General features: G+C 66.6%; 51 protein-coding genes, 1 tRNA gene and 1 pseudogene (1 of these 53 cut by a window edge). 28 read left to right on the top strand and 25 right to left on the bottom strand.

The annotated features are described in order from the left end of the window. Positions 1-334: 334 nt before the first annotated feature. Entirely contained in the window at positions 335-982 is a 648-nt protein-coding gene (locus tag E3T54_RS12965; protein WP_134476046.1) for a bifunctional 2-polyprenyl-6-hydroxyphenol methylase/3-demethylubiquinol 3-O-methyltransferase UbiG, read from the top strand. A gap of 206 nt (positions 983-1,188) precedes the next feature. On the opposite strand, the gene E3T54_RS12970 is transcribed toward E3T54_RS12965, so the two are convergent. Next, a complete protein-coding gene (locus tag E3T54_RS12970; RefSeq protein ID WP_134476047.1) occupies positions 1,189-3,270 on the bottom strand; it encodes a hypothetical protein in 2,082 nt (693 codons plus the stop codon). Between the two features lie 439 nt (positions 3,271-3,709). Between E3T54_RS12970 and E3T54_RS12975 the strand changes: the two genes are divergently transcribed. Together E3T54_RS12975 and E3T54_RS12980 are read left to right on the top strand one after the other, a co-directional pair. Further along, complete coding sequence (locus E3T54_RS12975; RefSeq protein WP_174844422.1) at positions 3,710-4,204, top strand: gluconokinase; 495 nt, start codon at positions 3,710-3,712, stop codon at positions 4,202-4,204. Positions 4,205-4,244: 40 nt separating this feature from the next. Then, complete coding sequence (locus tag E3T54_RS12980) at positions 4,245-5,897, top strand: peptide chain release factor 3 (protein WP_134476048.1); 1,653 nt, start codon at positions 4,245-4,247, stop codon at positions 5,895-5,897. Positions 5,898-6,050: 153 nt separating this feature from the next. Here the strand turns inward: E3T54_RS12980 and E3T54_RS12985 are convergent, their stop codons facing one another. Together E3T54_RS12985 and E3T54_RS12990 are read right to left on the bottom strand one after the other, a co-directional pair. Beyond that, positions 6,051-7,751, bottom strand: coding sequence for a ribonuclease J (locus E3T54_RS12985; protein WP_370255551.1), 1,701 nt, complete (start codon positions 7,749-7,751; stop codon positions 6,051-6,053). A gap of 132 nt (positions 7,752-7,883) precedes the next feature. Further along, positions 7,884-8,297, bottom strand: coding sequence for a MerR family transcriptional regulator (locus E3T54_RS12990; protein WP_241977221.1), 414 nt, complete (start codon positions 8,295-8,297; stop codon positions 7,884-7,886). Positions 8,298-8,423: 126 nt separating this feature from the next. Here E3T54_RS12990 and E3T54_RS12995 point away from each other — a divergent pair, with 126 nt between their 5' ends. Both E3T54_RS12995 and E3T54_RS13000 read left to right on the top strand, forming a co-directional pair. Continuing rightward, on the top strand, positions 8,424-9,707 hold the full coding sequence (locus E3T54_RS12995; RefSeq protein ID WP_134476050.1) for an ATP-binding protein: 1,284 nt from the start codon (positions 8,424-8,426) through the stop codon (positions 9,705-9,707). Between the two features lie 51 nt (positions 9,708-9,758). After that, positions 9,759-12,329: an excinuclease ABC subunit UvrA gene (locus E3T54_RS13000; RefSeq protein ID WP_134476051.1), complete on the top strand. Its 2,571-nt coding sequence runs from the start codon at positions 9,759-9,761 to the stop codon at positions 12,327-12,329. Between the two features lie 4 nt (positions 12,330-12,333). Here the strand turns inward: E3T54_RS13000 and E3T54_RS13005 are convergent, their stop codons facing one another. The 4 genes from E3T54_RS13005 to E3T54_RS13020 form a co-directional block, all read right to left on the bottom strand. Continuing rightward, positions 12,334-13,059: a M23 family metallopeptidase gene (locus E3T54_RS13005; RefSeq protein WP_166804920.1), complete on the bottom strand. Its 726-nt coding sequence runs from the start codon at positions 13,057-13,059 to the stop codon at positions 12,334-12,336. A 307-nt stretch (positions 13,060-13,366) separates the two neighbouring features. Further along, entirely contained in the window at positions 13,367-13,693 is a 327-nt protein-coding gene (locus tag E3T54_RS13010; protein WP_134476053.1) for an ATP-dependent DNA ligase, read from the bottom strand. Then, entirely contained in the window at positions 13,686-14,060 is a 375-nt protein-coding gene (locus E3T54_RS13015; protein ID WP_134476054.1) for a hypothetical protein, read from the bottom strand. The genes E3T54_RS13010 and E3T54_RS13015 overlap by 8 nt, the downstream gene beginning before the upstream one ends. A 2-nt stretch (positions 14,061-14,062) precedes the next feature. Continuing rightward, positions 14,063-15,580, bottom strand: a complete 1,518-nt coding sequence (locus E3T54_RS13020) for a hypothetical protein (RefSeq protein WP_198414497.1) — start codon at positions 15,578-15,580, stop codon at positions 14,063-14,065. Positions 15,581-15,735: 155 nt separating this feature from the next. Here E3T54_RS13020 and mvaD point away from each other — a divergent pair, with 155 nt between their 5' ends. From mvaD to E3T54_RS13035, 3 genes are read left to right on the top strand one after another with little or no spacing between them, the layout of a single operon-like run. Continuing rightward, positions 15,736-16,728 carry a diphosphomevalonate decarboxylase gene (gene mvaD, locus E3T54_RS13025; protein WP_134476056.1) on the top strand — a complete coding sequence of 331 codons (993 nt, stop codon included), beginning with the start codon at positions 15,736-15,738 and terminating at the stop codon, positions 16,726-16,728. Between the two features lie 2 nt (positions 16,729-16,730). Next, complete coding sequence (locus tag E3T54_RS13030) at positions 16,731-17,750, top strand: mevalonate kinase (protein WP_134476057.1); 1,020 nt, start codon at positions 16,731-16,733, stop codon at positions 17,748-17,750. Beyond that, on the top strand, positions 17,747-20,047 hold the full coding sequence (locus tag E3T54_RS13035) for a hydroxymethylglutaryl-CoA reductase, degradative (RefSeq protein ID WP_134476058.1): 2,301 nt from the start codon (positions 17,747-17,749) through the stop codon (positions 20,045-20,047). The genes E3T54_RS13030 and E3T54_RS13035 overlap by 4 nt, the downstream gene beginning before the upstream one ends. A 10-nt stretch (positions 20,048-20,057) precedes the next feature. Here E3T54_RS13035 and idi read toward each other — a convergent pair whose 3' ends face one another. The 4 genes and pseudogenes from idi to E3T54_RS17750 form a co-directional block, all read right to left on the bottom strand. Then, positions 20,058-20,624: an isopentenyl-diphosphate Delta-isomerase gene (idi, locus tag E3T54_RS13040; RefSeq protein ID WP_241977222.1), complete on the bottom strand. Its 567-nt coding sequence runs from the start codon at positions 20,622-20,624 to the stop codon at positions 20,058-20,060. 336 nt (positions 20,625-20,960) lie between these two features. Continuing rightward, positions 20,961-22,064: a 5-methyltetrahydropteroyltriglutamate--homocysteine S-methyltransferase gene (locus E3T54_RS13045; RefSeq protein WP_134476059.1), complete on the bottom strand. Its 1,104-nt coding sequence runs from the start codon at positions 22,062-22,064 to the stop codon at positions 20,961-20,963. 52 nt (positions 22,065-22,116) lie between these two features. Then, on the bottom strand, positions 22,117-23,268 hold the full coding sequence (purU, locus tag E3T54_RS13050; protein WP_134476060.1) for a formyltetrahydrofolate deformylase: 1,152 nt from the start codon (positions 23,266-23,268) through the stop codon (positions 22,117-22,119). A 19-nt stretch (positions 23,269-23,287) separates the two neighbouring features. Then, a pseudogene (locus tag E3T54_RS17750) lies at positions 23,288-23,632 on the bottom strand (hypothetical protein); the annotation flags it as partial. A gap of 194 nt (positions 23,633-23,826) precedes the next feature. Between E3T54_RS17750 and E3T54_RS13060 the strand changes: the two are divergent. Further along, the gene (locus tag E3T54_RS13060; RefSeq protein ID WP_134476062.1) at positions 23,827-25,314 is read left to right on the top strand and encodes an aldehyde dehydrogenase family protein; all 1,488 of its coding nucleotides are present in this window, start codon (positions 23,827-23,829) and stop codon (positions 25,312-25,314) included. A gap of 171 nt (positions 25,315-25,485) precedes the next feature. Beyond that, the gene (locus tag E3T54_RS13065; protein ID WP_134476063.1) at positions 25,486-25,962 is read left to right on the top strand and encodes a MarR family transcriptional regulator; all 477 of its coding nucleotides are present in this window, start codon (positions 25,486-25,488) and stop codon (positions 25,960-25,962) included. A 461-nt stretch (positions 25,963-26,423) separates the two neighbouring features. On the opposite strand, the gene E3T54_RS13070 is transcribed toward E3T54_RS13065, so the two are convergent. The 5 genes from E3T54_RS13070 to E3T54_RS13090 form a co-directional block, all read right to left on the bottom strand. Further along, a complete protein-coding gene (locus E3T54_RS13070; protein WP_134476064.1) occupies positions 26,424-27,320 on the bottom strand; it encodes a hypothetical protein in 897 nt (298 codons plus the stop codon). Positions 27,321-27,390: 70 nt separating this feature from the next. Continuing rightward, positions 27,391-27,948 (bottom strand): helix-turn-helix domain-containing protein, encoded by a 558-nt coding sequence (locus tag E3T54_RS13075; protein ID WP_134476065.1) that lies wholly within the window; start codon positions 27,946-27,948, stop codon positions 27,391-27,393. Further along, complete coding sequence (locus tag E3T54_RS13080) at positions 27,945-28,751, bottom strand: TIGR04255 family protein (protein ID WP_134476066.1); 807 nt, start codon at positions 28,749-28,751, stop codon at positions 27,945-27,947. Before E3T54_RS13080 ends, E3T54_RS13075 begins: the two co-directional genes overlap by 4 nt. 190 nt (positions 28,752-28,941) lie before the next feature. Beyond that, positions 28,942-29,310 (bottom strand): hypothetical protein, encoded by a 369-nt coding sequence (locus E3T54_RS13085; RefSeq protein ID WP_134476067.1) that lies wholly within the window; start codon positions 29,308-29,310, stop codon positions 28,942-28,944. A gap of 82 nt (positions 29,311-29,392) precedes the next feature. After that, complete coding sequence (locus E3T54_RS13090) at positions 29,393-29,908, bottom strand: GNAT family N-acetyltransferase (protein ID WP_134476068.1); 516 nt, start codon at positions 29,906-29,908, stop codon at positions 29,393-29,395. A 111-nt stretch (positions 29,909-30,019) separates the two neighbouring features. Between E3T54_RS13090 and E3T54_RS13095 the strand changes: the two genes are divergently transcribed. After that, positions 30,020-30,346 carry a helix-turn-helix transcriptional regulator gene (locus E3T54_RS13095; protein WP_134476069.1) on the top strand — a complete coding sequence of 109 codons (327 nt, stop codon included), beginning with the start codon at positions 30,020-30,022 and terminating at the stop codon, positions 30,344-30,346. Positions 30,347-30,864: 518 nt separating this feature from the next. Here the strand turns inward: E3T54_RS13095 and E3T54_RS13100 are convergent. Together E3T54_RS13100 and E3T54_RS13105 are read right to left on the bottom strand one after the other, a co-directional pair. Beyond that, positions 30,865-31,527 carry a hypothetical protein gene (locus E3T54_RS13100; RefSeq protein WP_134476070.1) on the bottom strand — a complete coding sequence of 221 codons (663 nt, stop codon included), beginning with the start codon at positions 31,525-31,527 and terminating at the stop codon, positions 30,865-30,867. A 48-nt stretch (positions 31,528-31,575) separates the two neighbouring features. Then, positions 31,576-31,875, bottom strand: coding sequence for a hypothetical protein (locus E3T54_RS13105; protein WP_134476071.1), 300 nt, complete (start codon positions 31,873-31,875; stop codon positions 31,576-31,578). A gap of 69 nt (positions 31,876-31,944) precedes the next feature. Between E3T54_RS13105 and E3T54_RS13110 the strand changes: the two genes are divergently transcribed. Then, a complete protein-coding gene (locus E3T54_RS13110) occupies positions 31,945-32,907 on the top strand; it encodes a site-specific integrase (protein ID WP_134476072.1) in 963 nt (320 codons plus the stop codon). 511 nt (positions 32,908-33,418) lie between these two features. Then, positions 33,419-33,814, top strand: a complete 396-nt coding sequence (locus tag E3T54_RS13115; protein ID WP_134476073.1) for a toxin-antitoxin system YwqK family antitoxin — start codon at positions 33,419-33,421, stop codon at positions 33,812-33,814. A 623-nt stretch (positions 33,815-34,437) separates the two neighbouring features. On the opposite strand, the gene E3T54_RS13125 is transcribed toward E3T54_RS13115, so the two are convergent. Next, a complete protein-coding gene (locus tag E3T54_RS13125; RefSeq protein WP_134476074.1) occupies positions 34,438-34,869 on the bottom strand; it encodes a hypothetical protein in 432 nt (143 codons plus the stop codon). A 132-nt stretch (positions 34,870-35,001) separates the two neighbouring features. On the opposite strand from E3T54_RS13125, the gene E3T54_RS13130 reads away from it, so the two are divergent. Continuing rightward, complete coding sequence (locus tag E3T54_RS13130; RefSeq protein WP_134476075.1) at positions 35,002-35,496, top strand: hypothetical protein; 495 nt, start codon at positions 35,002-35,004, stop codon at positions 35,494-35,496. Between the two features lie 127 nt (positions 35,497-35,623). On the opposite strand, the gene E3T54_RS13135 is transcribed toward E3T54_RS13130, so the two are convergent. Beyond that, positions 35,624-36,232: a hypothetical protein gene (locus E3T54_RS13135; protein ID WP_134476076.1), complete on the bottom strand. Its 609-nt coding sequence runs from the start codon at positions 36,230-36,232 to the stop codon at positions 35,624-35,626. 170 nt (positions 36,233-36,402) lie between these two features. Here E3T54_RS13135 and E3T54_RS13140 point away from each other — a divergent pair, with 170 nt between their 5' ends. The 5 genes from E3T54_RS13140 to E3T54_RS13160 all read left to right on the top strand — a co-directional run bounded on the left by E3T54_RS13140 (position 36,403) and on the right by E3T54_RS13160 (position 43,264). Further along, positions 36,403-37,011 carry a PadR family transcriptional regulator gene (locus E3T54_RS13140; RefSeq protein WP_134476077.1) on the top strand — a complete coding sequence of 203 codons (609 nt, stop codon included), beginning with the start codon at positions 36,403-36,405 and terminating at the stop codon, positions 37,009-37,011. After that, on the top strand, positions 37,008-37,733 hold the full coding sequence (locus E3T54_RS13145; RefSeq protein WP_134476078.1) for an ABC transporter ATP-binding protein: 726 nt from the start codon (positions 37,008-37,010) through the stop codon (positions 37,731-37,733). The genes E3T54_RS13140 and E3T54_RS13145 overlap by 4 nt, the downstream gene beginning before the upstream one ends. Positions 37,734-37,804: 71 nt before the next feature. After that, entirely contained in the window at positions 37,805-40,552 is a 2,748-nt protein-coding gene (locus E3T54_RS13150; RefSeq protein ID WP_134476079.1) for an FtsX-like permease family protein, read from the top strand. A 167-nt stretch (positions 40,553-40,719) separates the two neighbouring features. Next, positions 40,720-41,547 (top strand): AbiV family abortive infection protein, encoded by an 828-nt coding sequence (locus tag E3T54_RS13155; RefSeq protein ID WP_166804921.1) that lies wholly within the window; start codon positions 40,720-40,722, stop codon positions 41,545-41,547. 109 nt (positions 41,548-41,656) lie between these two features. Beyond that, positions 41,657-43,264, top strand: coding sequence for an exonuclease domain-containing protein (locus tag E3T54_RS13160; protein WP_134476081.1), 1,608 nt, complete (start codon positions 41,657-41,659; stop codon positions 43,262-43,264). A 23-nt stretch (positions 43,265-43,287) separates the two neighbouring features. Here E3T54_RS13160 and E3T54_RS13165 read toward each other — a convergent pair whose 3' ends face one another. From E3T54_RS13165 to E3T54_RS13175, 3 genes are all read right to left on the bottom strand, one after another. Further along, entirely contained in the window at positions 43,288-44,046 is a 759-nt protein-coding gene (locus E3T54_RS13165) for an SDR family oxidoreductase (protein ID WP_134476082.1), read from the bottom strand. 83 nt (positions 44,047-44,129) lie between these two features. After that, positions 44,130-44,546 carry a hypothetical protein gene (locus tag E3T54_RS13170; RefSeq protein ID WP_134476083.1) on the bottom strand — a complete coding sequence of 139 codons (417 nt, stop codon included), beginning with the start codon at positions 44,544-44,546 and terminating at the stop codon, positions 44,130-44,132. A 187-nt stretch (positions 44,547-44,733) separates the two neighbouring features. Continuing rightward, on the bottom strand, positions 44,734-45,012 hold the full coding sequence (locus E3T54_RS13175) for a helix-turn-helix transcriptional regulator (protein ID WP_134476084.1): 279 nt from the start codon (positions 45,010-45,012) through the stop codon (positions 44,734-44,736). A 114-nt stretch (positions 45,013-45,126) separates the two neighbouring features. Between E3T54_RS13175 and E3T54_RS13180 the strand changes: the two genes are divergently transcribed. After that, positions 45,127-46,014 (top strand): site-specific integrase, encoded by an 888-nt coding sequence (locus tag E3T54_RS13180; RefSeq protein ID WP_134476085.1) that lies wholly within the window; start codon positions 45,127-45,129, stop codon positions 46,012-46,014. Further along, entirely contained in the window at positions 46,011-47,762 is a 1,752-nt protein-coding gene (locus E3T54_RS13185) for a hypothetical protein (protein ID WP_134476086.1), read from the top strand. The genes E3T54_RS13180 and E3T54_RS13185 overlap by 4 nt, the downstream gene beginning before the upstream one ends. Positions 47,763-47,987: 225 nt before the next feature. Here E3T54_RS13185 and E3T54_RS13190 read toward each other — a convergent pair. Further along, positions 47,988-48,071 (bottom strand) — tRNA-Leu (locus E3T54_RS13190). Between the two features lie 267 nt (positions 48,072-48,338). Between E3T54_RS13190 and E3T54_RS13195 the strand changes: the two genes are divergently transcribed. From E3T54_RS13195 to pknB, 7 genes are read left to right on the top strand one after another with little or no spacing between them, the layout of a single operon-like run. Further along, positions 48,339-49,046, top strand: coding sequence for a DUF3662 and FHA domain-containing protein (locus E3T54_RS13195; protein ID WP_092322552.1), 708 nt, complete (start codon positions 48,339-48,341; stop codon positions 49,044-49,046). Beyond that, positions 49,043-49,591 carry an FHA domain-containing protein gene (locus E3T54_RS13200; RefSeq protein ID WP_134476087.1) on the top strand — a complete coding sequence of 183 codons (549 nt, stop codon included), beginning with the start codon at positions 49,043-49,045 and terminating at the stop codon, positions 49,589-49,591. The genes E3T54_RS13195 and E3T54_RS13200 overlap by 4 nt, the downstream gene beginning before the upstream one ends. A 4-nt stretch (positions 49,592-49,595) precedes the next feature. Next, positions 49,596-50,825 (top strand): Stp1/IreP family PP2C-type Ser/Thr phosphatase, encoded by a 1,230-nt coding sequence (locus E3T54_RS13205; RefSeq protein ID WP_134476088.1) that lies wholly within the window; start codon positions 49,596-49,598, stop codon positions 50,823-50,825. Then, the gene (locus E3T54_RS13210) at positions 50,809-52,221 is read left to right on the top strand and encodes an FtsW/RodA/SpoVE family cell cycle protein (protein WP_134476089.1); all 1,413 of its coding nucleotides are present in this window, start codon (positions 50,809-50,811) and stop codon (positions 52,219-52,221) included. Before E3T54_RS13205 ends, E3T54_RS13210 begins: the two co-directional genes overlap by 17 nt. Beyond that, positions 52,221-53,675, top strand: coding sequence for a penicillin-binding protein 2 (locus E3T54_RS13215; RefSeq protein WP_134476090.1), 1,455 nt, complete (start codon positions 52,221-52,223; stop codon positions 53,673-53,675). Before E3T54_RS13210 ends, E3T54_RS13215 begins: the two co-directional genes overlap by 1 nt. Beyond that, complete coding sequence (locus tag E3T54_RS13220) at positions 53,672-55,372, top strand: serine/threonine-protein kinase (protein WP_134476092.1); 1,701 nt, start codon at positions 53,672-53,674, stop codon at positions 55,370-55,372. Before E3T54_RS13215 ends, E3T54_RS13220 begins: the two co-directional genes overlap by 4 nt. A 58-nt stretch (positions 55,373-55,430) precedes the next feature. Further along, the gene (gene pknB, locus E3T54_RS13225; protein WP_134476093.1) at positions 55,431-57,128 is read left to right on the top strand and encodes a Stk1 family PASTA domain-containing Ser/Thr kinase; all 1,698 of its coding nucleotides are present in this window, start codon (positions 55,431-55,433) and stop codon (positions 57,126-57,128) included. 93 nt (positions 57,129-57,221) lie between these two features. On the opposite strand, the gene E3T54_RS13230 is transcribed toward pknB, so the two are convergent. Further along, positions 57,222-57,232: the end of an aminodeoxychorismate/anthranilate synthase component II gene (locus E3T54_RS13230; protein ID WP_092322563.1), read on the bottom strand. The gene runs 628 nt beyond the window's last position; only the last 11 of its 639 coding nucleotides appear in the window; its start codon lies beyond the right edge, outside the window; its stop codon occupies positions 57,222-57,224.

A 57,232-nucleotide genomic window follows, 5' to 3' on the forward strand; every position in this document is an offset into this window, starting at 1 on the left:
TGAACGAACTCGCGGATCTCCGCCGTGGTGAATCCTGGGCTTATCGACATTCCCCTGCCTCCTTCTGATCGTGAACTGACTCACAATCAGCCTGACGCAGAGGGCGTTTTGACAATGAGGGTACTTTTTCCGCATCTCAACCGCGCGGGGGCGCGGGGCGGGCGGGGATACTGGGATGAGACGAGCGGAAGGACACGCCATGGCCGCGGACACCCGGGATCCGAGCGCGGTTCGCGCGAATGCAATGGACGCGAGCACAGTTGATTCGAGCGCAGCCGGCGCGAGCACAGCTGAATCGAGCGCGACGGGCCCGAGCGCAGTTCGCGCGACCGTAATGGGCGCGAGCGCGTGGGACGCGCGCTACCGCGAGGCGGGCAGGGGCGCTGAGACCCGGCTCTGGTCGGCGCTGCCGCCCGGGATCCTCCTCGACACGGTGTCCGGCTGGGCGCCGGGCCGGGCGCTCGACCTGGCGACGGGTGACGGCCGCACCGCGATCTGGCTGGCGACGCAGGGCTGGAGCGTGACCGGCGTCGACTTCTCGGCCGAGGCAATCGGCCTCGCCCGGAAGCACGCCGACGACGCGGGAGCCGAGGTGACCTGGCTGGTCGCGGATGCCGTCAGCTGGGCCCCCGAGGAACGCTTCGACCTCGTCACGGTGATGTACCTGCACTTGCCGGAGGCGGACATCCGGCGCGTCCTCGCCCGGGCAGCGGCCTGGGTCGCTCCCGGCGGGCACCTGCTCGTCGTCGGGCACGACCGGTTGAACCTGGGGACGGGAGCACCCGGGCCGGGCAACCCGGACATCCTGTACACCCCCGAAATCCTGAGCTCGTCGGCCGGCGACCTGGACGTGCTGCGCTGCGAGACGGTCCCCCGCGACCTCGCCACGGATCCCGAGGGGCCCGATGAAGCGCACGCCGCCCCCCGCGTCGCCCTCGACACCATCCTCGTCGCCTCTGCCCGGCCCCGGATCCAGTCCTGAAGCGCCAGCCCGCCGATTGAGATGCGGACAAAGTACCTTCCGCGCGCCCGGGAAGGTACTTTGTCCGCAACTCAGCGCCGCGAGGGGCCAGCGCAGAGAGGCCAGCGCAGAGAGGCCAGCGCAGAGAGGCCAGCGCAGAGAGGCCGCCGCCCCGGGCGGGGCGACGGCCTCAGGATCTGCCGGACCTGCAGGACCTGCCGGACCGCCTACTTACGCACGAGCGTCGCCACGGTGAAGCCGCCGGCGGCGATCGTAACTCGTCCGGTGCTGGTGATCGTGTCGCCCCGGGTCGGGACGAGTCGGCCGCTGGAGTCGTAGACCCGCTGAACGAGCTTGTAGCCTTTCGGCACCACGACCGTGCGCAGGCTCGACACGGTGGCCGCGCTGACGTAGAGGGTCGAGTCCCCGGCCGGCCCGGAAACGGACACGGTCGAGACCAGCGGCTGGATCAACAGCGCGTCGAGCGATGCGTCGCCGTTGCTCGTGCCGACGACGCTGGTGGCGCCGGCCGGCAGGGTGCGGCCCAGTGCGAACGGGAACAGCTTGCCCGGGGCGTCCGTGATGCCCTGGTCACCCGCGCCGCCGTTGGGCGTGCTGCCCAGGGCGGTCGTGCCGGCGGCCCAGCGCGTGGCCCCGGCGGGTGCCACGGCCTGGTTCACGATCGGGTAGACGTTGCGAGCCTGGTCGGCGGCGGGAACGGGGATGCTCACGGAGCCGCCGGCGCCGAGCGCCACGTACGCGCCCTTCGACCAGTTGGCCTCGCCCGTCCAGGCGGACGGGGGCGTCACAACGGATCCGGCGCCGCTGACGGCTCCGGATTCGGCCTCGACCACGCTCAGTCCCTTCGTGGCGACGGTCTCGTCGATGCCCAGCGCCTTCGTCTTCAGCGCCGGGTTCGCGTCCAGCACGAGCATGGAGAGCAGCGCGTGGATGGTCGATTCGGCACCCGAGTTGTGGTTCACCCGGCCGTCGTATTCGATCCCGTCGACCGTGGTTCCGGTGGTCGGGTCGTAGGCCGGGGCACCGCTGCGGTTCGCACCGAAGTACCAGCCGGCCGTGATCGCTGCCACGTCGAGCAGCCCGGGGGCCTTCGCGGCCTTCGCGGTCGCCACCAGCCCCTGCAGCCTCGAGTCGACGCCATAGGCGATCTGCGCCTCGCCCGGCGTGGGCGTCCAGGCGTTGTCCGGTCCGCCGGCGGCGAGCAGTTGCGGCGTGAACTGGGCGGCATCCTTGATGGCCGCGGTCAACAGGTCGCTGCGGCCGAGCACGTCGGCGGCCGTGGCGACGGCGGCCGGGGCCATCCCGCCCCAGGCGTGCCAGAGCGTCTGCGACTTGTTCCACGGCAGCATTGCCCCGTACAGCCACTGGTTCACGGAACCGGAAGACATCCCGGCAACCCCCTCGGTCAGCCGGGTGAGCGCGGTGGCGGCGAGGTCGTCGCCGGGCGCGACTCTCGTGTATGCGGAGAGCCCGAGCACGGCCTCGGCGGAGGCGTCGGCCCCGCCGGCGATGAGCCAGGCAGGAACGTGCACGCCGTCGGCGATGTCGAATGTGCCGTACTTGCCGAGCGACTGCCGGTTCAGCGCGTCGAGGGACAGGTGGAGGCGATCCTGGAGGAAGGCGGCGAAGTCCGGATCGGCATCCTTGAAGGCCGCGTAGCCCTCGCCGAGTGCCCAGACGGTGCGGGCCACCCAGTACGACTCCGCGGAGTCGCTCGGATCCGGCAGCTCTTTCGGCGTGGCGCTGGGGGTCAGCGTGCCGTCGGACTGCTGCCAGAGGATCACGTTGCCGGCGTTGGGGCCGGACGCGGTCTGCAGGTACGTCAGCGAGCGCAGGGTCTCGAAGGCGTGCTCGCGACTGCCGGCGTCGCCGGTCTGCTGCCAGTGGCGCAGGTAGACCACGGCCGTGCGGGCGATGTCGTCCGCGTTGTATGCGCCCTGGCTCCAGTAGCCGGTCGCGGGGTCGAGCGATCCACCGCCGACGCGGCCGTAGCTGCCGTCGGGCTTCTTGTCGGCATACGTCCACGGGGCCTGCGCCGTCGGCCTGGTGTCGAGCTGATACGTCGTGTGGCCCGGGGCCTCGGCCAGCGGAACGGTGTCGAGCAGGAAGTTCAGGTGGTTCAGGTTGGTCAGCGCCGGCGCCGACTGGGCGGCGCCGGGAACAACGGATGCCACCGGTGCGGCGAGCGCGGCGGTGGCCGTTCCAGCTCCCAGCAGCAGCATCGACACCGCGGCGACGAGCGCCACCGGCCTCGTCAGTGATCGTGAGCGAACATCTTTGTACGTCATTTGTCTCTCCTGGTTCGGGCATCATTGCCGGCCTCCGCGCGGGCAAATCACTCGGGCCCGCGTCCCTGAACCGGTTAAGCCTCCTTAACTAAACCGGTTAAGAGAACCGATGTCAAGGAATCCCGGCGCGTCGGATCGGGCCGCGCGGGAGGCCCCGGCAGGAGGCTGAGGCCGCCGGAACCGCGCCCGGCCATTCGTTGACTTGCGGAGAAAGTACCTTCCGCGGCCCGACGAAGGTACTTTCTCCGCGACTCAACCCGGAAACGGCGCGAACCCTAGAGGGTCGCGGCCAGGCCGGCCGACTGCTGGCCGAACTCGCTCAGGGTGGCCTCGATCGTCGCGTAGGCCCAGCGGTACGCGGCATCCTCTCACCGACGAGGACCGCGCGCCCTGGCTCGAGACCATCTCGTCGTGGATCATCGAGCACACCATGGCCGGCGTGCCGGGCATCATCACCTGCTCGGCGCTCAAGCGCCGCTACCGCGACGTGCTGCGCGAGAAGAACGTGATCTTCGTTCACCTGGACGGGTCGAGGGAACTCCTCGGCCGGCGGCTCGCCGCCAGGCTGGACCACTACATGCCGCCATCGCTGCTCGATTCGCAGGTGGCGACCCTCGAGGTGCCGGGGGACGACGAACGGGCGATCACGATCGACGCCGGCCGCGCCCCGGCCGAGGAGGCCGCCGAAGTCGTTCGGCGGCTCGGCTCACCCCGGCCGAGGAGGCCGCCGAAGTCGTTCGGCGGCTCGGCTCACCCCGCGCGCCGGCTCGTCGAGCTTCGGCGCGGCGGAACCCGGCAGGTCGTCGGCGAGGCGAGGGAGTGCGGGGCAGGGTGGCGCGGAGCCCCCTCGCTGAGTTCACTCGGCCGAGCCCGGGCGGGGCCGGGGGGCCGGGGCCGAGGGCCGGCCGGGCATCAGAACCTACCCTCACGTTAGGGTAGAGTGGTAAGTCTGGAATCCCGCGGAAGGAGAATCCATGACTCAGCTCACTGACGTCTCCAAGCCACAGGTGCAGAGCTCCCCGGCGCACAACCCGGAGGCACAGAACCCCCAGGTGCAGGCGGAAGCCACCCGCCGGCGCGCCTTCGCCGTGATCTCCCACCCCGACGCCGGCAAGTCAACGCTCACCGAGGCGCTGTTGCTGCACGCCCGCGCGATCACCAGCGCAGGCGCGACCCACGGCAAGGCCGGCCGACGCGGAACCGTGTCGGACTGGATGGCCATGGAACAGGCCAGAGGCATCTCGATCACCTCCGCGGCCATCCAGTTCGAGTACCGCAACAGCGTGATCAACCTGGTCGACACCCCCGGCCACGCCGACTTCTCCGAGGACACCTTCCGCGTGCTCTCGGCCGTCGACGCCGCGGTCATGCTCGTGGACGCGAGCAAGGGCCTCGAGGTGCAGACCATGAAACTCTTCGCCGTCTGCAAGCAGCGCGGCATCCCGGTGATCACGGTGATCAACAAGTGGGACCGGCCCGGATCCGCCGCGCTCGACCTGATGGACGAGATCCGCACCCGCACCGGCCTGGTGCCCACCCCGCTGACCTGGCCCGTCGGCATCGCCGGCGACTTCCGAGGCGTGATCGAACGCTCCACCGACGAGTTCATCCGCTTCACCCGCACCGCGGGCGGCGCGACCACGGCGGACTCCGAGCGGATCAGCGCCGCCGTCGCGGCCACCGAAGAGGGCGATGCCTGGGTCGCCGCCGCCGAGGAATCCGAGCTGCTGGCCGAGGAAGACCAGAACCACGACCAGGCCCGGTTCCTGGCCGGAGAAACGACCCCGGTGCTCTTCTCCGCGGCCGTGCTCAACTTCGGCGTGCAGCACATCCTCGACACGCTCGTCGACTTAGCCCCGGCCGCCGAGGCCAGGGAGGATGCCGGCGGCGGCCACCGGGCGGTGAGCTCGGAGTTCTCCGGCTTCGTCTTCAAGGTGCAGTCCGGCATGAACTCGTCGCACCGCGATTACGTCGCGTTCGTTCGGGTCTGCTCCGGACAGTTCCGCCGTGGCATGATCGTCACCCACGCCGCCTCCGGCCGGCCGTTCGCGACGAAATACGCGCAGCACCTGTTCGGCAAGGAACGCGAGGTGGCCGACGAGGCCTGGCCCGGCGACATCGTCGGACTGGTCAACGCCTCCGCGCTCCGCGTCGGCGACACCATCTTCGAGGGCGATGCCGTCACCTTCCCGCCGCTGCCGATCTTCGCCCCCGAGCATTTCCGGGTCGTGCGCCCCGCGGACACGAGCAAGCACAAGCAGTTCCGCCGCGGTATCGACCAGCTGGACCACGAGGGCGTCATCCAGGTCATGCGCTCGGAGCTCCGCGGCGACCAGGCTCCCGTGCTCGGCGCGGTCGGCCCGATGCAGTTCGAGGTCGTCGAAGAGCGGATGACCCACGACTTCGGCGCGGCCATCCGGATGGAGGCCCTGCCTTACCAGCTGGCCCGCCGCACCGACAAGGAAAGCGCCCTCATCCTCGGCCACGACCGGCAGGTCGAGGTGCTGATGCGCACCGACGGCACCCTGCTCGCCCTCTTCAGCACGCCCTGGCGCCTGCGCAACACCGAGCGGGACCACCCGGAGATCCTCCTGGAAGACCTCGCCGCCGGCGCCCCGACTCCCTAACCTCCGCTCAACCCCGCCATCCTCTTCGCCGAACCGTGAGTTTGGCACCTTCCCGGGCCCAACGAAGGTGCCAAACTCACAGTTCGGCGGATGGGTTAAGCGACAAACGGCGAGGCCCCCGTGGGGGCCTCGCCGTTTGTTTCGCCGCGGGGGTTAGGCGTCGACGACGATCGAGGTGATGACGGGGTGGCGGCGGTACTTGCGCTGCATCCACCGGGTCACGCTGTCGCTGAAGATGTGCTCGAGTGCCGGGCCATCGACGATCTTGATCTTGTTGGCGGCCCGCATCGCGTCGTCGATCGCCTTGGTCGCGCCGCGAACCCACTCGGCGTCGTGCACGAAACCGCGGGAGATGAACTCCACCGGCTCGGCCAGCAGCCCGGTCTTCGTGTTGAGGATGCCGAGGATGGTGATCGCGCCCTCTTCGGCGAGCTTCACCCGGTGCGCCATGGCCTCCTGCGAGGCCTTCTGCGCGTCCTCGCCGCCGACGGTCATGCCGTCGACGAAGACGAGCTCGACCGGCACGCGGCCGGTGATCCGGGCCTTGCCGTCGATCAGGTCCACGACAACGCCGTCTTCCACGATCAGCACACGGTCGGCGTCGACGCCGGTGCGGATGGCGAGGTCCGCGTTGGCCTTGAGGTGGCGCCATTCACCGTGCACCGGCATGACGTTCGTCGGCTTCACGAGGTTGTAGCAGTAGACGAGTTCGCCGGCGCTGGCGTGGCCGGACACGTGCACCCGGGCGTTGCCCTTGTGCACCACGTTGGCGCCCCAGCGGGTCAGTCCGTTGATCACGCGGTAGATCGCGTTCTCGTTGCCGGGGATCAGCGAACTGGCCAGCAGCACCGTGTCGCCCTCGCCGATCTTGATCACGTGCTCGCGGTTGGCCATGCGGGACAGCGCGGCCATGGGCTCGCCCTGCGAGCCGGTGCAGATGAGCACGACCTTGTCGTCCTTCATCCGTTCGAGCGCCTTCATGTCCACGATGAGGCCCTTGGGGATGGTGAGGAAGCCCAGGTCGCCGGCGATGCCCATGTTGCGCACCATCGAGCGGCCGACGAACGCGACCTTGCGGTTGCTGCGGACCGCGGCGTCGATGACCTGCTGGATGCGGTGCACGTGGCTGGCGAAGCTCGAGACGATGATGCGGCGCGGCGCGGTGCGGAACACCGCGTCGATGGCGGGCCGGATCTCTTCCTCGGTCACCGTGAAGCCGGGAACCTCGGCGTTGGTCGAGTCGGTCAGGAACAGGTCGACGCCCTCTTCACCGAGTCGGGCGAAGCCGGGGAGGTCGGTCAGGCGTTTGTCGAGCGGGAACTGGTCCATCTTGAAGTCGCCGGTGTGCAGCACGAGGCCGGCCTCGGTGCGGATCGCGATCGCGAGTCCGTCGGGGATGGAGTGGTTCACGGCCAGGAACTCGAGGTCGAACGGTCCGGCGCTGCGGCGCTGGCCTTCCTCGACCTGCACCAGGCGCGGCGTGATGCGGTGCTCCTGCAGCTTGGCGCTGAGGAAGGCGAGGGTGAGCTCGGATCCGATGACGGGGATGTCCGACCGCTCGCGCAGCAGGTACGGCACGCCGCCGATGTGGTCTTCGTGCCCGTGCGTGAGCACGATCGCTTCGATGTCCTGGAGGCGGTCCCTGATGGCCGAGAAGTCAGGCAGGATCACGTTGATGCCGGGCTGGTTCTCTTCGGGGAAGAGCACGCCGCAGTCGACGATGAGGAGCTTGCCCTTGTGCTCGAACACGGTCATGTTGCGACCGATTTCGCCCAGTCCTCCGAGCGCGATGACGCGGAGGCCGCGCTTCGGCAGGGGCGGCGGGGTGGACAGGTCGAGTTCGTGGTTACTCATGGATCTCATTTCTCAAATGTGAGACCGCGCGTCGAGCGGGTCTCGATAGTCGGTGCCCACGGGAGCGGGCGATCCGTCGTGCATGTCTGGGGCGGCCCGGTCGGCGTTCGCCGGTCGGGCCGGGGTGGAGTGTTATTGGTGACGCAAAAGTTCGAGGAACTCGTCGGCCATGTGGAGCTGCTCCTGGAGCTTCTCCCGCCGCGAGACGGCCTGCCCGATGAATTCTTCCAGTTCCAGGCGGACATCGGCATTGTCAGTGCCGGCGGCGCCGTTTTGCAGGGTGCCGATCACCCGCAGCAGCTCGATCATCTCGTCGAGGGTGAAGCCGAGCGGCTTCATCCGTCGGATGAGGTTCAGCCGGGAGAGGTCGTCCTGGGAGTACAGGCGGAACCCGCCGTGGGTGCGACCGGAAGCCTTGAGGAGACCGATCTCGTCATAGTGACGGATGGTGCGCAGCGACAGTCCGGTCTTCTCGGCGAGTTCGCCGATGTGCATCGTCATGGTCACCGTGCCCGTGGGCGCGTCCGGCGCCGTGTTTCCCGTCATTCCGCACCCCCTCTTCATCGCTGAATAACACACTACCCTAACGTTAGGGTAGTGTTCGGCGCGTCAACCACCTCCGGCCTTCGGCCCCGGTGCCCTAGATTTGTTCCCCTAGGCAAGGGAGCACTCATGACGAGTTGGCGGATCCGGGACTTCCACGCGGACGACCTCGACGGCATCCTGGGCCTGTGGGAGGAAATCAAGGCCTCCAGGGCGGAGCCGGTCTACGGGCTCTCCGAGGTGCTGGCGTCCTGCCAGAAGGACCACGCCGTCGTCGCGGTGCACGGCGACGAGGTCATCGGTGCGGCCGTGGGGCGCGCGGCGCACGCCCAGGGCTGGATCGTCTTCCTGGCCACCACCGAGTCGTGGCAAAGCCAGGGCATCGGCACGGCCCTCCTGGCGGCCCTCGAACGACGGATGGCCCCGGCCGGCCTGACGAAACTGTCCGCGCTGATGCCGGAAACGCCGACCCGGGTCGACGCGTTCCTCAACCGCGGTTTTGAGGTCAAGAAGAATCTGCGCTACTTCGAGCGGCACATCCCGGTGCAGCGGGAGGAGCTGAAGTCGCTCAGCGAACTGGGCGGGCGCGTGCTGCCGCGGGACCTCTGGGCCGCCGTCGGCGGGATGGCCAGGGAGAAGGAACTGCTCGAGCGGCGCCTGGTGATGCCGCTGGCCAAGCCGGACATGGCCGAGCAGTACGGCGTCGTCCCCCCGAAGGCCGTGGTGCTCTTCGGCCCTCCCGGCACCGGCAAGACGACGTTCGCCAAGGCGATCGCCTCGCGCCTGGAGTGGCCGTTCGTCGAGGTCTTCCCCTCCCGGCTCGCCGCCGATCCACTGGGCCTGGCCGGGGCGCTCCGGGAGACGTTCCGCAAGATCTCCGAGCTCGAACACGTGGTCGTCTTCATCGACGAGGTCGAAGAGATCGCGGCCCAGCGCGGGGGCGAGCCGCCCTCGGCGCTTCAGGGCGTCACCAACGAGCTGCTCAAGATCATCCCCGCCTTCCGGGAGCAGTCCGGCCGGCTCCTGGTCTGCGCCACGAACTTCGTCCGGGCCCTCGACTCGGCGTTCCTGCGGCACGGGCGGTTCGACTATGTGATCCCGATCGGCCTGCCGGACGAGGCCGCCCGCCAGGCCATCTGGGAGCGGTACGTCCCGCCGACCGTGGCGGACACCGTCGACCTGGGCGCGCTCGTGGCCGCCAGCGCCGGATTCTCACCGGCCGACATTGAATACGCCGCCCGGAGGGCCTCCCAGGAGGCCCTGGAACAGGCGCTCTTCGGCGGCGAGGAGTCCCCGCCGGAGGGCCCCGGCACCGGGCACTACCTCTCTGCCATCGATGCCACCCGCACGACGGTCTCGTCGCAGGTCGCCGCGGAGTTCCTCGAGGACATCGAGCGGCTCGCCCGACTCTGAGCCGGCGCAGGGCCCTGGCAGCGCGCAGGCAGCTCGGCTAGAGTCGGCCGGATGCGCTCACCATTGCCCGATGCCGGCCTGGCCCAGGACGAACCGATTCGCGGCGGAGGATTCGTGCGGGTGCGCGGCGCCCGTGAGAACAACCTGCGGGGCGTCGACCTCGACGTGCCCCGCGACGCGATCGTCGCTTTCACGGGAGTCTCCGGCTCCGGCAAGTCCTCCCTGGCGTTCGGGACCATCTTCGCCGAGGCCCAGCGGCGTTTCTTCGAGTCCGTGGCTCCCTACGCCCGCCGGCTCATCCAGCAGGGCCATACCCCCCAGGTCGACGAGATCACCGGCCTTCCGCCCGCGGTCGCCCTCCAGCAGCGTCGGGGCACACCGAGTTCGCGCTCCACCGTCGGCACGCTCACCACCCTCTCCAACTCCCTGCGAATGCTCTATTCCCGCGCCGGCACATATCCCCCGGATGCCGTCGGGCGGCTGGAATCCGACTCCTTCTCGCCCAACACCGCGATGGGCGCCTGCCCGGATTGCCACGGCCTCGGCACCATGCACACCGTCAGCGAGTCCTCGCTCGTGCCCGACCCGAGCCTGAGCGTTCGCGACGGAGCCATCGCGGCCTGGCCGGGCGCCTGGCAGGGCAAGAACCTGCGGGACATCCTGATCGCCCTCGGCTACGACGTGGACACGGCCTGGCGCGACCTGCCCCGCCAGGCGCGGGACTGGATCCTCTTCACCGACGAGCAGCCCGTCGTGCAGATCACCCCGCAGCGGGACCGGGTGGCCAAGCCGTACCAGGGCAGGTTCTGGAGCGCGAAGAGCTACGTCCTGCACACGCTGGCCGATTCGAAGAGCCAGACGATGCGGCAGCGCGTGCTCCGTTTCGTCGAAACCGGACCCTGCCCCCTCTGCGGAGGCAGCGGCCTGAAGCCCGAGGCCCTCGCGGTCACCTTCGCCGGGCGCACCATCGCGGAGGTGAACGCACTGCCGCTCACGGCGCTGGCCGACGTCATCCGCCCCACCGCCGAGCTGAAAGAGGCCTCCGCTGCGAGCAGTTCGGCGTCATCCGGCGAGCTGACCGAGGTCGCCGTGACGCTCACCCGGGATCTGCTTCGCCGGGTCGAGGTGCTGGTCGAGCTGGGGCTGGGCTACCTCAGCCTCGGCCGGGCCACCCCCACCCTGTCGCCGGGCGAAATGCAGCGCCTGCGCATCGCCACCCAGCTGCGCTCCGGACTCTTCGGCGTCATCTATGTGCTGGATGAGCCCTCGGCCGGCCTGCACCCCGCCGACGCCGAGCCCCTGTTGCTCGTTCTCGAACAGCTGAGGAGCGCCGGCAACTCCGTCTTCGTCGTCGAGCACAATATGGATGTCGTCCGGCGGGCCGACTGGGTCGTCGACGTCGGGCCCCACGCGGGCGAGGGCGGCGGCGCCGTGCTCTACAGCGGCCCGGCGGCCGGCCTGGCCGAGGTGACCGCGTCGGTGACCCGCCGGTTCCTGTTCCCCGGCGGCTACCCGTCGACTCCGGCCCGCGCCCTCCGGGAGCCGCAGGATTGGCTGCGCCTGCGCGGGATCACCCGGCACAATCTCCAGGGCCTCGACGCGGACATCCCGATCGGGGTGCTCACCGCCGTGACCGGCGTCTCGGGGTCGGGCAAGTCCACGCTGGTCAGCCAGGTGCTCGCCGACGCGGTCGGCAGCCGACTGCGCTCCGCGCCCGACGACACGGATGCCGCGGAGCAGGGCTCCGACGCGGACGCCGATGCCGGCGGCGGTGACCGGCCGAGGATCGACGAGGTCACCGGCCACGGCGCGTTCGACCGGCTGGTGCGGGTGGACCAGAAACCCATCGGTCGCACGCCGCGCTCGAACCTGGCCACCTACACGGGCCTGTTCGACGCCGTTCGCGCGGCCTTCGCGGCCACCGAGACCGCCCGCGCCCGCGGCTACGGCGCCGGCCGGTTCTCGTTCAACGTCGCCGGCGGTCGCTGCGAAACCTGCCTGGGTGAGGGTTTCGTCGCCGTCGAGCTCCTGTTCCTGCCGGGCAGCTACGCGCCCTGCCCGGCCTGCCTCGGCTCGCGCTACAACGCCGAAACGCTCGAGGTCACGTACCGGGGCAAGACCGTCGCAGAGGTGCTGGGGCTCACGGTCACCGCCGCGGCCGCGTTTCTGGCCGACGTGGCCCCCGCCGCCCGAAGCCTGGCCACCCTGGCGGAGGTGGGGCTCGGCTACCTGCGGCTGGGCCAGCCGGCCACGGAGCTCTCCGGCGGCGAGGCGCAGCGGATCAAGCTCGCCACCGAACTGCAGCGGGCGTCCCGCGGGCACACGCTCTACCTGCTCGACGAGCCGACGACCGGGCTGCATCCTGCGGATGTCGAACTGCTGCTGACCCAGCTGGACCGGCTGGTCGAGGCGGGCAACACCGTCGTCGTCGTCGAACACGAGATGGACGTCGTGGCGGCCGCGGACTGGGTCATCGACCTCGGCCCGGCCGGCGGGGACGCGGGCGGGCGCATCATCGTCGCCGGCGCCCCCGCGACCGTCGCGGAGCATCCGACCAGCAGGACTGCGCCGTACCTCGCCGCGCGGATGGCCGCCTCGGCCCCGGGCGAATCGACGGCCTGAGGCGCTAGGGCTGGCCGGCCCGCTGGACCAGCCAGGAATACGGGTCAGTGGGCGTGGCGCCGTCGAGGAGGATCTCGAAGTGCAGGTGCGGACCCGTGCTCTGGCCGGTGGTGCCGACCTGGCCGAGCGTCTGCCCGACAGCGACGGATTGTCCCTGGCTGACGGCGAGGCTGCCCTCCTGCATGTGGCCGTACAGGCTGCTCACGAGCCGGCCGTCGACCTTGTGGTCGAGGATGACGTGCACGCCGAGGCCGCCATTGTCATAGGCGATGGCGAAGCGCACGGTGCCGGCGGCGACCGCGTGGATCGGCGTGCCCGCGCCGGGATTCATGTCCAGTCCCTTGTGGAACGTGGAGCAGCCGGAGCAGGGGGCTTCGCGGGGGCCGTAACCTCCCGCGATCGGGACCCGGCCCGGGAACGGCCAGCGGACAGCGGCCCCGCTGGTGGCGCCCGCGGCGGCCGAGGCAACCGCGGCCCTGGGCTTCGGCTTCGGCGGCGCGGCCTTGGTGGTGTACCCGTCGCGCACGATCGTGACGGTCGACGCGTTGCTGACCGGCAGGGTCTGGGCTCCGACGCGGGACGCGGGGGACGCAGACCCGAGCGTGTCGACCGAGTCGGCATTCACGGCGTGTGCCGGCAGGGACACGCTCACGGTGAGGAGCGCGGTGAGAACCATGGCGGCGGTGCCGGCAGCGCTCTGGCGTAGTGTCGCCGGAATCCCGCTACTCATGGGCACCCAGCATCGGGGCGCCCTGCGTGGGGGCATGGTTCAGCAGCAAAATTGTAGGCATGGGCGTCATCTCTCGTGTCGCGACAGGCGCGCGCGAACGCGGTCAGGTCAGGTGGCTGAGGACCCTCGCGCCGAACAGAAGGCAGTTTCAGCCGGGACTGGGGCCGGAAAGCTGCGCGAACTGTCGGGGAAGATGTCCTTCAATGCGACCGGCAGGTCTCCATGACGCCAAGCGCATATTCATTGAGGTTACGCGCTGACCCTGAGAGAACGGTGATTCCTGCTCACTTTCCCGCGAGCGACCTGTCTAGGGCTTGCGCGAAGCACCTTCCGGCTCGATGGGTTCGGGAGTGATTCGAAGCCCCGCCGGCGTGTTCGAGAGCTGCACGAGTTCCTCGAGCCAGGCTCGGTTCAGGCTGGGTTCCCTGCCGCCGAAGAACTCGAACTGCAGCGGGATGGCCGGGTGCAGCCAGATGGAACTGTGTCCGCTCCCCGACGCGGCCGAGTTGTCCCAGGAGAAGGTGAAGCTTTCGCCTCGGCGCAACTTGGCCACGATGACGACCTTGAGGTGCGCCAGCACGCGATCGTCGAAGTCGACGGCGATCGACGGCGTTCCGTAAATGAACTTACCCATGGGCTTCCTCCTCGTTGAGGCCATTCTCGATGTTGGCCACCTCGCGGTTGAAGGCTGCGGCGTCCTTCTCGGCCTGGAGCGACGGTTTGGACACGGCCACGATCCCGATCTGCGGCAGGTCGGGCACCGGGAAGAGCCGGGCTTCCTCATCCTCCGCCGAGAGGGGATCGGCGTCCGACACGTCGAGTTGGGTGCCCGGGCCGAGCAGAAGGGTGTGCGTGGTCGTTGTGCCGTCCGACTCGAGCACGGGGATCTCCACTGCCACGCTGCCGGCGTCGCCGGCGACGCCGGTCGCGAACGTGAGAAGCGCCTCGGCAACCGCGCTGCCGGTGATGAGCGACCCGCCCGCGTACGTTATGCGTTTCATGCTTAGACCCTAGCCGCCGAGATCAGGCCCGGGGGGCCGGGCTTGACATAGCGGTAGTACTCGATGCCCTCGTCGTGGAAGTCCGGCCCGGTCGATGTTCCCAGCCTGTCGACCACGAACTCGTCGCCGGAGAGCACTGTGACGAGGTCGGAGCGATGTCCGTCATGCACGGCGATGTATTGCGCCTCGGTCAGGTCGACCGGGGCGGCCAGGGCGCTCTCGAAGTTGATTCGGGCCGCTGCGGCCTGCCAGCCCGGAACGACCCGCATCGGCAGGGCCTCCGCCGCGTCGCCGCTGCCATACCCGAGGGCGAGCCACTCCTGGCCGGCGAGTTCGAGCCCGTCGGCCCTCGCCTCCCGCAGACCGGAGGCGAGCCACGCCGGGAGTGCCGCCGTGTACAGGTTGCCGAGGTCACGCATGGCTTCGGAGCCGAGGCCGAGTTTGTCGTCCACCAGGGTTCCCCAGATCGCGGTGGTCCTCAGGTGCTTCCGCAGTCGCCGGCTCAGCGGGAAGGCGTCGCCGGTGAAGTCGGCGGGGTCCAACGCGCCGCCGCGGACCGGTGCGGGATCCCGGAGCTCAGCGATCAGGAGGTCCGCATCGATGCCGGCGTCCGCACAGTGGGCGCGGAGCTCACCCTGGCCCGACTCCTCGTCGTCCGCGAGCGCGAAGAGCCAGGCCATCACCCACCCGGTCGCGGGCATCTGGTGGTACGGACGGTGCATGAACACCGCGTCGACCTCGCGGAAGTAGTCGAGGCTGCGACCGGGGCGCTTGCGCAGCATGGCCGCCACGGCGTGATGGGTGGCGTCGATGTAGCAGCTGGTGGAGTAGCGCCCGTTGAACACCGGAAGGTCCTGGACCTGGCCGTCCTCGCGGGGCGGCTGGTCGCGAAAACGCGCGAACGGTTTGCGGAAATCGGCCACGCGGTAGGCGGAGTCGCTGCCCGCGCCGGCCAGGTCCACCTCCAGCAGGCGGGCCTCGCCTTCCAGGAGCAGGGCGACGGCTCCGGCACCCTGGGTGGGCTCGCCGGTGCCCCCGCGGGCGTATTCGGCGATGTCGGCGCAGACGACGATCGCCTGGCGACCCGCGCCGTCGGCGGCCAGGTAGCGCACGGCCGCCTTGACCCCGTACACGCCGCCGAGGCAGGCGTGCTTGAATTCGGGCACTTCGCAGTCGCGCGCCAGTTCCGGCATCCCGTTGGCCCGGAGGGCCTCGTTGACCATGCCCTTGATGATGACCGCCCCGGCGGAGTTGTCGCTGCTGGATTCGGTACCGAGGGCCAGAAGGCCGATGCCGGCCGGGTCGATGTCGTAGTCCAGGATCAGCCGCCAGACCGCGTTGGCCGCGAGCGTGTAGATGCTCTGCCCGGGGCCGCGCATCCGGAAACTACGACCGACCACGGTCCGGATCTTGTTCCAGGGCTGGTCGTTCCACTCGCACCAGGCGTCCAGCCGCACCCGGTAGGGCGGGACGTACAGGGAGATTCCACTAATTCCAGGCGTCAACTGTTTCCACTTCACGTTTCGGGTGGTTCGCGTCCGCGTCGGGTCGCGAACGCACCCCTCCATTATTCAGCGATCGGTTTGCGAAGTGTGGACCACAATCCATTTCGACGGCGACACCGGCAGCGGCGAGCCACCGGCTAAAATCAAGGGAATCCGATCGGAGCATCACTGTGGATCAACCCCTCGGCGGTGGCGCCACCGCCGTGGCCCGCGCACACAGCAATATTGCCCTGGTCAAATACTGGGGCAAGCGAGACGCCGCGCTGAACACTCCCGCCGTTGGTTCGATCTCGGTCACCCTGGCTGCGCTGTACACCGATACGAGGGTGACGTTTCGCCCCGATCTCTCCGGCGATGAGTTCTGGCTGGACGGATCCCGGACCGACGCCACGCGGGTCAGCCGCGTGCTCGACCTGGTGCGCCGGCGGGCCGCCACCGACCGGTACGCCGTCGTCTCGTCGACGAACAACTTTCCGACCGGAGCGGGACTCGCCTCGTCGGCATCCGGCTTCGCCGCCCTCGCGGTGGCCGCGGCCGGCGCAAGCGGCCTCACGCTGGCCGACCGGGAACTGTCGATCCTGGCGCGCCACGGCTCCGGGTCGGCGGCCCGGTCCATCTTCGGGGGATTCGCCGAGATGCACGCCGGCGTCGCCGCCGATGGGTCGGACTCATACGCGGAACAACTGCTCGAGCCGGCCGACTGGCCGTTGTCGGTCGCCGTGGCCATCACCGAGCGCGGCGAGAAGTCGATCAATTCCACAATCGGAATGGTCGAAAGCGCGGCCACGTCGCCGTACTACCAGGCCTGGCAGGACTCCGCCGCCGACGATCTCGCCGAGATGCGGGCCGCCATCGCAGCCCGGGACTTCGCCCGGCTCGGGGAGCTGTCCGAGTACAACTGCCTCAAGTTGCACGCGCTGATGCTGTCCACCCGGCCCGCCCTCATCTATTGGAACGCCGCCACCGTCGCCGCCATGCACGCCGTGCGCGGGCTGCGCGCCGACGGCGTGCCGGCCTACTTCACCATCGACGCCGGACCGCAGGTGAAGGTGCTCTGCCTCCCGGCCGACTCCGCGGCCGTCCGGGGCGCGCTGGCACTCGTCCCCGGGGTGCACGAAGTGCGGATGAGCGCACTCGGCCCGGGCGCGCACCGGCTGGAGTGAGCATGGTGTCCATCAGTACGTCCGCGCCCGGCAAGCTCTTCCTGCTCGGCGAGTACGCCGTTCTTGACGGGGCCCCGGCGCTCCTGGCGGCCGTAGACCGCCGCGCCCGGGTGACGATCAGCGACTCGGAATCCGGCTCCTGGCAGGTGAGCGCGCCGAACCTGGGCATCGTGAACCTCGCCCTCGGCGGCGACGGCGGCCTGCCGTCGGGCCTCGATGCCGCCGGGCGCTCGAAGCTTCGGGTGTTCGACGCGGTGCGTGAGGCCGTCCTGGCTCGCGCTCCTCGCCCGGCCCGGCCGCTCGCGATCACGATGGACAGCGGCGCGCTCTCGCGGGGCGGCCACAAGCTGGGGCTGGGGTCGAGCGCCGCCGTCGCCGTCGCTCTGACCGCCGCACTGGCCACCGCGCTGGACCTCGACCTCGACCGGGAGGCGCTGTTCCGCCTGGCCGAGCAGGCTCATCGGCGCGCGCAAGGCGGCGTCGGCAGCGGCGGGGATGTCGCGGCGAGCGTGTACGGCGGGCTGATCCGGTATTCCCGCGGCGCCGTTCCCGTGCCTCTCCGGTGGCCGGAGGAGCTGAGCGTCCTGGCCGTGGTTACCGGCGAGGGCGCCCTGACCACCCGGCTGGTGGGCCGCGTGGCCGACTATGCCGCAGAGGATCCCGCCCGGTACCGGGCGGATATCGCCCGCCTGGCAGGCCTGGCCGAGCGCGCCGAGGCGTCGCTCGCCGATCCGGACGCATTCCTGCGCCTGGCCGGCGACTATTTCTCGGCGCTCACCGTTCTCGACACCCATGCCCGGGCGGGCATCGTCACAGAGCGCCACCACGAGCTGCACGCGGTGGCGCAGCGAGTAGGCGGTGTCTTCAAGACCTCGGGGGCCGGCGGCGGCGACGTCGGCCTCGCCTTCAGCCACAGCGGGGAGCCCGCCGAACGGCTGGCCGCAGCCCTCGCCGGTGCCGGGGCCGCGGTCGTCCCGCTCGGCTTCTTCGCCGCCGGCGTCCACGGAGGTTCCAGATCATGAGCCGGTCCCGCATCCCCGGGTTCTACCAGTTGTCGGTCGAGGACCGGCTGAAGCTCCTGCACGAACGCGGGGTACTCGATGACGCCGACGACGCGGCCCTGCAGGACGGAACCGCCGCCCTCGCTGTGGGCGCCGCGGACCGGCTGATCGAGAACGTCATCGGCGTGTTCTCCCTGCCGATGGGCCTCGGCCTCAACTTCCAGGTCAACGAACGCGACTACCTCGTGCCGATGGTGGTCGAGGAACCGTCGATCATCGCGGCGGTGAGCTCCACGGCGAAGCTGGTTCGGCAGGCCGGCGGTTTCTCCAGCGTCGCGGATGAGCCCCTGCTCATCGGCCAGGTCCAGGTGGTGGATGTCCCCGAGCCCGAACGCGCGCGGCTGGCCGTGCTCGCGCACACACCGGAGATCCTGCGGCTGGCCAACAGCGGGCATCCGAACATGGTGGCGCGCGGCGGAGGCGCCCGGGACGTCGAGGTATTCCTCCGCGGGACGACGGCGCACAACGGCGAGCTGCTGGTCGTGCACCTCGTGGTGGATACCCGGGACGCGATGGGCGCCAATCTCGTCAACTCGATGTGCGAGCGCATCGCGCCGCTGATCGAGGAGATCAGCCAGGGGCGGGTGTTCCTTCGCATCCTCTCGAACCTCACCGACCGGGCGCTGGTGCGTGCCCGCGCCGTGATTGCCCCCGGGCTGCTGGAGACCGGCGAGTTCTCGGGCGAACGGGTGCGGGACGGAATCGTGCTGGCGAACGAATTCGCCGCGATGGATCCCTACCGGGCGACCACGCACAACAAGGGCATCATGAACGGCATCGACGCCGTCGCGATCGCGACCGGGAACGACTGGCGCGCAATCGAGGCCGCCGCCCACGCGTATGCCGCGCGCGGCATGCGTTACGCGCCGCTCACCGACTGGCGCACGGACGAAGACGGCAACCTGGTCGGCGAGCTGACCATCCCGTTGAAGGTCGGCACGGTCGGCGGGCAGGTCGAATCGAACCCGGCCGTGCGGCTGGCCCGCACGATCATCGACGTCTCCTCCGCCCGGGAACTGGCCGAGGTGATGGCTGCCGTCGGCCTGGCCCAGAACCTGGCCGCGCTCAAGGCACTGTCCACCACCGGCATCCAGCGGGGGCACATGCGGCTGCACGCTCGTGCCGTCGCGGCCGCCGTCGGAGCGAGCGGAACCCGGTTCGACGAGGTCGTCGAGAGACTCATCGCCGACGGGGAGATCAAGGTCTGGAAGGCCCGCCAGATCATGGAGGCCCTGGGCGAGACCGTGGAGGGCGGTGCGGCACCCGCGGCGGGTGCGCCCCAGGCCGCGACCCCCCAGGCGGTTATTCCCCCCGTGGCCGCGGCGCCCGCCCCGGGCGCCCACCTCGGCTACGGCAAGATCATCCTGCTGGGCGAGCATTCGGTCGTCTACGGTCACCACGCGATTGCCGCGCCGATCGGGCTGTCCGTCCGGGCGGAGGCCACCAGGGGATCGTCGGCGAGCGAACCGGTCATCTCCGACTGGGATGTCGATGGGTCCGTTCGCGAACCGATCCGGGTGGACATCTCACACCGGGTCGCGGCGCTGATCACCGAGCGCCTCGGCGTACCCGCGGCGGGGATGCGCGTCGACGTCTTCTCGGACCTGCCCCGGGCGAGCGGCCTGGGCGCCTCCGCCGCCTTCGCTGTGGCCGTGATCCGCGCGGTCGCCGCGTCGTTCGACATCCGGATCAGCGACGCCGCGGTGTCGCGCCTCGCCTTCGAATGCGAGCAGATCGTGCACGGCACGCCGTCGGGCATCGACAACACCGTCGCCACCTTCGGCAGGCCGATCCTGTTCCGCAAGACGGATGACGGCCGCCCCGAGATCAGCGACATCGTCACACCGCAGCCGATTCCGATCATCATCGGCCTCTCCGGTGTGAGTGCGATCACGTCGCAGACCGTGGGTCTGGTGCGGAGAGCCTGGCAGCGGAACCCGCGGCGCTACGACCAGATCTTCGCCCAGATCGACGGGCTCGTCCTGGCCGGAGTCGACGCGCTCCGACGCGGGGACATCGCCGACCTGGGCGAGCTGATGAACATCAACCAGGGCCTGCTCAATGCCCTGCAGGTGTCCAGTCCGGAGCTCGAGGAACTCGTCGCGATCGCCCGGCGGGCGGGCGCGCTCGGGGCGAAGCTGACCGGCGGGGGCGGCGGAGGCGCCATGATCGCCGTCGCGGAACCCGGCGGCACGGAACCGATCATCGCCGCCATGCGCGGGGCCGGCTACACGACGTATCTCACCGAGATCCGCTAGCTCCGGCGGGCTAACCGTTCGGGTAGAGCAGCGGAAGCTGGAGTGTCAGCCAGGGGCTGAACGCCCACGGGGTGGCGTTCACGGCCGTGATCAGCTGCGGCCGCTCCGCCCATCGCCATTCCATCACCTCGTCGGCGTGGGGAGCGATGTCCGAGGCCGTGGTCGCCGTGTAGACCGGGCAGATCTCGTTCTCCACGATTCCCGAGGCGTCCACGGCGCGGTAGCGGAAGTCGGGCAGCGCCGGGGAAAGCGTGTCGATCTCGATGCCGAGTTCGTGTTCGGCCCGCCGCACCACGGCATCCGCCAGCGCCTCGCCGGGCCCCGGATGACCGCAGAATGAGTTCGTCCAGACGCCGGGCCAGGCCTTCTTGGTCAGGGCCCGCCTCGTCACGAGGATGCGCCCGTCCCGGTCGAAGACGTGGCAGGAGAAAGCCAGGTGGAGCGGGGTGTCGAGGCCGTGCACGAATGCCTTGTCGGCGGTGCCGATCGGCGTTCCGTCCTCGGCGATCAGCACCACCAGTTCGCTGGGTTTCCCCGCGGGCTGCTCCCGGTCGCCTCGCAATCGATCCTCCACCACGTGCACCCATCCTCCGAACAGTTCGCATCCCAAATCTATGCCAGCCCCTCACCGGCCGTCGCCGGCTGAGCCGCCCGAAGTGCTTCCCGCTGCGGCCCCGCTAGGCCGTGTTGAATAAGTCTGTGTTGATTTAGATCAACGTGGCGGCAAGGGTGATACCGGCTTGGTAGTTGCGCGCCGTCTTGTCGGAGCGAGGTCAAAGCCGACCACATCGAGCCCTGCGTCGCGGAGGCCTCCCGCGATGAGCGATCCTGCCTCGCCCAGACCGATTGCAGCAACTTTGATGGCCTGAGTCATGTGATCACTCTCGCAGAGCGACAAGCGCCGGCCCGGATGTCAGTGCCACACGTCCGCCGCGACCTCGACGACCTCGCGGACCTTCGCCCACTGCTGTTCCTCACTCAGGTCGTTGCCGTCCTCTGTTGAGGCGAAGCCGCATTGCGGACTGAGCGCGAGCTGCTCCAGCGGCACGAACGTCGCCGCCTCCGCGATGCGTCGTTTCAGGAGCTCGCGGTCTTCCAGCTCGCCGCTCTTGGTCGTCACCAGCCCGAGCACCACGACCTTGTCCCCCGCGGGCAGATGGCGCAGCGGGGCGAAGGTACCGGCGCGCTCGCTGTCGTACTCGAGAAAATAGCCGTCGTAGTTGCACACCGAGAGCAACTGCTCAGCGACCGGTTCGTACCCGCCCGACGAGATCCAGGTCGAGCGGAAGTTGCCGCGGCAGACATGCGTCGTCACCGTCATGTCGTCGGGCTTGCCCGCGAGCGAGGCGTTGATCAGACGGGCGTAGCGCTCGGCCAGTCCGTCTGTGCGGATGCCGCGCTCCGCCGCCTTCGCGATCTCGACATCGGAGCACAGGTACGCCCACGCGGTGTCGTCGAACTGGAGGTAGCGGCATCCGGCATCGTAGAACGCGGCGATCGCATCGCGGTAGGCGCGGGCCAGGTCGTCGAAGGTGTCCTCGGCGGCGTCGTAGGCCGCGGGGTCCACAGCGCCACTTTCCAGCCGGAAGTGCAGGACTGTCGGGGCCGGGATGGTCATCTTCGGCAGGACAGCGGTCGTGGACTGCAGGAAACGGTAGTGCTCGATCATGGGGTGGTCGGCCGGGAACCTGATCGGCCCGGTGACCCGCACGCCGCGTGAGCGCGTCTGGACGCCCTGGAACTGGATGCCATGGTCGAGCTCGACGATCTCGACACCCTCCAGCCCGTCGAAGAAATCGAAGTGCCACCACGACCGGCGGAACTCCCCGTCGGTGGCGAGCTGGAGGCCTGCGTCGGCCTGCCGCGCCACGACCCGCACGATCTCAGCGTCCTCCACCTCGCGCAGCCCGGCGTCGCTCAGTGTGCCGGACTCGTGTCGTGCTCGCGCATCCTTGAGCGTCGGAGAACGGAGGAAGCTGCCGACGATGTCTGCACGGAATGGCGGGTTCACAGTCATGAGATCAAAACTACCGCACCGAGAGAACGCCTGCCCGATTTCGCCGGTGCCGTCAAAACACCACGGTGGTGTTGCCCGAGCGCACCACCCGGTCTTCGCAGTGCCAGGCGACAGCGCGCGCGAGCACCTGCCGTTCGACGTCGGCTCCATACCGGGCGAGGTCCGCAGCGGTTGCAGCGTGGGAGACGCGCACGACGTCCTGTTCGATGATGGGGCCTTCGTCGAGGTCCTTGGTGACGTAGTGTGCGGTCGCGCCGATGAGTTTGACTCCTCGTTCCTTGGCCTTCTGGTGCGGGGCGGCTCCGATGAATGCGGGCAGGAACGAGCGGTGAATGTTGATCACGTGAACGCCGAGTTCCTGGAGGAACTCGTCGGAGATGATTTGCATGTAGCGGGCGAGGACCACAAGGTCGACGTTTCCCTGGAGCAGGCGGAGGTGCGCGAGTACTGCTTCCTTCTTGTCACCGGTGACCGGCACGTGGAAGAACGGGATCCCGAACTGGCGCACTTCCACGGCGAGATCGGGATGATTCGAGACGACCATGGCGACGTCCATCCTGAGTTCTCCGCGGCGGTGGCGCCACAGCAGTTCGACCAGACAATGGTTGGACTTGGATGCGAAAATCGCCACCCGCTTCAGCTCGTGCGCCGAGGTCAGGGTCCAGGTCAGACCCTCGTTTTCCAGTCGCTCCCCGAACCTCGCCTCCAGCTCGGGGCGCCGGGCGCGCAGGTTGGCGAGATCGAAGACGGTGCGCTGGAAGAAATCCCCGCCCTCGGCGTCGGTCGAATACTGGTCGAGCGAAACGATGTTCGCTCCGAATTCCTGCAGGATCGAGGAGACGGTCGCCACGATCCCGGGACGGTCTTTACCGCGGCCGTCGACCGTGACGACGTTCCAGCCGAATGCCGCCCACTTCTCGGAGTACGGCTCGAACACGACGCGTTCTTCATCGAAGCTGGTCATGAGCTGGCGATTGCGGTCGACGAAGGCCACCACGTTGCCGAGTTCGTTGCTTCGGGCGGCCATCGCCGCCTCCCAGACCGAACCCTCGCCGGTCTCGCCATCGCCGAGCACGCCGAAGCCCCTGTGCGACTCGCCACGACCGCGGGCGCCCAGCGCCATGCCGACCGCAATCGGCAGGCCGTGGCCCAGCGACCCCGTCGAGCACTCGACACCCGGCAGCTGAACCTTGCAGGGGTGCATTCCGTAAGGCGCTGTCCAGCTGGCCGTAGGTGCTGACGATCCCCTCGTAGGAAAAGAAGCCGCGCATCGCCATCGCGATGTACATGCAGACGGCGGCGTGGCCCTTGCTCAGCACAAAGCGGTCCCGCTCCGGGTTGGCAATGTCGGTCGGATCGACGTTCAACCCGTAGTGGTAGAGCGCCGTCAGGATGTCCGCCACCGAGAGATCACCGCCGATGTGAGCGGCGCCCTCGTAGGTCCCGCACAAATGCAGAAGCTTCGATCTCAGTTCAAATGCGAGGTCTTCCAGCTCCTCGACGGTGTGCGGTTTTTCGCCCATTTGAAGGGTCGTCTGGCCCATCACATGCCTCCTCATTGATGACATTGATTGCCGCTTCGCCGCCGTTCCGGCGTTTTCATCGACTCTCGTTTGCGACCTGGTCCAGATTCTCGAACTTCCGAATCGAACCACTAAGACGATCTTGTTTATAAGTAAACAAGATTGAACTATGCTGACTCTCGACTGCGGACTACGAAGTCTGCAAGCGATTATCAAGACACAGAGAGTTGCTTTGACTTATGGCTGAAACAATAGAGACCGTTCGTACTGGTCTGTTCATCGGGGGTGTCCAGCGCGAAACGGTGGATGTGCTCGAGGTCGCAGATCCGGCGAAAGCCGGTGCTGTGGTTGGGTATGCGGCATCTGCCACCACCGCGGATGTCGCGGATGCGGTGGCGGCGGCAAAAGGCGCGTTCCCCGCATGGTCGGCGATGTCGGCCGTGGAGCGCGCCGCCATCATGGCCGAGGCGATCGCCGGGATCGCCGATGAGCGTGATGCAGATGCCGCGGTCCTGTCGCGGGAAAACGGGAAGGTCCGTTTTGAAGGCTGGATCGACTCGCTGGTGTTTGAAATCCGGTGGAACCTGGCATTGATGCTCGCCGGGGAAGTCGACACCGGGAAGACCCTCCCCGTGGTTCCGGGAATCCCGGTGTCCACCGAGGTCAGGTACCAGGCACTCGGTGTGGTCAGCGTGATCGTGCCCTTCAACTGGCCGATCGCCATCCTCGGCGCGGCGCTGCCACACGCGTTGCTGGCGGGAAACACGGCGATCGTGAAGCCGCCGCCCTCGGCACCCCTGGCGACGACGCGCGTGGTGCAGCGGATTGCGGAGAAGCTCCCCGCCGGTGTGCTGAACATAGTCACCGGATCGGACCAGAACATGGCCGGGTTGATCGACAGCCCCGACATCGCGAAGGTGTGCTTCACCGGCAGCGTCAATGGCGGGAAGCGAATCATGGAGATGGCTTCCAAGTCGCTCACCCGTTTGACGCTCGAGCTGGGCGGGAATGACGCCGCGATCTTCCTCGAAGATGCCATCCTGGATGACACCCACCTCGACCGCCTGTACGCGGCGATCTTCGATACGACCGGGCAGATCTGCATGAACGCAAAGCGCGTCTACGTGCACTCCTCCCGCCTCGACGAACTCGTCCAGGGTCTGACGGCCCGCCTGGAGAAGGTGCAGCTCGGCTATGGTCTGGATGCCGACACGACCATGGGTCCGCTGCACTCTCCCGTGCAGAAGGCCTTCGTCGACGAAATCATCCAGGACGCCAAGGACTCGGGTGCCGAGGTGCGCGAGTTCGGGCAGCTTCCCACCGGTGACCTCGCCGGCGGCAACTTCGTCCGCCCCGCCCTGGTGATCAACCCCGATCCGATGCTGCGTGTCGTGACTCTGGAACAGTTCGGCCCCGTCATCCCGATCATCCCGTTCACGACGGAAGCCGACGCTGTCGCCTCCGCGAACGACACGTGGGCCGGGCTCGGCGGTTCCGTCTGGACGGCGAGTCCCGAATCGGCGAGCCGCGTCGGCTCGCAACTGGCCTGCGGCTACGTCTGGGTCAACGACCACGGCGCCACCCGCCTCGACCTCCGCGCTCCGTTCGGCGGTATGAAGCAGTCCGGTTTCGGACGGGAACAAGGAATCGAGGGCATTCGAGCCTTCCAGGACACCCGTGCCATCGCCACGATAGACGCAGCAGCACTCGCGGCGCAGGCGCACTGATGGAGGGCTGTGGCCGGCGCGCTCGGCTGATTCAATCGAGCCTGTCGGCCACGGCCCACTGTCCGGACCCCTCGTGATCGGCCCATCGACATGAAGAACGTCCCCAACCACAAAACCACGCGCACAGGGCCCAGCCCGGTCGCCGGGGTATCGCCCGCGCCGACGGAGGACGTGACCATCTTGGAGCCGCTCAGCGATGTCATCGATAGCGAGAGCTTCACTCCGCGTCTGCTCGCTCTTGTCTCGAACGCCCTGGTCTGGCGCGAATCATTGCTGCTGCGGCGCGAGTTCAACCTCGGAACGAATGACTGGCGCGTGATCTCCGCCCTCGCGATCCGGCCCGGGGCCGCATCGACGGAGATCGCGGACTTCGTTGGAATGAACAAGGCCGTTGTGTCCAAGGCCACAAACACGCTGATCAAACGGGAGTTGATTGTCCCCGCGGAAGGCCCCCGCGGTTCACGGCCGCTGTACCTGACGCGCGCGGGCGCGGAGATGCACGACCTGATGAAGCCCATCTCGCTCAAGGGGGAGGAAATCATTCTCAGCGACCTCACCACCGATGAGGTCACCGAGCTGAAGGCCCTACTGGCTCGGCTCCTGCTCAAGACGCCCGAATTGTCGAGCGTCGCCGACGCACCCGCCTAACAGATAGGTAAGCGGGACACCCGGCAAACGACGAAAGGCCCCCGATTTCTCGGGGGCCTTTCTTGTCCGCCTGGGTTTTGCAAACAAAAACTCCTTCTTCTGCACCAAACCCTGTGTGGGTGTTTCAGCCTATTCGGGAGGCCTTGGTATCTGTGGGCACTTTGGGCGCCACCGTGAGGCCAATCCAGGCTAAGGCTCCAATCATTCCAGGACGCAGTCCGCCCCACCCATTCTCAGCGGCGCGCGCCTTGCGATCTCTTAGTGAATAGGCCGACCGGCGCGTCCCCCAGACGCTTGCAGCACTGGCTGCGGGATCCTCTTGTTCTTGATCTCATGCGCGACAAACGTGTAGGTCGATCCGAAGTGCCTCCGAATCGATGCGCAGGGCACGAAACAGGTTAGTCACCACCCTCAGGACTGCGCACAGGAACGTATCTTGGGGACTGCAGTCCTCAATCCACCTAGGGTTCCGGAGATGCAACCGGAACGGAAAGATGGTCCAGATCCAGCATTTCGGTGTCACGGTAAAGGGTCAGCGAGAACTCGTCCTCGCTCCAGATCTGTCCGGAGATGCTCGAGATCGCGCCACTGACGCCGGGTTGACTCGCGAACTTCGCTTTCGGCCTGCACTCGTTCGCGAGCGCCTCACCGAGCGCGCTCCACAGATGATACGCATCCCAATTGGATGGCTTCGGTCCATGAGCAGGACACAGCCGGTCAGCAATCGCGCTACTGGTCCGAGTCAAGTCGCCATTGGGCCTCAACCACTTGGCCAGGCTCGCTTCGGGGAAGACATGCTCGTCGGCAACTTCAGGAAGACTGCCTGATTTCACGATCACATGGAGCGTGACATTTGCCAGCGGCGCGTTCCAGTTGTCCGCTTGGACACGGAGCTCGACGACGTGGCTAAGTGCGCGCCCTAAGGGCGAGTCAGGGTTCGAATATTTGTCCTCGATCGTCTTTCGCAGGGGATCGAACCAATGTGTGATGGCGTCTGGAAACGCGAAGCGGCTAAACCTCCGCCCGACCAGGAAGGAAAACCGGCGCACAGCCCCAGCATCGTCTTGGTTGACGGCCCTAACGAAAGTCTTGCCTAGCAGCGCGATTTTTGAAACGGCGTGGATGTGTTCGAGGTCGACGAACATGCACTCGCCCCCGTCAGGCAGCCCAACGTAGCGAGGACGGAACCCTTCGGTCGCCTGTTTCGCGTCCGCCGCGGGCAGTTGCACGACCTTGGCGACGATTACATTCGGCCTGCTAGACAGCACGATGTCACACGTCTGCGAGATTATCGAAACGCCCGCGGGACATTCTTCGGAGCTGGCTCCGGTGACCGGGATTGCATCGAGGGAAAACATGTCACCCTGCCGTAATCCCAAGCAAAGTGACTCGACGTCCGATTCCTCGCCTATCAATTTGGAATGCCCACTAGCCGAGCAACGCTCGTAGCGACACTGGTATCGAGTTCACCCCAGTGTCTCCCGCTGCATTGGCGCGACGCAGAGCATCAAAATAGCTCAACGAGCTGTCACGCGGCGCCAGCAGCGCTGTCCTCTTCTCGCTCGGGGAGTCACCGGGAAGGGTGCGAATCAGCGCTACTAGCTTTGCGAGTGACTCATAGTTCTGCGCGTTCAGATTCCCGCCCGATCCCCACATATGAACTGCTCGTCGAGATACGCCAAGAAGCCTGGCGATTTGATCCCATGTCAGACCGCTCTCTTCGTGCAACGCAAGCACGAGGCTCGCAGGTGATTCTTTCGCTACGTCCCTTTCATGGCGCGGTGACGCATCGTTGAGCTGGCCCGAGAAGCTGTGGGCGGCATGGCCCGTGGCGGCGTCGTAGCCGACCACTTGATCCGCTCTGGCGACGCACATGCCGGTCGAGGTGGCAAACACGATGCCGAATGTCACGCCCATCGTGATCGGGCGAGAAAGGGTACCGGACGCGAGTACGCCGCTTGATGTTGATCCCAATGTCACGTTCAACCTCCGAATCGTTCCACGAACTTCTTTGTGACAGTCCACCGGAAGAACCGATAGGCCATCTCCGACAGTCGTCCGGCCTCTCTCGCCAGCGTCGGAGGATCGAATGCCACCTTCCCGTCGCTGAAGGAATCTAGATCCAAAGTCCAGCTCTTGTTTGCTGACGGCTCCAACGAAGGGTCGTGGGTTGCGCCCGCGGGGAGCAATGCCCACTTGGCAATTAGTTGGCCGCCCTGGGTTTCGTAAACGACCTGGTTGATGCTCTGAGCAATTTCTGCGTGAGGCTGCACCAGCCCCGTGGGAGCGCCGACCATCGAAGGGCGTACAAGGTCCTCCAGTTCAGCAATGTCGATGGCTTGATCAACTCGATTCACATAGCGGAAGCCGACGCGAGTCACCTGAGGTATGTCAATGGCCTCACGCACTTTCTCAAGAACGTGCTGGAATCTCGACAGAAAGTCCTGGCTGGACGTGTAGACCTTCGTCTCAAAAGTCACGAAGTTCGCCGCGAAATATACGCGCCAGTTCTCATCAGCTGAAATGAATTGGTGCACTACGCCACCATCAACAGCATTGAATCCCTCCGGGCCAAACGTTACTTCAACCTCCTTGTTTTGGGCACCCAAGGGATAATCCGCCGCGAGGGACAGGCCCACACGTTGGGCGACCGATGCGAAATCCGCGCGCATTAGAACGAGGTCTTGCCACCTCGCTTGCGCTAACACTCTCAGGAGGGGCGCGCGTGACAGCGGAATACTCACGATTGGCTCGGTACCGAAAGGCTCGACATCTATCCAGTCATCCATACTTCACACTGTACTTCACAAGCTGGGGCGCTGACAGTGAGCAAAACACTTCCGTTTGCCCTTTTGTCGCTTTTGGCCACGGCGGGTCGTGGAGTGGCCTTCCGTTCGTGGTGACAGAGCCGATAACGTTCGATTATGTCCTGGTGTCTCCGCTCAGCGAGTTTCCCTGGTCACCTGCCTCGGAACACTCTTATCGGAGGGCCGCGGCGGCATCGCTGGCGGCCCAGTGGGCGACATCATCTGCGTTGCCGTCCCTCAAGACGTCCCACCGCGTGCGGCTGTCGCCCCTGTAGGCCGGTTCGGCCAGCCATGCCACCTGCGCCTCCGGCGATCTGAAGCCGTCGGCGAGCGCGATCAGTACCGACTGTAAGCCGTCGACGACTCGGCCTTCGTGAAACTGTTGGGTTGGATAGTAGATCCGCCGGCCGAACTCGACCGCGACCAACCCGCGGGTCTCACGCAGTGAAGCCAACGCGGCGGCGTCCACACCGAGAGCGTCCCTAACAGCCTGCTGCGTCGCCCAAGGCCCCATGTTCTCGTAGAAGGCCGCGTCGTCCATGCCCGGCACTCTACCTTGACGGAACGCTCTTCGCCCCGCTGCCTCGTGTGGACGTCTCTCGCCTCGGTTCGACAAGGCCGACTCAGCGGACGAGGCGCAGTTCCACCAAATCTCGTATGCGGGGATCGATGAACTCCACCCCGTCGTACTCGAAGCCGTTGCGCTCGTAAAAGGCCCTGGCCCGGTGATTCTCGCGAGCGACCCACAGCTGCGCGGGCTCGTCCCCGAGAACTCCATCGAGCAGGGACTGGCCTGCCCCCGAGCCATGCTGGGCGGCGAGAAGGTATATCGAGAACAGCTGCAGCGAGCGAGCCGGCGGGTGCCCCTTCTCCGCATCAGGGCCTTGCGCGGGCCCGGCCGCAGCGAAGCCGACAACCGCACCGTCCCGCTCGGCAACAACGAGGCGGCCGGGTTCCGGCGGGGCGGACAGGTAGCGCGTCCACATGCCTTTTCGGGCGGAGAACGCATCCTCATTGAAGAAGGTGTCGGGGACCAGGCCAGAGTAGGTTTCTCTCCACGTGTCCACGTGCACCCGCGCGATCCGCTCTGCGTCTCGAAACTCCGCGGGCCGAATCAGAGCTGCTGGGCTGTCGGTCATGCCCCCACAATAGTGAGAAGGGGAGAACCGAAGCCGATCGACAGACCTCCCCTAATCTTCCGACATCACTGGGGCTCCGAATTCCACGCTTTATGCGAGAATATCGGTCTAATGACTGATATTCCACGCACCGCCTCTACCCTCCACGAATGGGAGGAGGAAGTTGGCGCCGGGATTCGGCAACTGCGAATTGACGCCGGCTACGACCAGGTCACGCTCGCCGAACGCGCGAACATCTCGCGGTCGGCCGTGCAGTCACTGGAAAACGGCGCCGGCTCCCGACTTCGAACTCTGATCGCCGTTCTCCGCGCGCTCGACCGAACCGATCTGCTCGGCCCCCTCTTGCCTTTGCACGGCCCCTCGCCGCTGGAAGTCCTGGCGGAGGCACAGCGCCGAAGCCGACGGCAGCAACGGCACCGCCCCAAGCGGAGCGATTGACCGATCATCCATCGAGTGGGCCGTCACTCGTCAGACGAGCGAATCGCCTGCCGGCTATCGGATGTGAAACCGCCAGCGGAGCCAGGCTCGCGCGCTGTCACCCACGCGATCCACGGCACCGAGCCCACGTACCAGGGCACCACGCCACCCGCGTTGCCCCGGCCAGTCGACGAGCCACTCGGGGTCGATGACACACTTGGCGCAGCGGTGAAAGGCGGGGAGGACGCGCGCCCCGCAGACGTTGCATGCGCCTCGAGTCTGAACAATTCGAAGCACCGTCGAGGTCGTCCACATCTCGCCGCTGCCCCGCCGGAACACAGCGACATCTCCGACGCGAATGGGGTCGAACGTGCTGAGCGGGGTACGGGTGTCGAGCGGTGAGCTGGGCCTGCCCGGCGCGGGGAAACGACGGACGGCGATGCCGGTGCCAAAGTAATCGAGCTCGTGCCGTGTGCCGCTGTAGGTGGTCAGCACATAGGCTCCCGGCTCCGAAATCTCGTCTACTTCGCACTGCCGGATCACGCCTCGTCCTCATTCGCGAGCATTCCGAGAACAGGCCCGGTGCTCCCGCCCACGGCGAGCCAGGCCCAGGGCGTGAGTGGCTCGCCTTGGGCGTCGACAAGGTCATCTTGGGGGGTGCTCATGATCAGTGACAGCTGCTCGGCTGACCGCCAGGCGAACGTGCTGCCATCGGCGTGGAGGATGGCGGCGAGCTCCGCGACGGTGACAGGATTGGCCTCCGCGTAAGCACGGCGGGCCGCATCTACCTCCGCCTGATACACGTCAGCCGCATCGAAGTTGTCATCGAGTGGCACACCGCCGCGGGCGTCGACCCAAGCTGCCTCTGTTGCAGGAAGGTCGTCGGGCAAACGGACAATCGCCAAGACGGCACTGCTGCGCGCCCAGAGGTCCTCATCCATATAGCCCCCGGAGACCTCGAACCGCGCGGGCTGCCCCACAGCGCATTCCAGCCGACTCACCACGCCGCCGGCATCCAGCCAGAGTGGGGGCGCGCCGGGGCCGGGGAACCGACGGACGTGCCAGGGGCCAGAGTGCGAGAGCCGGATCATCACATACGCTGTGCCGCTCTCGGTCACGGCCTCGAATGCACCGGTGTCAGTCGCCGGGTTCAACACACTGATCTGCTCTCCGCGGGCCGGGTCCCGTTCATTTCCGCTCATTGGCTTCCTTCCGTCTATCGCCGATGTTCTGGTGGGCAGAGCTGAGGCTCACGGATTGCCCGACGATGCGAGGGACTCGATGGCGACAACCATGGTCGAGCGTCGGGTCGTGTATTCCACGCCGGGCAGATTGAGGTTGATCAGCAGGATCATAGGTCGCCCGATGCTGCATTCGATGATCGCGACGAGGTCCACAAAATCGCCGTTCTGGCGGAGCGTAGAGTCGCTCTCTGTTGGCCTGTCGTGCGCGCGACACAGGAGCTGTGCTCCGAGATCGATGACGTAGGTCGCCCCCGAGAGCGTCGACACCCGATACGTGCCCTGCGCGACATCCATCAGTGACTTCATGCGGTCTCCCCACGGTCCGGCGACCCTGCTTAGAGTCCGGGCTGGAGAATCTACGTTGCACCTCCGACATTGCTGTCGTATGTCCAAACTGCTGTCGACGCAAACCGGGGCATCATCGTCAGTCGATACGGTTGGAGCATGGGGGAAACCGCACGGAGCAGCTACCGGCCGAATATCGACGAGACCACCTGGTCGGCCATTGAGGCATTCGTGACGACGGCCGTTACCGACGCCACACCTCGTGTCGCGTACTCCGCCACGGAACTGATGGGGGCCGTTTCACGGCTCGCCGCCTGGTGCCACACCAACGGAATCGCGCTCGATCAAAACCACGTGTTCGCCGCAGCGACCATCGAACGTCACGTCAAGGACGGGCTCGACAACTACAGCGACGCGTCTCGCGGCAACCGACGCTCGCAGCTGCGACGGGTAGGGGAAGCGCTCCTCGGAAACGCACCACTGGCGCCTGCACGGTTCACCGCAGCGGAACCCCTCCGCCCCTACAGTCCTGCCGACATTGCCCAGTTCAGCATCTGGGTCAAAGCCCAAACCACCCCCGAGCTGCAAGCAGACGCGCGAACCATCATCAGCCTGGGCCTTGGCGCGGGACTGGCCGCGAGCGAAATCGGCGCGCTGCGGGCCGCCGATGTCATCTCCGACAAGGCAGGGGTGCGCGTGCGAGTCGCCGGGTCCCGCCCGCGTGAAGTCCAAGTGCGCCGCGAGCGCGAGGAGGCGCTGCGGTCGCGGGCCACCGAACTCCCCGACGACGCGTACCTGGTCCGGCCCGCACGCACGAGCGACGCGAAAAACTTCGTCAGCAACCTCGTTACTCGAAGCGACCGGCCGGAGCGCGGACCACAGACGCAGCGGATGCGAGCGACCTGGCTGGTACACCATCTGTCGGCGGCGACTCCGGTCGCCGTGCTCATGGAAGCCGCTGGCATCCAATCCCTTGATGCCCTCGCCCGGTACGTTCAGTTCATTCCGCCTGTTCGGCCGGCCAGTGCACGCGAGGCTTCGCGGGGCGACTAGGTTCAGCGAACACGGAGCCCTCGTACGCTTAGCCCCTTCGGCAAATCGAGGAGTTCAGGGTTGGGCGATAGCCGGCGGATTCCCATTACCTGCTCTTTGTCGCAGTTGACGTACCTAAGCGAGAATCCCTTTCGGGCGGGGTATGCGGGCACGACATCCAGTTCGGATTCTCTCGTCCCTTGATCGGTGCACCGGCGTGACGTGTCCGCCAACGTGAGCGTCATGACGGGGTGCGGTTGTTATGTATGAATTCACTCTGCTCCTTGGTGTGTTTCAGGATGTCGGGCGGCGGGTTAGCTCACAGGGCGTCTCAACCGAGGTCGAAGACTTCCCTGCTCATGCGACGGCTCGATCGACGGAGAGGTAGCGCGGCAGCGCGCATGCACTGGGCCACGATCCCTACACGAGGTCATCATTCGACCAGCACGAATCCAACTCTACACTAACGTAAGGGTTGAGTTGAATTGTTGGATAAGCGCAGTGCAGCGGCGCCCACGGCGAGAGGGAGCACATGAGCGAGATGCTGAACCAGCTCAACTCCCAGGGAGAAAAGTTTGGCCCCTGGCAGGAGACCTACAGCGACGGGTCTCCATCCGGGAGCGGATCCTATTCCGACGGCCAGAAGACGGGCCTGTGGACGTTCTACTTCCGCAACGGGCGAGTGAAGGCCGAAGGAGAACACGAGGCGGGACAGCTCACCGGGGACTGGGTCTGGCGCCACGAGAACGGGGCGGTGAAGCAGCAAGGCGCTTGCCGCAACGGGATCCAACAGGGCGTATGGCGTCGATACCACTCCAACGGGCAACTGCTTGAGGTCGGCGCGTACGTCGCGGGCGAGAAGGCAGGTAACTGGAGTTACTACTCCGAGACAGGCGAGCTCGAAGGCGCCACGATCTCCTCACGATAGAAGCTGACCGCACCACGGCCGCGCCCAGGGCTAAGAATTCGGCCTGAAGTGTAACGCGATGCCCGCTAACCTCCCCTTCCGGGCTCGCAGAGAAGACGGGCGTGAGGTCGACGAGGCACTCGGAAGGCGCCATGTTGGACCGTCCCGCAAGGGGTTCGCTCTTCAAAAATGGCGGAGTGCAAAGAGCAGGACAATCGACTGCCACGGTGCAAGGATGAGCCCAATTGCACGTACGCGCACTCTTCGCTGGGGGGCCAGGACAACCATGGACAAGTCGACTCGGGGCAAACTCGCGCCCTTCCTAATCGGTGCCGGACTTCTGCTTGTCGTGAGCCCGGTCATCTTGTACTGGTTCATTCACGGCGATCCGGAACGCTACCTCTGGATCATCAGCGGCCCGCCCCCGTTCAGCAGCTTCGGAAGCGGGCCCTTCCAGCTCTACATGTACGCCGGCCTGGTCTGTTCAGGCCTCCTTTTCATCGCCGCCGGAATAGTCGCTCTGCGACGTCGACGCGTCCCGCAAACGGCGACACGACCGAGTTCCGCTGACGCGGTGCGTTGAGAAGCCTCCGCGGGCGGGGGTGGCGTTCGATCGCCGATCGAACCGCCCTACAGAGTCGCGCCTACCAAGGCAGCCACTCCTTTACGACCTTCGACGACGGCTTGGCCAATAGGTCGTGCAGTCGGCTCCTGGAGTCGTATGCGGTCGGCGACAACGGGCCCAAGAAGCGAAGCTTTCGAACCTTCACCAGTCCGTGCGTTGCGAATGCGTCGACGATCGACACGATTCGCGCGATGTGCTCGGATTCGGGCGGGTTGAAGAATTGGTCTTCCAACATGGTTACCTCGCCGACATCGACTTGGAAGCCCCAGTCAAAGTGCCCGTATACCATCAGGTCCACAGCCCCCTCTCGACGCGGCGTGAAGGTGACAATTGATAGGGGGTGCTCGACGACCTCTGGGTAGTCGATCGCGACCCGGTCGCCGTATCGTGCCTTGATCGCGTCCCCAACCGCATGGACAAGCGCCGCTCCATCGTCGTTTTCGTCGATCAATTTTGATCCTGCTTCTTCGTCAATGCCCTGGGGGTCTCGTTAGCTCGGCCGCTGGTCCTTTGTTGACCGATGCGCGCGAAATGCGGAGCGGATCAGGCGTCCGCAAACCGAGCGCGATGGGATGATCTTGGCATGGAACTCAAGGACCTTTCGGGACCAGCGCGGGTCGTTCTTCATCCGGCGGGCTACGAGTTCGAATCGGTGGTTGGCGATGATTGGGAGGACAACTGGCTCACCATTGCCGGTGAGGTTGTCTCCGGAGAAGAGGAATGGTCTTTCCGAGACCCCTCCTTGCTCGTCGACGATGCGATTGAGATCGCCGATTGGCTTGAGCGGGTTGCGGCTCGGCTTGAGGAGCCCACCGAAGTGGGCGAGAGCGGTGACATTGACCCGTCCCTTGCTTTCACCGAGCCGAACCTTGCCTTCAGCGTCCACAACTACGGCGATGACACAGCCGTCATTCGAGTTCATCTCTCAGCGGAGGCATTGCCTCCCGATCGACGTGGGCCGAATGTCGATCACATTGCGGAGTACGCCTTCTGGGTCGAAATGCAGATCACTCTCGCAGATGCTGCCAGCGCCGCTGCGACCTGGCGAACGGAACTCGCCGCCTTTCCACGACGGTGAGAGCTGATCTGGACAGGATTCCCGCTCCCTACCCGAGCGGCGCGTCCGTTCAGCGTCCGGCTTTCATTCGGGCAGCCGTTGAACGCCAGAAGGGTCCGTTGCGTGGGACCAGGCAGTGAGATCGCTCCTACGTCGTCCTGAGGTGATTCGCGATGCTCTCGAATATTGCCGTCTGGGCAGCGAGTGAGCCGCGCCAATCTCCGGGAAGGGCCAATGAGTGGTCTGCCTTCGGCACCGAGATCACGCTCGCCCTTGTGTCCGCGATCGCCTCGGGGAGCCATACGGTGTCAGCCTCACCGCCGATAGCCATATCGGCGGCGGAGGCCTCGATCAGTGCCTGCCGAACATCCACATTAGTCAGCACGGGCGTAAGCCAGACGCCAGGTAGGCCGTTGCGGCGTGCCCATGGAAGGGCAAAGCAGCCGAGCGACTTCGCGACGATGAGCCGCCGCGACGACTGAGGTGCAGCATCGAAAGCTTCAGCGACGGCTTGCTCAACGAACGCCTGCGGATGGCTGAGCGCTCTGGCGTCAACAGCCCATTCGACGCCTTGCACGTGCCATCCCTCTTGGGACAGCATCTCTCCGCACCAGTAGAGAAGGGGGCCCATTGCTGTGTAGCCAGCGCCGGGAAGAATGACCGCGACAGGCGCACTGTCCGAATTGGACCGTGCACGAACGAAAGTCGACATCGTCACACCATACTGGCGGGGCAGATCTTTGGACTTCGAAACCACTGCGCCGCTTCACACGACGTTCCCCGATACGTCATCCCGATGGATCTCCCCTACCTGACTCCCGCGACCAGAGCGACACGCCGACATCGTCGCGGTGCATCGCCGCTCAAAGGTAAGTGGATACTCTGTACCTACATACTAGGTAGGTAGTTCGAAACGTCGGGGGTCACGTGTCCGTTCGCCAGTCTCTTCTAGCAATTCTCGACCAGGGCCCGTGTTACGGGTACCAGCTGCGGGCCGAGTTCGAACGGCGCACCGGCTCAACCTGGCCACTGAACGTCGGCCAGATTTACAGCACCCTCGACCGCCTCGAACGCGACGGCCTCGTGCAGAAGGCCGACATCGACGCGGACGGCCAGAACTACTACGAGATCACGGATGCCGGACGCGCCGAGGTCGCCACCTGGCTCGGCTCTCCCGTTGCGCCCTCGGCCGCCGCCCGCAACGAGCTCGCGATCAAGCTGGCCATCGCGGTCACCCTGCCGGGCGTGGACATCGCTCGTGTGATCCAGGTGCAGCGCTCCGCCAGCCTCCGCACGCTGCAGGAGCTGACGCGGACGAAGAACTCGACCGACAATCCCGAGTCCGCGGAGGAACTCGCCTGGCTGCTCGTGATCGACTCGCTGATCTTCGCCGCGGAAGCCGAGGTGCGCTGGCTGGATCACTCCGAGTCCAGGCTCGCCCGCGCGGTCGCCGCCGGGTTCGCCACCCCACTGCCCCTCAATACCGAGGTACCGAAGCGGGGCCGCCCGGCCAAGAGCCCGGCAGTCAGCTCATGAGCGGCGATGAGCTCCTCCGACTCGATGGCGTGTCCATGCAATATGGGCGCGGCGAAACCGCCGTCACCGCACTCTCCGGCGTCGACCTCACCGTCTCTCGCGGTGAGCTGGTCGCGATCATGGGCGCCTCCGGCTCGGGCAAATCGACTCTGCTCACCGTCGCCGGCGGCCTCACCCCGCCCACCAGCGGTGAGGTCATCATCGAGGGGAACTGGCTCAGCCAGCTCAAGCCCGGTCAACTCGCGACCCTGCGCCGGCGCAGCCTCGGGTTCGTATTCCAGGACTTCAACCTCATCCCCTCGCTCACCGCGGTGGAGAACGTCAGCCTGCCGCTCGAGCTGGACGGCTGGAGCAGCAAGAAGGCGCACCGGCCCGCCCTGGACGCGCTCGGCGTGGTGGAGCTCGCCGACCGGGCAGACCGGTACCCGTCGGACCTGTCCGGCGGGCAACAGCAACGCGTCGCGATCGCCCGCGCCGTGGTCGGTGGCAGGTCGCTCATCCTCGCCGACGAACCCACCGGCGCCCTGGACAGCACGACGGGGGAAGTCGTGCTGCGGATGCTCCGGTCCCGGGTGGACGCCGGAGCCGGGGGCATCCTCGTCACCCATGATTCCCGTCACGCGGCCTGGGCGGACCGGATCGTGTTCCTGCGCGACGGACGCATCGTCGACCAGGTGCAGGCGACCGGCGTGTCCAGCCTCTTCAGCGGATCCCCGGCGTGACGCCGGCTCGCTCCACCCTGCCAAGCGAAAGCGCCGGCGGCGTGCGGCTGGCGTTTCGCATAGCCCGGCGGATGGCGGCCCAGTCCGTGGGGCGCAGCGTTCTCATCGCGATCCTGGTAGCCATTCCGGTCATTGGAATGGCCGGCATCGCCACCGTCGAAGCCAGCAACATCGCCACCCCGGCCGAACGGGCCACCCTGGAGCTCGGAAGCACTCAGGCCCGCTTGAGGGTGCCCTCGGCGCCCGACCCGTCCCTCGTTCAGGACCCGCAGAACGACAGTTTCTGGGACATCGACCGCGACGGCGAGGGCGAGAGCCTGAACCATTCCGACACGGCCGCGTCCGTTGCTCCGGAATCGTTCCTGCCGCCCGGTACGCGGCTCCTGACGATCCGCCAGACGTCGGTCGTGGCGGAAACAGCGCACGGCATCGGGTACTTCGAGGCCCTGCAGGGCCAACCCTGGGACGAGTCCTTCGCTGGGAAGTGGGATGTGACCGCGGGCACGACCCCGACCTCGGACTACGAAATCATGGTGACGGCGGCGACGCTCGAGCGGTTCGGTGTCGCACTGGGTGACAGCATCCGCGTCACCGAGCCGATGGCGGGTACCTTTCGGATCGTCGGCACGATCCGCAGCGCGGCCCTCGACAACAGCGGTGAGGAGCTGTTCGCCCGGCCGGGTGCGTTCGATGGCGTGCTGCCTGAAGGTGACCTGGCCGGCACCGAGTACTACCTGCCTGACACCCGCGTCGACTGGCCGGAGGTGCAACAGCTCAACACGCACGGGGCAACCGTGCTGTCCCGCTCGGTGATCCTAGACCCGCCCCCACCGGGCAGCACCGAGTTATCGGGGGGCGCCGGCGCCCGCGGCTTCATGGTCATCTACGTGGGCCTGCTCGGAGGCTTTGCCCTGTTCGAGGTGGCGCTCCTGGCTGGAGCCGCCTTCACGGTCGGAGCGCGGCAGCAGCAACGCGCCCTCGCGATCCTGGCCAGTGTCGGCGGGGACCGGCGGATGCTGTTCCGGGTCATTTCCTTTGGCGGCATCATCCTCGGAGCCCTGGGCGCCACCGTCGGAACCCTGCTGGGGGTCGGCGCGTCGTGGGTCTACATGGGAATCTCCGCCAACGGCAGCGCAACGCGCTACCCCGGTTTCCACGTCGAACCGCTCGTGCTCCTGGGCATTATCGGCTTCGCCACGGCGGCCAGCTGGATCGCCGCGGCCGTCCCCGCGCGGGCGGCGGCCCGGGTGGACGTTGTAGGCGCGCTGCGCGGATCCCGCCGACCCCCGAAACCCACGCGGAGACGACCCATCTTCGGCCTCATCCTCGTGGCCCTCGGTGCCCTGGTCACGTTTGCCGGCGGCCTCGTCGAGTTCGCCGCCAATGCGCCGCCCTACAATTCGAGGCTGGTGGCGGCAGGGGTGTGGCTGATCGTGGCGGGCGCGGTCATCATGCAGATCGGTGTCGTGCTTATCGCGCCGCTCATCCTGCGTGCGGCCGCTCGCCTCTTCTCGCGGTTCGGAGCCGGGGCACGCCTTGGCACGAGGGACATCGCCCGCAATCCCGGCAGGTCGGTCCCTGCCATCGCCGCGATCATGAGCACCGTATTCGTCGCCGCGTTCGCCATGAGTCTCGTCGCCTCGGCACAGGAGACGACCAACCGGACCTACAACTACGCGACGGCCCTCAACGGGGCCCGGGTCAGCCTGTACACCTACGACGACGACGGGCAGCGCATGCTGGGGACCGATGGGAAGAAGGTCGTTGCAGCGCTGAACAGCTCCTTCTCGGCCACGGACGCGCGTCTCCTTTCCAGCGCGCCCGATCCCCTCCTGCCGTTCGGTATCAACGAAGGGGATACCACGTCGACGTTCGTCTACCCTCGTGTCGACCCGGACACGGTCTGCCCCAGCGACGCACTGCGGGAGGATAAGGCCGAATCCGAAGCGCCGAAGGACCCCCGCTGCCCCACTCCGGAAATGCTCAACTCCAATCTCTCCGAAGTCAACGACCACCTCTGGGTCGGCTCCTTCGACGACCTCGCCGCGATCCTCAACGAACCCGTCTCCGACCGATCCCGCTCCGTCCTGTCCGCCGGGGGCGTGGTGAGCCTTTACTCCCAATACGTCGTGGACGACAAGGCGACCCTTGACTGGAAACACACAACGGACACCACCGAGGCGCCGGCGCGGACGGTGACGGTCCCGGCGAACGTGCAGAAGCCGAACGATCCGATCACCTTCGGAGTGTTCATGCTCAGCTCCACTGCCGACAGCCTGGGAGTCGACTACCGGCCGAGCTTCGTGCTCGCCCAACTTCCCGCTGCGCCGCCGCAGGCGGAACTGGATGCGGCCAGGGGCGCGCTGCGTACCATCTCGCCTTCCCTCTACGTCAACGTCGAGACCGGGCCAGAGGTGTTTGGCGCGACCTGGGCGTGGGCGCTCCTCGGGCTCACCGCCCTCATCGCGCTGGCATCGGCAACGATCGCGATCGGGCTCGCCCGCGCCGACGGCCAGCGGGATGATTCCGTGCTCACCTCCCTCGGGGCCTCCCCCCGGGTGCGACGGGCGTTCGGGTTCTGGCAAGCCATCGTCATTGCCGGTGTCGGAAGCGTGATCGGGGTCCTGCTCGGGCTCGTCCCGCCACTTGCCCTGTCGCTCCCCCAGGACAGCTCCGGGCACTCCATGCAAGCCTTCGCCCCGCCGTGGCTGCAGCTCACCCTCACCGCCATCGTCCTGCCCGCCGTCATCGCAATCGGCAGCTGGCTCACGGCGAAGGGAACCCGGGTGCGGTTCACCAGCCGCAGCGCCATCGACTGACCAACCGCCCGAAGGCAGACTTCGTCGCCTGCCTTCGGCGTGCAAAGTTGTCGCCGTGAAGGAAACGGATGGGGATCAAAACCCAATGTGCCCGCAGAGGGTTCCCCTGCGACAAGCTTTCGGCGCGGGCGCCGCGTGGCGTTAGGCCCGCACCGCAAACTGGAGTCATGACAGTGCGAAAACTTCCGGATCTCACTCCGGAACAGGTAGTACGACTGCAGGACGCGCTTCTCGAAAACGCGAACACACTACTGATGTCGGCCCTCGCCATACTTGAACTTGGTCATCACTCTCATGCCCGGTCCCTCGCGATCTTGGGTCTCGAGGAATCAGGCAAGGCCATCGCTGTCCATGAACGCCGCATCGAGATGGGTGACGCAACAGTCGGGGAGACGTTCAGGTGTGAGCGACTGGACGAACTATGGGCCAGCCACGAGAAGAAGCTAGAGACAGTGCACCGTTTCCTTGCCGAGGAGCCGTACTGGTTCGACACGGAGCCATCCGACCCTGACGAGAACGCTTCCTACCTCGGCACGATCAAATCCTGGGCGCGCCGCCACGACCGATCTAAGCAGCGGGGCTTCTACGTAGACCTCAGCAGAACGGGCGAGATCATGACCCCACGCGACGTCGCGGATGAGGGCGCCCTGCGTGAGGTTATCGCGCGTGTTCATCAGATCGGCTCGCAGCTTCGCCTTGGTGAGCACATCGAAGGTAGGCGCCAGGACGAGAAGGAAGCCGGGGTGCCGGCGATGATCGACGACGACCTTGCCTGGCTCGATGCCATCGAGTATCGCGATAAGGATGCTCAGGAGTTTCGGGCCGAGCTGAAACGGTCGATGAAGGAAGGCTCACATGGCGTTGCCCTTCCGAATGCGGTCTACCGGTTCAACCCTCCGGGAGCCGACCGAAGTCCATTCTGCAACGTCGGAAAGCCCGGCTATGAAGCCGAGACACGCGAACTTATGCGCCTCGCTCGCGAGCGCGACCAGTAGGGGCGTTTCCGCCGGCCCTGACCGCCCGAAGAGGGGTGCTCGAGGAACTGGGATGTGCGCGTTTCCCATGTCACGATGAGCAGGCTGTCCTCGACGAAGAAGGTAAACAATGGGCCTATTTGACCGACTCTTCGGCCGGCGCGTCGATGACTCCGCGACCGCTCCTCAGGCTCCGCCGTCGCGCCGCCGCGCGACACAGGACAGCGAGCCGGCATTCGCGATCATCGATGTCGAGACCACCGGGCTCTCACCTCGAGCGGATCGTGTACTCGAGCTTGCCATTGTTCACGTCGACGTTCAGGGGCGAGTGGTCGACGAGTGGGCGACCCGCTTCAACCCCGAGGGACCGGTCGGCGCCACCCACATCCACGGCATCAGAGACGCGGATGTCGCGAACTCGCCGGTCTTCCGAGACCTCGCGTCAACCGTGGCATCCCGCCTCGCGGGACTGCCGGTCGCGGCGCACAACGCGTCGTTCGACATGGCATTTCTCCGAGCAGAGTTTGAATCAGCCGGATGGGACGCGCCGTCGATTCCGTCGTTCTGCACCCTGCACGCAAGCCACCATTACCTGCCGAATCTCGCCCGCCGCAGGCTCGCCGATTGTTGCTGGGCGACTGGCGTAACGCTCGACAACGCGCACTCGGCACTCGGCGACGCCCGCGCAACGGCAGGACTCCTGAGCCGGTACATCGAAGGGTACGGCGGCGCCGAGGTCCATGCCGACCTGCTGACCCTGCCCGCACAGGCACGGGCAGTCGCCTGGCCCGCAGGCCCCACCCGTCGACCCACCCCCCGGCAGCGTGCAGCGAACCGACCCATCAACAGCCGACCCATCCGATTTACCCCGGCGCGCCCGAAGCACCCGCCACTCATCAAGCGGCTCACCGCACTGAGTCTGCTCGAGGTGGTCGACGAGGGAGCGCCCGAAGGCACGATGGCCTACCTCGAGACGTTGTTGGACTGCCTCGAAGACGGCGAACTGTCCGACACCGAGTCGGCGCAACTAGCCGACCTGATCGCGGTCTATAGCCTCAGCGACGCGGATGTCGCAGCCACTCATCGCGCCTGCTTACTGGCTCTCGCACACCGTGCCCTCGACGACGGTCACGTCTCACATGAAGAACGAGCCGAGCTGCACTCCCTTGCCGACCTGCTTGCAGTGCCGCGCACTGCTGTGCTTGAGACCATAAAGCACGCGGATGCCGCACGCGCCGCACGCATGAGCGCAGGCCTGCTCCCGCTCCCTGCCACCTGGGCCCATGGCGAACCGCTCCGCGTCGGGGACAAGGTCGCTTTCACCGGATGCGACGAAACGCAGCGCGAACAACTCGAGAAACGCGCCGAAGAACTCGGGGTGCGCCTGATGGGCAACATCTCCCGGCTCTCGGCAATGCTTGTGACCGACGGCTCATTCGCCGGCGGAAAACTCGCCAAGGCGACCGAAGTCGGGACCCGCATAGTGCACCCGGATGTGTTTGAAGTGCTGCTCACACACCTGCAACCGGCTTCGCTGCGTGCGAAAGCACAGTCCATGCCACTGCCCCAACTGGCAGTAGGCGCGTCGTCAGGCGATCCGTCGACAACGATCGATTCGGTCTCTTCAGCACCGCCAGCCCAGATACGTGCATGGGCAGCCGCGAACGGCTATTCAATTGGCGTTCGTGGCCGTCTGCCTATCGAAGTCGTCGAAGCGTTCTCTGCGGCGACAGTTTGAATCCACTGTCGGCGGGTATGAACCTACCGGAGGGCGCTGAAACCGCCATCCGACTTCAGCAGCTGCCCGTCAATCCAGCCACCTTCGCTAGACAGTAGGAACGAGACGAGCGATGCAATGTCTGACGGCTTGCCGCCACGACCTGCGGGAGTGCGGTCAAGCACCCAATCACGAACCTCCTGCGTCATCCATCCTGTATCCACCGGACCCGGATTGATCAGGTTCGCCGTAATACCCATCGAGCCGAACTCCCGCGATGCCGCGAGCACGATTCTGTCCAGCGCGGCCTTGCTAGCTCCGTAGGCGATCTCGCCAATCACGGCATCGCTGGTCAAGGCAACTATCCGACCCGTACCGGGCGCAGAGGAAAAGCGAAGAGCAAATTCGCGAATGAGCAGCCAACTTGCGCGGGTGTTAACGGCGAAGTGACGATCGAAACTCTCGACGTTTTCGGAAAGAATGCCGGCATTTGTACTGTGGGCGTGACTCATCACAAGCGCCTGAACCGGCCCAAGCTGCTCAGCTGCGTCGAAAATGGCGGTGGCGATGTCGGCAGACGCGAGATCCGCGTCGACGGCCACTGTACGGGCGCCAGCCGCACGCAGGTCGGCCTCGATACGCGCCACATCCCCAGCGCCGCCATTTACGCTTTCGTCGTATGCGGCGTTGTAAACGAACGCCAGGTCCCACCCGTCTCGTGCCAGCCTGTCGGCGATGCCCGCCGCAATTCCGATCTCACGGCCGAGGCCTGTGATTAGCGCAATGGGCCGCGAACCAGACATCGATATCCCCTCGTACGGTCCTCGTTCGCCAATGCGGTTCGCAGAGATGCCGGCGCCTGCGGCGAGCGAGACGTCACCAGACTCTAGCGCTCGAGCGTTACTTCGAGGGGCGGATCAACCCGATCGACTGGCATCCAACTCTGCTCGTCGGCAAGGAGCGCACGTATCGCGCTGAATTGCTGCGCCCAGTTCATGAGGTCTGCGATCTGCATGAGTGTTTCACCGCGCTGGATCCGAACGAGTCGGTCGTAAGTCATTCCCGGTGGCGGCGGTCTCAGGCTGTTGACGAAACCCTCAAGAGTCATTGGCACATCAAGCAGCTCTTCGCGGACCACGTTTGCGACTCGATGCTGCAGCTGAGCCGCGACGAACCGCAGATCGCTCTCGCTGTATCCGGCCGCGGGACGCAACGGTTTACTTGACTTCCCGAACTGTCGCGGGGTGGCCGAGAAGGCTCGCGGTTCAAATTTGAACCCACTGGGCTCTGTCGTCGCGCTCATGAGCTCAGTCTAGCTACCCACCCACGACGGCTTTACCCCAACTGAACGGGAGAACCTCCATGCGGAGGAACTATCTCCGACACGTTGGGGATATTCCCCGTATGCATCTGGATCGAGGCCACAGCCGTCCTACCGGCTCGCGCATGGAGGGGGTATGAGTTCACAATCCAACAGCCGCACCGCCCCGCTAACCAGTTATGCCGGGCCACAGCGAACAACCCAGCCCGCTCTCGAGTTTCGCGAGCGTGACGATGTCCGGCCAGGACAGTCCGTTGAGAACGGCACCGATGGTGGCCCGGTCGACCGCGGTGATGCGGGCCACCTCACGCACACTCCTGTCGCCGATTGCGCGCCGGAGGTTCAGCGTGAGCAGACGCGCTACCTCGGCGACCGGGTCGTCGCTCGCCGTCGTCGGCCAGTCGACACACAGCTCCGCTGGGGCGACACGAGCTGGGCGCGGACTCATGTCGAGAGCCTAGCGCCCGCTATCGGCACGTTCGCCAACCCAACGATGTCGGACGTCGCTGCTTTACTCAATGGCTGTAGCTACGGCCATTTGAGTGAGGGGGCACTGACAGCCATGACGACCTACAAACCCAAGCGCATCCATCCCGAATGGGAACGCATCGAAGCATTCGTAAAGGACGCCTGTTCCCTCGCCGCGCCCAACACCGCCTACACGGCTTCACTACTCCTCACCGTGACTAGCGCCTTCGCGCTGTGGTGCGTGGCCGAGCAGGGTTGGCCGTTGCAGGCCGATGTCGTGTTCAGCCGACAGGCCATCGATATGTACTGCACGCAGGTGAATCCTGACCGTTCGGAAGGGACCCGCCGCAACTACCGGGCCATTCTGATGCGCGTTTCCGAGGTTGTCGCTCCGGAGGAGCACCCCGACACCATGACTCCACTGGCCAGGAAGCGCATCGCCGAGCCGTACACGAGCAGCCAGATGGCCAAGTTCTCCCATTGGGCTCTCGGGCAGACCACTGCCGAGAAGCGACGCCGCGCGATGCTGATGCTCATCCTCTGCGCCGGCGCCGGACTCAAGTCCAGCGATGTCAGCACCATCTACCCCGACGACATCACAGTCGACAACCTCGGTATCAGCATCAGGGTCCACGGCAGCAACCCGCGCATCGTTCCCCTGCTTCGCCCGTGGGAAGAGTGGATGGTCGCAATTCTTGACCAGGTTCCCCACGACCTGCCCGTCTGGGGCACACCCAACCGCACCCTTGACGGCAAACTCCTGTCCAGCTTCACCCAATACACCGTCGGCCAGCGGCCCCGCGGCGACCGGCTGAGAGCAACCTGGATTGTCACCCACCTCAGCGCCGGCACGCGCGTGAATGAACTAATGCGCGCACTGGGAGTCGACAAGTTCGAAAACCTCCCCCGCTACTTGGCATACGTCAACGCGCTCGACCACGACAGCTACCGTGCCCAGCTTCGCGGCGAGGCCAGCCTGTGAACGCCATCGCTCCCGATGCCGCGCTGCTGGAACAGCGAATGCAATCCACGTTCGGCGTGACGCGCCACGAGTACAAGCGTGAGCGCGCCCGCGGCCCCGTATCGCGCGCTTACCTCAACAATGCCATTCGCATTGTCGACAACTCGGGAGTGGTGCCGAAGCTACTCGAATGGCGAAACATGCGGCTCAAATCGAACGCAGGAGTCAAGCCAACCATCCCGTTCCGGGCAGTCCTAGTCCTCTTCCTCCTGCACATTCAACTTGGCTACGGCATCAACTACTACCGCATCGCCGACACCCTGGACGTGCACTTCGGCGACGAGGAGTTCGCGCTCCTCGGCATCCAGAACCTTCCGGGAGACCGCGACGACTGGTACCAACGCCTCTGGAGGTCGGCAAACCGAATGATGAAACTCATCGACCCCTATCCGGGACCCCGAAACAAGCGGTTGAAGTCCAAGCCGTACGCCAAACTGCTCGCCAAACAATCAACTCCGAACGCCATGCGAAAGACCGAACGCAATTTGGCTCGCCTCGACTGGCTCTGCGAACAGCTGCTGCACACCAGCGTCCGAATGCTCCCATCGGACATCTGGGACAAGTACCACGGCAACATCGCCGCTGATGCAACCCTCATCCAAGGGACCGGACGCCCCAACCCAACCAACCCGAACATGCGACGCGGAAACGCTGACCCACAATCAGGGCGATATCGACGACAGGGCAACCACGACGGGCAAGGGGCGAAAACCGACAAAGCCGGCTACGAGCTCGAAATCAGCGTGATGGTCTGGAACAAACCGGGCCAGAACACGTTGTTCCCGTCGTTGGTGACCGCAGTTGGTTTCCACCGGCCTGGCGAACTCATCGGAGCGGGCGCGAAGCTCGTGGACTCCCATCAGCGGCTCGGATTCACGAGCGGCCTCGTCATCGTCGACCGCGCCTACAACGGCGAGAAGTCCGGCAACTTCCAGATTCCGCTGAGACTTCGCGGATGCGAACTGGTCGTCGACTACAAGAAGACCGACCTCGGCCTGCAGAACTACTGGGAAGACCTCATCCTCGTTGAGGGCAACTGGTATGTCACATGGATGCCAGAAAACCTTATCGATGCCGCGAAGAATTACAACACCCGCGTTGACAACCCGCTCGACCCCACAAAGCCCAAGCGAATGCTCGACAAGGAGAGCTATAGGAAATTCCTCAAGAACCGGGACGCCTACCGGATGAAGCCAAAAGGGCGGCCAGACAAGGACGGTTTCCAACGCTTCATCTACCCAAAGCCCGGCTACATGGCATACGACCGCGCCACCGGGAAGCGTGTTCCCAATCCCGTGACTCGAGCTACCGTCACCATCCCCCTCGACGCCGGGTCACCCGCCGAAAAGAACAAAGACCCCCGTTTGGCGGTGAAGCACCTACAGAAGTTTGCGTTCAAGTCCTCCGAGCACAGACAGCACTTCGGCATGCGCAGCCTCGTCGAGTCCGCAAACAAGACACTGAAGTCGAAAAACTTCGAAGACCTCGCCAACGTGAGCAAGCGCTCCGGCCGCGGATTCGCCTTCAACTACCTCGCCGCGACCCTCGCAGCGGTCTCATCGAACCTCCGGAAGATATTCGACTTCTTCGTCAAGGCTGCCGAACGAGAATCCGGGCAGAAGCTCTCCCGAGAACGCAGGCGCAAGGAAGCTACAGGAACATCGCTCACCAGGCACAGCACACTCCCGGCGCTGGCGCCTCCGCAGTAGCGGTCGCCGTCCTTCAACTCCCGCTCGACACCCCCGCACACGAAACGCTTTAGCCTGCCTACAAGCAGGCTGATTGGCATTTAACCCGTGACGCGTTGATTTGCGAAGGCCGAAACGGCCACCTGGCTCACTAAAAGAAGAAGGCCGGCTGAGCATTTCTGCTCAACCGGCCTGTTCGCTTGGATTTCATGAAAACCATCTCTGGATTTCCTGAAAGAGCCTGTGTGCGCGAGGGGGGACTTGAACCCCCACGTCCTTTCGAACACTGGCACCTGAAGCCAGCGCGTCTGCCAATTCCGCCACTCGCGCGAACTTGGAAATGCTAGCACTTTCAGCTGCCCCTTCGCCATTCGAGCCCCCGTCGGGCGCGCCCAGGGTCGGCAATGGGGGCGCGTTGCGCGGTGATTCGTGTCATTCCCGGCGGCGCGGCGCGGGGCGCGGGGGGCGCCCGGGAGTTAGGCGCGGCAACGACCGCGCCCATATGATGACCTTTCGTACGCTCAACCGCCGTTTCGGCGAGTTAACAAGTGAGCCAAGTAACATGCTCATAGCCAAACGGATCGGATCGGGAGACCTGTGGGCATACTGGACAATTTTGAAAAGGGCTTGGAACGTGCCGTCAACGGCGCTTTCGCGAAGACCTTCAAGTCGGGCGTGCAGCCGGTGGAGATCACCTCGGCGCTTCGGCGCGAGCTCGACACCCAGGCGGCCGTCGTTTCGCGCGACCGCATCCTCGCGCCCAACCGCTTCACCGTGCGCCTGGCGCGGGCCGACTTCTCGCGGATGACCGGGCTCGGCCGAACGCTGATCGACGAACTCACCCAGTTGGTGGAGCAGCACGCCCGCGAGCAGCGCTACCAGTTCGCCGGCGCGGTGGAGATCACCCTCGCCGAAGACCCCAGCCTGAGCGAGGGCATGGTGCAGATCGACTCCACCAACCTCACAGGCAAGGTGGCCTGGACGCCGGTGCTCGAGATCAACGGCAAGCGCCACCCGATCGTCAAGCCCCGCACCGTCATCGGCCGCGGCAGCGACGCCGACATCACCGTCGACGACAGCGGCACCTCGCGCCGCCACGTCGAAATCCTGTGGGACGGTTCACGGGCCAAGGTGCACGACCTCGATTCCACCAACGGTTCGCAGCTCAACGGCGAGCGGGTCACAACGGCTGCCCTCGAACCCGACTCGGTCGTCACCATTGGGCGCACCCGCATTGTCTTCCGCGTCGTCGCGCAGGCCGGGGCGGCCGACCAGGCCGCCGGCTTCTGGGGGCCCGGCAAATGAGCGTCAGCGAACTCACCCTGCTCGTGCTGCGCCTGGGCTTCCTGCTCGTGCTCTGGCTCTTCATCTTCGGCATCGTCTACGCGCTCCGCAGCGACCTGTTCGGCCAGCGGGTGCGCAAGATGCCGTCGGATGCCGCGGCAGCGACCCCCGCGCCGTCCCCGGTCTTCGCCGCATCCGCGAGCGCGCCCACCGAGGCCGTCTCCCGGCCCGTTGTGTCGCCCGGCAGCGGCGGAACCGAGAAGGCGACCGCGCAGAGCGCCTCCCGCCTGGTCATCACCTCCGGACCGAAGGCGGGCACCGAGTTCCCGCTCGGCGCCGAGCCGATCACGATCGGGCGCTCCAGCGACTCCAGCCTCGTCATCCGGGACGACTACACCTCCACCCACCACGCCAGGCTGATGCTGTGGCATGACGACTGGATGATCCAGGACCTCGACTCGACCAATGGCACCTTCCTGGCTGGGAGCCGGATCGCGGTGCCCACCCCCGTTCCCCTGAACACCGCAGTCAAGATTGGTGCCACCAGCTTCGAGCTTCGGCGGTAAGTGCATGGCGACAGTCAGCCACAGCGCAGCCGCGTCCCATGTTGGCAAGATCCGGTCCAACAACCAGGACTCCGGCTACGCGGGCCGCGCGCTCTTCATCGTCGCCGACGGCATGGGCGGTCACGCCGGCGGCGACGTCGCCTCCGCGATCGCGACGAAACGCGTCATGGAAGCCGACCAGCCCTACCAATCCGCGGCGGAGGCGGAATTCGCACTGCAGGCGGCGCTGATCGCGGCTAATTCACAGATCGCTGAATCGGTGTTCGAGCACGCCGAACTCACCGGGATGGGCACGACCGTCAGCGCCCTGGTCGTGCTCGACGACCAGGTCGCTATCGCGCACATCGGCGATTCCCGCATCTACCTGCTGCGTGACGGCGAACTGTCGCAGATCACGATCGACCACACGTTCGTGCAGCGCCTGGTCGACAGCGGCCGCATCACCGAGCAGGAGGCCATGGTGCATCCGCGCCGCTCGGTGCTGATGCGGGTGCTCGGCGACGTCGAGTCAGCGCCGGAGGTCGACACCTCCATCCTCGCCACGCGAGCCGGCGACCGCTGGTTGCTCTGCTCCGACGGGCTGACCGGCGTCGTGTCCCACGCGTCGATCGCCGCCGCCCTGTCCACCGGCGCGGATGCCCAGACCGTCGCCGACCGCCTGGTGAAGGAGACCCTCGAGGGCGGCGCCCCCGACAACGTCACGATCGTCATCGTCGACATCGGGCCCGAGGACGAGCGCGACGGCGCCCCGCTGCTGGTGGGCTCGGCGGCCGGGCAGCTCGCCTTCGGTGAGGAACCGGCCAGGAACCGGGCGCTGCGGCTGCCGGCCCTGCGGCTGCACCCCGTGCGCGAGACCCACTTCGAACCGGACTCGCAGGATTACCTGTCCGAACTGATCGAAGAAGACGAACGGCGCGCCCGCCGGCGCAAGCTCACCTGGCTGACCGCGATCATCCTGCTCGTCCTCGCGATCGCCGGAGCCGCCCTCCTCGGCTACCAGTGGACCCAAACCCGGTATTTCGTCGGCGTCGAGGGCAGCACCGTGGCGATCTATCGCGGCGTCAACCAGGACCTCGGACCGATCCAGCTCTCCAGCGTCTACGAAGACACCAACCTCGAAATCTCCGAACTCCGGGTCTATGACCGGGATCAGGTCGAGGAAACCATCAGCGCGTCCTCCCTGGAAGACGCGAAACTCATCGTCGAACGGCTCCAAAATGCCAGCAACAAGTAATCCGGCGGGCGCGGCGGACACGTCCGCGCGCCGGGCACAACCGCGGACGAGCGTCTTCAAGCGCCTGCACCTTCCGCAGAAGCTGCGCAACCTCGAGCTCTTCCTGCTCGCCATCGCCTGCGCGATCAACGCCGCCGCCGTGGTGCTCGTGCAGCTCGGCGCGCTCGGCCGCATCGACACCACGCTCGTGCTGTTCGGCGCCGGCCTGTCCGTCCTGGTCTTCGCCCTGCACATCGTGCTGCGCATCGTCGCGAGCGAGGCCGACCCGTTCATCCTCCCGATCGTCACCCTGCTCAATGGCATCGGCATCGCCATGATCTACCGCATCGACGTGGCCAACAACGAAAGCGGCATCGGCAGTGCCTCGGTGCGGCAGACCATCTGGAGTGCGCTGGCCATCGCCATGGCCATCGCGGTCCTCCTGGTGATCCGCAACCACCGGGTGCTCTTCAAATACACCTACATCGCCGGGTTCGCCGCCGTGATCCTGCTGCTGCTGCCGCTCGTGCCCGGCCTCGGCCGGGAGGTCAGCGGCGCCCGCGTCTGGATCGGCATCGGCTCCTTCGCCACCTTCCAGCCGGGCGAAATAGCCAAAATCGCCCTGGCCATCTTCTTCGCCGGCTACCTCGTACGAAACCGCGACAGCCTCTCCATGGTCGGTAAGCGATTCCTCGGCATGCACTTCCCCCGGCTGCGGGACCTCGGCCCGATCCTCGTGCTCTGGGCGCTGTCGATGTCGGTCATCATCTTCCAGCACGACCTCGGCACCGCGCTGCTCTACTTCGGCCTCTTCCTGGTCATGCTCTACCTCGCCACCGCACGCCTCAGCTGGGTGGTCCTCGGCATGGGCCTGTTCATCGGCGGCGCGGTCATCGCCAGCCAGACCCTCAGCTACGTCAACGGCCGCTTCACCAACTGGCTCGATGCGATGAACCCGGATGTCTACAATGCGCAGGGCGGCAGCTACCAGCTCGTGCAGGGCCTGTTCGGCCTCGCCAAGGGCGGTCTCATCGGCACCGGTCTCGGCCAGGGTCGCCCCGACATCACCCCGGTGCCCCAGAGCGACTACATCATCGCCAGCCTCGGCGAAGAGCTCGGCCTGGCCGGCATCTTCGCGATCCTCGCCCTGTACCTGCTCTTCGTCGCCCGCGGATTCCGCATCGGCTTCGCCGGCCAGGACGACTTCGGCAAGCTGCTCGGCGTCGGCCTCGCCTTCGTCGTCGCCCTGCAGTGCTTCATCGTCATCGGCGGCGTCACCCGCATCATCCCGCTCACCGGCCTGACGACCCCATTCCTGGCCGCCGGCGGATCCTCCCTCGTCGCCAACTGGATCATCGCGGCGCTCCTGCTCCGCCTGTCCGACACGGTGCGCAACCAACCCAGGCTGGTGGTCTGATGAATCGAGAACTCAAGCGCGTGAGCATGGTCGTGCTGCTCATGTTCGTCGCACTCCTCACGTCGACCACGGTGGTGCAGGCGTTCCAGGCGGACAACCTGGCCGCGGATGCCCGCAACACCCGCACCCTCTATGACAGCTTCCAGGTCGAACGCGGCGCCATCCTCGCCGACGGCAAACCGATCGCCGAGTCGGTGCCGGCCGACGACGACTACAAGTTCCTGCGCACGTACAGCAACGGTCCGCTGTACGCGCCGGTGACCGGGTTCATCCCGATCAACGGCGCCCCCACGGGCCTGGAACACGCCCTCAACGCGGAACTCACCGGAACGTCGAACTCGCAGTTTTTCGACAAGCTCAGCTCGATCATCACCGGGCAGAAGCCCCGCGGTGCTGCCGTGGGCACCACGATCGACCCGGTGGCGCAGCAGGCCGCCTGGGACTCGCTCGGCGATCTCAAGGGCGCCGTGATCGTGACCGAACCGAAGACCGGTCGCATCCTCGCCATGGTCTCGAAGCCCGGCTACGACCCGAACACGCTCACCGTGCACGACAACAAGCAGGTCACCGAGGCCTACCAGGCGCTGCTCGACAACCCGGACGACCCCCTGATCAACCGGGCGATCCGCGGCGACCTCAACCCTCCCGGCTCCGTGTTCAAGCTGGTGGTGACGGCCGCCGCGCTCGAGTCCGGCAAGTTCACCCCCGAAAGCACGTTCCCCAACCCCGCCACGCTCACCCTGCCCGGCTCCACGGCCGTGGTCACGAACTCGAGCCGGGGAACCTGCGGCGGCGGCGCCACCGTGACCCTGGCCACGGCGCTGCGGCTCTCCTGCAACATCCCGTTCGCCGAGCTGGGACTGCAGCTGGGGGACGCGGCGATTCGCGAGCAGGCCGAGAAGTTCGGCTTCAACTCCACGTACGGTGTGCCGCTGTCGGTCGCGGAGAGCGTCTACCCGAGAGACCTCGACAAGGCGCAGACGGCCCTCTCCGCCTTCGGCCAGTACGACGTGCGCGCGACCCCGATGCAGATGGCCATCGTGTCGGCAACAATCGCCAACGGCGGCGTCGCCATGGAACCCAATCTCGTCGACGAGATCCTGGCACCGAACCTCAGCCCGCTGGAGAGTTTCCAGGCGAAGGCGATGGCCACGGCGATCAGCCCCGAAACGGCCGCGACCATGACCCAAATGATGGTCAACGGAGTCAAGGACGGGGCCGCGAGCAATGCAAGAATAGACGGGGTTGACGTGGCCGGAAAGACGGGAACCGCACAGAACGGAAAGGATCTGCCGTACACCCTGTGGTTCACTGGTTTTGCACCCGCGGAGGACCCGCAGTTTGCCATCACTGTCCTGATTGAGGACGGCGGGGGGCTCGGCCAGGAGGGGTACGGCAATCTTCTTGCCGCACCGGTTGCACAAAAGGTACTAGAGGCGGTGTTGGAGAAATGAGACCCACAGCAGGGCTCACCTTCGGGGGACGATACGAGCTGCAGTCCAGGATCGCCATTGGCGGCATGGGCGAGGTGTGGCAATCCACCGACCTCGTCATCGGCCGCACGGTCGCCATCAAGATCCTCAAGGACGAATACCTCGGCGACCCGGGATTCCTCGAGCGTTTCCGCGCTGAGGCCCGCCACGCCGCCCTGGTGAACCACGAGGGCATCGCCAACGTCTTCGACTACGGAGAAGAAGAAGGCAGCGCCTTCCTGGTCATGGAGCTCGTGCCCGGTGAGGCACTCTCCACCATCCTCGAGCGCGAGCATGTGCTGTCGACCGACAAGGTGCTCGACATCGTCGCGCAGACGGCAGCAGCGCTGCACGCCGCGCACGCAGCCGGGCTGGTCCACCGCGACATCAAGCCGGGCAACCTGCTGATCACCCCCGACGGCCGCGTCAAGATCACCGACTTCGGAATCGCCCGCATCGCCGACCAGGTTCCGCTCACCGCGACCGGTCAGGTCATGGGCACCGTGCAGTACCTCTCGCCGGAGCAGGCCAGCGGCAAGTCCGCCTCGCCCACCACGGACATCTACTCGCTCGGCATCGTGGCGTATGAAAGCCTGGCCGGCCGACGCCCGTTCACGGGCGAGTCCCAGGTGGCCATCGCCATGGCGCAGATCAACGAAACCGCGCCCGACCTGCCGACCACGGTCTCCGAGCCGGTGCGCAACCTCGTCATTTCCTGCCTGGCCAAGAACCCCGCCGACCGCCCGGCCTCCGCCGCGCACCTGGCCCGCGCCGCGACGGCGCTGCGCCGAGGGGATGTCGCGGCCGCAGCGGCATCCGTGCCCGCGGTCATGGCCGGGATCACCCCGACCTCCGCAACCATGCTGATGCCCGGCGCCGGGTATGACCAGGCCACGACCGTGCTCCCGACTGCGTCGGCGCCCGGGACGCGCGCCGAGGCGGCCGCCGCCGAGGCCGCGACGAAGAAGAACAAGCGCAGCCCCTGGACCTGGCCGCTGATCGCCCTGATCGCCCTGCTCGCGATCGTGCTCACCGGAACGCTGATCGCCCTCTTCACCCAGGGGAACGAGATCCCGGTCGTGCCCCCGACGTCCACGGCGGCGTCGAGCACCCCGAAGGTGACGCCCACTGCCACGCCGACCGTCACTCCAACCCCGACGAGCACCGCGGTCAGCGTGCTGTCCAAGGACTTTGTGGGCCTGACCAGCGCCGAGGCACGCGACAAGCTCGTCGGCCTGGAACTCGTCGCCGACATGGTTCCCGGGAACATCGCCGATGCGCCGGACAAGGTCGACCGGGTCTACGACGTCAACCCGACCGGAACCGTCCAGAAGGGCACGAAGATCACGGTCAAGTACTTCGTTGCCGCACCCACACCCGATGCGCCGACCACTGCGCCGACCGTTGCCCCGGCCACGGCCGTTGCCGGCACCGACGTGGTCGTCACGTGGACCGCCCAGTCCTGCCCCAGCGGCCTGCAACTGACCGGCTACGAGGTGCTCGTCGAAGGTACCGGCGCGACCTCGCCCCCCGTTGCCAGCCCCGCAGCGACCACGACGTCGGTGACCACGGGTCCGGATGCGGGCACGTTCACCGTGAAGTTCCGCTACCTGTGCGGAGGCTTCCCGTCCGAATACTCGCCGGCATCCACCCCGGTGGTCGTCACGGCTGCGCCGTAGTCCATGCGCCGTGCGGGTACCATAGGCGAGATTGTGTTCGCGAGCTGGGAGTGATGCATTGACTGAGGTTGGCCGTTTGCTCGCTGGTCGCTACCGCGTAGGCGCGCTCATCGGCCGTGGCGGAATGGCGGATGTCCACGTCGGCACAGACTCACGCCTCGGGCGCACGGTGGCCATCAAGCTCCTCAAGTCGACCCTGGCCACCGACCCCGCGTTCCGCACCCGCTTCCGCCAGGAGGCCCAGGCCGCGGCCCGGATGGCTCACCCCACCATCGTGCGGGTCTTCGACGCCGGTGAAGAGACGGTCACCGAACCGGGCGGCCACGAGGCTCAGGTTCCCTTCATCGTCATGGAGCATGTCGACGGGCGCCTGCTCAAGGACATCATCCGCGAGGGCCCCGTCGAGTCCGCCGAGGCCGTGCGCATCATCGAGGGCGTTCTCACGGCCCTCGAGTACTCCCACCGCGCCGGCGTCGTGCACCGAGACATCAAGCCGGGCAACATCATGATCACCAGGACCGGCCAGGTCAAGGTGATGGACTTCGGCATCGCCCGGGCGATCTCGAGCTCGGCGACCACGGTCGCCCAGACCACGGCGATCCTCGGCACTGCCGCCTACTTCTCGCCGGAGCAGGCCAAGGGCGAATCGGTCGATGCCCGCACCGACCTGTACTCCACCGGCGTCGTCCTGTTCGAGATGCTCACCGGACGGCCCCCGTTCCATGGCGACACCCCCGTCGCCGTCGCGTACCAGCACGTGAGCGAGACCCCGGTCACACCGAGCTCGGTCAACCCGAAGGTCTCGCCGGCCCTCGACGCCGTCGTGCTGCGGGCCCTGACGAAGGACCGGTTCGCCCGGTACCAGAGCGCCGTCGAGTTCCGCGCCGACGTCGAGACAGCCGCCGCCGGGCACATCCCCGTGCATCGACCGCTCGACGAAACGGCCGCCGGGTTGTTCGGCCCGGCGCCCGTCATCGCATCCGGCTCCGAGCTCGCCCTCAAGCAGCTCGCCGAAGACCAGACGATGGTGCGCACCCAGCGCCGACCACCGGTGAGCTGGATCTGGGCCGGAATCGTGGCCGTCGTCGTGATCGTGGTCTCGGTGATGTTCTGGGTATTCAGTCTCACGCCGAGCGGCGACATCCCGGACAGTTCGCGCAAGGTGCCCACGCTAACCGGGCAGAGCTACGACACGGCGCAGAACTCCCTTCTCGACCTGGACCTCGCGGCCACGAAAGCCGAGGAGGCCAGCGCCACGGTTCCGAAGGACGAGGTTATCCGCACCGATCCGCCCGCCGGCACGATCGTGCAGCCGGCCGAGGTGATCAAGGTCTTCGTGTCGACCGGCGCCCAGCCGGTCGAGGTCCCTGATGTCACGAACCAGCCCGTCGAGGCCGCGGAAGCAGCCGTCAAGGGGGCCGGGCTCGAATCAGGCTCTGTTACCAAGGAGAACTCACCGACGATGGCCGCGGGCATCGTTCTGCGCACCGACCCGGAGGCCACCAGCACCGTGCAGGCCGGCTCCACGGTCAACTACGTGGTGTCCAGCGGGCTCGTGACCCTCATCGACCTCACCGGCCAGTCGCTCAGCGCGGCGAGCGATCTTCTCAGCGCACAGGACCTCCAGCTGGTTCCCATCCCGACGCCCGACTCCACGTGCGCCTCGGAGGCCGGTTCCCCGGTCACCAAGCAGTCGCTGCCGCCGGGTGAAGTGCCCCAGAAGTCCGAGGTCCTCCTCACCTACTGCGCCGGCTAAACCCCGCGAAACTGCAGTTGTGCGCGCTAAACCCGCCGTTTAGCGCGCACAACTGCAGGTTCGCGGGATGTCGGGCGGGAGAAGAAGGGGAGGTCAGCTGAGCT

The sequence above is a fragment of the Cryobacterium sp. Sr8 genome (genome assembly GCF_004403225.1).
GTDB lineage: Bacteria > Actinomycetota > Actinomycetes > Actinomycetales > Microbacteriaceae > Cryobacterium > Cryobacterium psychrotolerans.

Bases quoted from the DNA above. Each gene is read 5' to 3' on its own strand.
- E3T54_RS13200 (WP_134476087.1), top strand. From the start codon at position 49,043: ATGAGCGTCAGCGAACTCACCCTGCTCGTGCTGCGCCTGGGCTTCCTG.
- E3T54_RS13210 (WP_134476089.1), top strand. From the start codon at position 50,809: ATGCCAGCAACAAGTAATCCGGCGGGCGCGGCGGACACGTCCGCGCGC.
- E3T54_RS13035 (WP_134476058.1), top strand. From the start codon at position 17,747: ATGAGCCGGTCCCGCATCCCCGGGTTCTACCAGTTGTCGGTCGAGGAC.
- E3T54_RS13085 (WP_134476067.1), bottom strand. From the start codon at position 29,310: ATGGACGACGCGGCCTTCTACGAGAACATGGGGCCTTGGGCGACGCAG.
- E3T54_RS13100 (WP_134476070.1), bottom strand. From the start codon at position 31,527: ATGAGCGGAAATGAACGGGACCCGGCCCGCGGAGAGCAGATCAGTGTG.
- E3T54_RS12970 (WP_134476047.1), bottom strand. From the start codon at position 3,270: ATGACGTACAAAGATGTTCGCTCACGATCACTGACGAGGCCGGTGGCG.
- E3T54_RS13130 (WP_134476075.1), top strand. From the start codon at position 35,002: ATGGAACTCAAGGACCTTTCGGGACCAGCGCGGGTCGTTCTTCATCCG.
- E3T54_RS13090 (WP_134476068.1), bottom strand. From the start codon at position 29,908: ATGACCGACAGCCCAGCAGCTCTGATTCGGCCCGCGGAGTTTCGAGAC.
- E3T54_RS13155 (WP_166804921.1), top strand. From the start codon at position 40,720: ATGACAGTGCGAAAACTTCCGGATCTCACTCCGGAACAGGTAGTACGA.
- E3T54_RS13005 (WP_166804920.1), bottom strand. From the start codon at position 13,059: ATGAGTAGCGGGATTCCGGCGACACTACGCCAGAGCGCTGCCGGCACC.
- E3T54_RS13165 (WP_134476082.1), bottom strand. From the start codon at position 44,046: ATGTCTGGTTCGCGGCCCATTGCGCTAATCACAGGCCTCGGCCGTGAG.
- E3T54_RS13030 (WP_134476057.1), top strand. From the start codon at position 16,731: ATGGTGTCCATCAGTACGTCCGCGCCCGGCAAGCTCTTCCTGCTCGGC.
- E3T54_RS13080 (WP_134476066.1), bottom strand. From the start codon at position 28,751: ATGGATGACTGGATAGATGTCGAGCCTTTCGGTACCGAGCCAATCGTG.
- E3T54_RS13015 (WP_134476054.1), bottom strand. From the start codon at position 14,060: ATGAAACGCATAACGTACGCGGGCGGGTCGCTCATCACCGGCAGCGCG.
- E3T54_RS13180 (WP_134476085.1), top strand. From the start codon at position 45,127: ATGACGACCTACAAACCCAAGCGCATCCATCCCGAATGGGAACGCATC.
- E3T54_RS13010 (WP_134476053.1), bottom strand. From the start codon at position 13,693: ATGGGTAAGTTCATTTACGGAACGCCGTCGATCGCCGTCGACTTCGAC.
- E3T54_RS13150 (WP_134476079.1), top strand. From the start codon at position 37,805: ATGGCGGCCCAGTCCGTGGGGCGCAGCGTTCTCATCGCGATCCTGGTA.
- E3T54_RS13145 (WP_134476078.1), top strand. From the start codon at position 37,008: ATGAGCGGCGATGAGCTCCTCCGACTCGATGGCGTGTCCATGCAATAT.
- E3T54_RS13070 (WP_134476064.1), bottom strand. From the start codon at position 27,320: ATGTTTTCCCTCGATGCAATCCCGGTCACCGGAGCCAGCTCCGAAGAA.
- E3T54_RS13060 (WP_134476062.1), top strand. From the start codon at position 23,827: ATGGCTGAAACAATAGAGACCGTTCGTACTGGTCTGTTCATCGGGGGT.
- E3T54_RS13000 (WP_134476051.1), top strand. From the start codon at position 9,759: ATGCGCTCACCATTGCCCGATGCCGGCCTGGCCCAGGACGAACCGATT.
- E3T54_RS12995 (WP_134476050.1), top strand. From the start codon at position 8,424: ATGACGAGTTGGCGGATCCGGGACTTCCACGCGGACGACCTCGACGGC.
- E3T54_RS13170 (WP_134476083.1), bottom strand. From the start codon at position 44,546: ATGAGCGCGACGACAGAGCCCAGTGGGTTCAAATTTGAACCGCGAGCC.
- E3T54_RS12965 (WP_134476046.1), top strand. From the start codon at position 335: ATGGGCGCGAGCGCGTGGGACGCGCGCTACCGCGAGGCGGGCAGGGGC.
- purU (WP_134476060.1), bottom strand. From the start codon at position 23,268: ATGCACCCCTGCAAGGTTCAGCTGCCGGGTGTCGAGTGCTCGACGGGG.
- E3T54_RS13205 (WP_134476088.1), top strand. From the start codon at position 49,596: ATGGCGACAGTCAGCCACAGCGCAGCCGCGTCCCATGTTGGCAAGATC.
- E3T54_RS12985 (WP_370255551.1), bottom strand. From the start codon at position 7,751: ATGAGTAACCACGAACTCGACCTGTCCACCCCGCCGCCCCTGCCGAAG.
- E3T54_RS13175 (WP_134476084.1), bottom strand. From the start codon at position 45,012: ATGAGTCCGCGCCCAGCTCGTGTCGCCCCAGCGGAGCTGTGTGTCGAC.
- E3T54_RS13215 (WP_134476090.1), top strand. From the start codon at position 52,221: ATGAATCGAGAACTCAAGCGCGTGAGCATGGTCGTGCTGCTCATGTTC.
- E3T54_RS13095 (WP_134476069.1), top strand. From the start codon at position 30,020: ATGACTGATATTCCACGCACCGCCTCTACCCTCCACGAATGGGAGGAG.
- E3T54_RS13045 (WP_134476059.1), bottom strand. From the start codon at position 22,064: ATGACTGTGAACCCGCCATTCCGTGCAGACATCGTCGGCAGCTTCCTC.
- E3T54_RS13105 (WP_134476071.1), bottom strand. From the start codon at position 31,875: ATGAAGTCACTGATGGATGTCGCGCAGGGCACGTATCGGGTGTCGACG.
- E3T54_RS13115 (WP_134476073.1), top strand. From the start codon at position 33,419: ATGAGCGAGATGCTGAACCAGCTCAACTCCCAGGGAGAAAAGTTTGGC.
- E3T54_RS13220 (WP_134476092.1), top strand. From the start codon at position 53,672: ATGAGACCCACAGCAGGGCTCACCTTCGGGGGACGATACGAGCTGCAG.
- E3T54_RS12980 (WP_134476048.1), top strand. From the start codon at position 4,245: ATGACTCAGCTCACTGACGTCTCCAAGCCACAGGTGCAGAGCTCCCCG.
- E3T54_RS13160 (WP_134476081.1), top strand. From the start codon at position 41,657: ATGGGCCTATTTGACCGACTCTTCGGCCGGCGCGTCGATGACTCCGCG.
- E3T54_RS12990 (WP_241977221.1), bottom strand. From the start codon at position 8,297: ATGACGGGAAACACGGCGCCGGACGCGCCCACGGGCACGGTGACCATG.